Annotated in this window: 42 protein-coding genes (1 of these 42 running past the window's edge); 17 read left to right on the plus strand and 25 right to left on the minus strand. The window is 34.8% G+C overall.

Annotated elements, in window-relative coordinates; genetic code table 11:
- Positions 1 to 845 carry the final stretch of an aminopeptidase gene (locus WH267_RS12035; protein ID WP_340008486.1) on the plus strand. The gene continues 1,999 nt to the left of window position 1, outside the view, so 845 of the gene's 2,844 nt are visible here — the last part of the coding sequence; its start codon lies beyond the left edge, outside the window; it ends in the stop codon at positions 843 to 845.
- Between the two features lie 55 nt (positions 846 to 900).
- Here WH267_RS12035 and WH267_RS12040 read toward each other — a convergent pair whose 3' ends face one another.
- On the minus strand, positions 901 to 1,710 hold the full coding sequence (locus WH267_RS12040; RefSeq protein ID WP_340008488.1) for a T9SS type A sorting domain-containing protein: 810 nt from the start codon (positions 1,708 to 1,710) through the stop codon (positions 901 to 903).
- A gap of 188 nt (positions 1,711 to 1,898) precedes the next feature.
- Complete coding sequence (locus WH267_RS12045; RefSeq protein ID WP_340008490.1) at positions 1,899 to 2,672, minus strand: T9SS type A sorting domain-containing protein; 774 nt, start codon at positions 2,670 to 2,672, stop codon at positions 1,899 to 1,901.
- Positions 2,673 to 2,822: 150 nt separating this feature from the next.
- On the opposite strand from WH267_RS12045, the gene WH267_RS12050 reads away from it, so the two are divergent.
- Positions 2,823 to 6,047 (plus strand): hypothetical protein, encoded by a 3,225-nt coding sequence (locus WH267_RS12050; RefSeq protein ID WP_340008492.1) that lies wholly within the window; start codon positions 2,823 to 2,825, stop codon positions 6,045 to 6,047.
- Positions 6,048 to 6,232: 185 nt separating this feature from the next.
- Positions 6,233 to 7,228: a tRNA dihydrouridine synthase DusB gene (dusB, locus tag WH267_RS12055; RefSeq protein ID WP_340008494.1), complete on the plus strand. Its 996-nt coding sequence runs from the start codon at positions 6,233 to 6,235 to the stop codon at positions 7,226 to 7,228.
- 58 nt (positions 7,229 to 7,286) lie between these two features.
- On the opposite strand, the gene deoC is transcribed toward dusB, so the two are convergent.
- The 5 genes from deoC to WH267_RS12080 form a co-directional block, all read right to left on the minus strand.
- Positions 7,287 to 8,030, minus strand: coding sequence for a deoxyribose-phosphate aldolase (gene deoC, locus WH267_RS12060; RefSeq protein ID WP_340008496.1), 744 nt, complete (start codon positions 8,028 to 8,030; stop codon positions 7,287 to 7,289).
- A gap of 4 nt (positions 8,031 to 8,034) precedes the next feature.
- Positions 8,035 to 8,505 carry an Lrp/AsnC ligand binding domain-containing protein gene (locus WH267_RS12065; RefSeq protein WP_047379047.1) on the minus strand — a complete coding sequence of 157 codons (471 nt, stop codon included), beginning with the start codon at positions 8,503 to 8,505 and terminating at the stop codon, positions 8,035 to 8,037.
- Between the two features lie 27 nt (positions 8,506 to 8,532).
- A complete protein-coding gene (locus WH267_RS12070; RefSeq protein ID WP_340008499.1) occupies positions 8,533 to 9,468 on the minus strand; it encodes an endonuclease/exonuclease/phosphatase family protein in 936 nt (311 codons plus the stop codon).
- 377 nt (positions 9,469 to 9,845) lie between these two features.
- Positions 9,846 to 10,517 (minus strand): tRNA (guanosine(37)-N1)-methyltransferase TrmD, encoded by a 672-nt coding sequence (gene trmD, locus WH267_RS12075; protein ID WP_115973620.1) that lies wholly within the window; start codon positions 10,515 to 10,517, stop codon positions 9,846 to 9,848.
- On the minus strand, positions 10,514 to 11,776 hold the full coding sequence (locus WH267_RS12080) for an NAD(P)/FAD-dependent oxidoreductase (protein WP_115973619.1): 1,263 nt from the start codon (positions 11,774 to 11,776) through the stop codon (positions 10,514 to 10,516). The genes trmD and WH267_RS12080 overlap by 4 nt, the downstream gene beginning before the upstream one ends.
- Positions 11,777 to 11,841: 65 nt before the next feature.
- On the opposite strand from WH267_RS12080, the gene WH267_RS12085 reads away from it, so the two are divergent.
- Positions 11,842 to 12,705: a glycoside hydrolase family 25 protein gene (locus WH267_RS12085; RefSeq protein WP_340008502.1), complete on the plus strand. Its 864-nt coding sequence runs from the start codon at positions 11,842 to 11,844 to the stop codon at positions 12,703 to 12,705.
- Positions 12,706 to 12,869: 164 nt separating this feature from the next.
- Here WH267_RS12085 and WH267_RS12090 read toward each other — a convergent pair whose 3' ends face one another.
- The gene (locus tag WH267_RS12090) at positions 12,870 to 14,531 is read right to left on the minus strand and encodes an alpha/beta fold hydrolase (protein ID WP_340008504.1); all 1,662 of its coding nucleotides are present in this window, start codon (positions 14,529 to 14,531) and stop codon (positions 12,870 to 12,872) included.
- Between the two features lie 126 nt (positions 14,532 to 14,657).
- On the minus strand, positions 14,658 to 15,170 hold the full coding sequence (locus tag WH267_RS12095; RefSeq protein ID WP_115973616.1) for a 5' nucleotidase, NT5C type: 513 nt from the start codon (positions 15,168 to 15,170) through the stop codon (positions 14,658 to 14,660).
- 208 nt (positions 15,171 to 15,378) lie between these two features.
- Between WH267_RS12095 and WH267_RS12100 the strand changes: the two genes are divergently transcribed.
- Positions 15,379 to 17,280, plus strand: coding sequence for an ABC-F family ATP-binding cassette domain-containing protein (locus tag WH267_RS12100; RefSeq protein ID WP_340008506.1), 1,902 nt, complete (start codon positions 15,379 to 15,381; stop codon positions 17,278 to 17,280).
- Positions 17,281 to 17,418: 138 nt separating this feature from the next.
- On the opposite strand, the gene WH267_RS12105 is transcribed toward WH267_RS12100, so the two are convergent.
- On the minus strand, positions 17,419 to 18,474 hold the full coding sequence (locus WH267_RS12105) for a Gfo/Idh/MocA family oxidoreductase (protein ID WP_340008508.1): 1,056 nt from the start codon (positions 18,472 to 18,474) through the stop codon (positions 17,419 to 17,421).
- 183 nt (positions 18,475 to 18,657) lie between these two features.
- On the opposite strand from WH267_RS12105, the gene WH267_RS12110 reads away from it, so the two are divergent.
- From WH267_RS12110 to WH267_RS12120, 3 genes are all read left to right on the plus strand, one after another.
- Positions 18,658 to 20,943, plus strand: a complete 2,286-nt coding sequence (locus WH267_RS12110) for a TonB-dependent siderophore receptor (RefSeq protein WP_340008510.1) — start codon at positions 18,658 to 18,660, stop codon at positions 20,941 to 20,943.
- Between the two features lie 92 nt (positions 20,944 to 21,035).
- A complete protein-coding gene (locus tag WH267_RS12115) occupies positions 21,036 to 21,551 on the plus strand; it encodes a hypothetical protein (RefSeq protein ID WP_340008511.1) in 516 nt (171 codons plus the stop codon).
- 236 nt (positions 21,552 to 21,787) lie between these two features.
- Positions 21,788 to 22,381 carry a hypothetical protein gene (locus WH267_RS12120; protein ID WP_115973611.1) on the plus strand — a complete coding sequence of 198 codons (594 nt, stop codon included), beginning with the start codon at positions 21,788 to 21,790 and terminating at the stop codon, positions 22,379 to 22,381.
- A gap of 103 nt (positions 22,382 to 22,484) precedes the next feature.
- Here the strand turns inward: WH267_RS12120 and WH267_RS12125 are convergent, their stop codons facing one another.
- Positions 22,485 to 23,120 (minus strand): peroxiredoxin, encoded by a 636-nt coding sequence (locus WH267_RS12125; protein WP_115973610.1) that lies wholly within the window; start codon positions 23,118 to 23,120, stop codon positions 22,485 to 22,487.
- 96 nt (positions 23,121 to 23,216) lie between these two features.
- On the opposite strand from WH267_RS12125, the gene WH267_RS12130 reads away from it, so the two are divergent.
- Complete coding sequence (locus tag WH267_RS12130) at positions 23,217 to 24,101, plus strand: mechanosensitive ion channel family protein (RefSeq protein WP_340008514.1); 885 nt, start codon at positions 23,217 to 23,219, stop codon at positions 24,099 to 24,101.
- A 395-nt stretch (positions 24,102 to 24,496) separates the two neighbouring features.
- On the opposite strand, the gene WH267_RS12135 is transcribed toward WH267_RS12130, so the two are convergent.
- The 7 genes from WH267_RS12135 to WH267_RS12165 all read right to left on the minus strand — a co-directional run bounded on the left by WH267_RS12135 (position 24,497) and on the right by WH267_RS12165 (position 31,728).
- A complete protein-coding gene (locus WH267_RS12135) occupies positions 24,497 to 24,985 on the minus strand; it encodes a hypothetical protein (RefSeq protein ID WP_115973608.1) in 489 nt (162 codons plus the stop codon).
- A gap of 76 nt (positions 24,986 to 25,061) precedes the next feature.
- Complete coding sequence (gene sucC, locus WH267_RS12140) at positions 25,062 to 26,252, minus strand: ADP-forming succinate--CoA ligase subunit beta (protein ID WP_047386334.1); 1,191 nt, start codon at positions 26,250 to 26,252, stop codon at positions 25,062 to 25,064.
- Between the two features lie 151 nt (positions 26,253 to 26,403).
- Entirely contained in the window at positions 26,404 to 27,270 is an 867-nt protein-coding gene (locus tag WH267_RS12145) for a hypothetical protein (protein ID WP_340008518.1), read from the minus strand.
- A gap of 224 nt (positions 27,271 to 27,494) precedes the next feature.
- Positions 27,495 to 28,772, minus strand: coding sequence for a chloride channel protein (locus WH267_RS12150; protein ID WP_115973607.1), 1,278 nt, complete (start codon positions 28,770 to 28,772; stop codon positions 27,495 to 27,497).
- A 2-nt stretch (positions 28,773 to 28,774) separates the two neighbouring features.
- Positions 28,775 to 29,161 carry a DUF423 domain-containing protein gene (locus WH267_RS12155; RefSeq protein WP_340008521.1) on the minus strand — a complete coding sequence of 129 codons (387 nt, stop codon included), beginning with the start codon at positions 29,159 to 29,161 and terminating at the stop codon, positions 28,775 to 28,777.
- Between the two features lies 1 nt (position 29,162).
- Positions 29,163 to 30,233, minus strand: a complete 1,071-nt coding sequence (locus WH267_RS12160) for a hypothetical protein (protein WP_340008523.1) — start codon at positions 30,231 to 30,233, stop codon at positions 29,163 to 29,165.
- Positions 30,234 to 30,399: 166 nt separating this feature from the next.
- Positions 30,400 to 31,728 (minus strand): hydroxymethylglutaryl-CoA reductase, degradative, encoded by a 1,329-nt coding sequence (locus WH267_RS12165; protein ID WP_340008525.1) that lies wholly within the window; start codon positions 31,726 to 31,728, stop codon positions 30,400 to 30,402.
- A 156-nt stretch (positions 31,729 to 31,884) separates the two neighbouring features.
- Here WH267_RS12165 and WH267_RS12170 point away from each other — a divergent pair, with 156 nt between their 5' ends.
- Complete coding sequence (locus WH267_RS12170; protein WP_115973603.1) at positions 31,885 to 33,144, plus strand: putative DNA modification/repair radical SAM protein; 1,260 nt, start codon at positions 31,885 to 31,887, stop codon at positions 33,142 to 33,144.
- Here WH267_RS12170 and WH267_RS12175 read toward each other — a convergent pair.
- Complete coding sequence (locus WH267_RS12175; RefSeq protein ID WP_340008528.1) at positions 33,141 to 34,559, minus strand: S41 family peptidase; 1,419 nt, start codon at positions 34,557 to 34,559, stop codon at positions 33,141 to 33,143. The two genes, WH267_RS12170 and WH267_RS12175, sit on opposite strands and share 4 nt — an antisense overlap.
- A 54-nt stretch (positions 34,560 to 34,613) precedes the next feature.
- Positions 34,614 to 35,450 (minus strand): helix-turn-helix transcriptional regulator, encoded by an 837-nt coding sequence (locus tag WH267_RS12180; protein ID WP_340008530.1) that lies wholly within the window; start codon positions 35,448 to 35,450, stop codon positions 34,614 to 34,616.
- A gap of 161 nt (positions 35,451 to 35,611) precedes the next feature.
- Between WH267_RS12180 and WH267_RS12185 the strand changes: the two genes are divergently transcribed.
- A complete protein-coding gene (locus tag WH267_RS12185; RefSeq protein ID WP_340008532.1) occupies positions 35,612 to 36,370 on the plus strand; it encodes a TIGR03915 family putative DNA repair protein in 759 nt (252 codons plus the stop codon).
- Positions 36,371 to 37,552: 1,182 nt separating this feature from the next.
- Here WH267_RS12185 and WH267_RS12190 read toward each other — a convergent pair.
- A complete protein-coding gene (locus tag WH267_RS12190) occupies positions 37,553 to 38,353 on the minus strand; it encodes a DNA alkylation repair protein (RefSeq protein WP_340008534.1) in 801 nt (266 codons plus the stop codon).
- Complete coding sequence (locus WH267_RS12195; protein ID WP_340008536.1) at positions 38,350 to 38,988, minus strand: peroxiredoxin-like family protein; 639 nt, start codon at positions 38,986 to 38,988, stop codon at positions 38,350 to 38,352. Before WH267_RS12195 ends, WH267_RS12190 begins: the two co-directional genes overlap by 4 nt.
- Positions 38,989 to 39,084: 96 nt before the next feature.
- On the opposite strand from WH267_RS12195, the gene WH267_RS12200 reads away from it, so the two are divergent.
- The 4 genes from WH267_RS12200 (at position 39,085) to gap (ending at position 42,762) form a co-directional block, all read left to right on the plus strand.
- Positions 39,085 to 39,459, plus strand: a complete 375-nt coding sequence (locus tag WH267_RS12200) for a winged helix-turn-helix transcriptional regulator (RefSeq protein WP_115973598.1) — start codon at positions 39,085 to 39,087, stop codon at positions 39,457 to 39,459.
- A gap of 313 nt (positions 39,460 to 39,772) precedes the next feature.
- Complete coding sequence (locus WH267_RS12205) at positions 39,773 to 40,651, plus strand: DUF4846 domain-containing protein (protein WP_340008538.1); 879 nt, start codon at positions 39,773 to 39,775, stop codon at positions 40,649 to 40,651.
- Between the two features lie 83 nt (positions 40,652 to 40,734).
- Complete coding sequence (pfkA, locus tag WH267_RS12210; protein ID WP_115974004.1) at positions 40,735 to 41,721, plus strand: 6-phosphofructokinase; 987 nt, start codon at positions 40,735 to 40,737, stop codon at positions 41,719 to 41,721.
- 33 nt (positions 41,722 to 41,754) lie between these two features.
- The gene (gene gap / locus WH267_RS12215) at positions 41,755 to 42,762 is read left to right on the plus strand and encodes a type I glyceraldehyde-3-phosphate dehydrogenase (RefSeq protein ID WP_115974003.1); all 1,008 of its coding nucleotides are present in this window, start codon (positions 41,755 to 41,757) and stop codon (positions 42,760 to 42,762) included.
- A gap of 69 nt (positions 42,763 to 42,831) precedes the next feature.
- Here gap and WH267_RS12220 read toward each other — a convergent pair whose 3' ends face one another.
- On the minus strand, positions 42,832 to 43,716 hold the full coding sequence (locus tag WH267_RS12220) for a hypothetical protein (RefSeq protein ID WP_340008540.1): 885 nt from the start codon (positions 43,714 to 43,716) through the stop codon (positions 42,832 to 42,834).
- A 183-nt stretch (positions 43,717 to 43,899) separates the two neighbouring features.
- Between WH267_RS12220 and WH267_RS12225 the strand changes: the two genes are divergently transcribed.
- Positions 43,900 to 45,084: an oxygenase MpaB family protein gene (locus tag WH267_RS12225; RefSeq protein WP_340008542.1), complete on the plus strand. Its 1,185-nt coding sequence runs from the start codon at positions 43,900 to 43,902 to the stop codon at positions 45,082 to 45,084.
- A 98-nt stretch (positions 45,085 to 45,182) separates the two neighbouring features.
- On the opposite strand, the gene WH267_RS12230 is transcribed toward WH267_RS12225, so the two are convergent.
- A complete protein-coding gene (locus tag WH267_RS12230) occupies positions 45,183 to 46,376 on the minus strand; it encodes a hypothetical protein (protein WP_340008544.1) in 1,194 nt (397 codons plus the stop codon).
- A gap of 312 nt (positions 46,377 to 46,688) precedes the next feature.
- Here WH267_RS12230 and recA point away from each other — a divergent pair, with 312 nt between their 5' ends.
- Positions 46,689 to 47,690, plus strand: a complete 1,002-nt coding sequence (gene recA, locus WH267_RS12235; protein ID WP_115973915.1) for a recombinase RecA — start codon at positions 46,689 to 46,691, stop codon at positions 47,688 to 47,690.
- A 54-nt stretch (positions 47,691 to 47,744) separates the two neighbouring features.
- Here recA and WH267_RS12240 read toward each other — a convergent pair whose 3' ends face one another.
- On the minus strand, positions 47,745 to 49,190 hold the full coding sequence (locus tag WH267_RS12240; protein ID WP_340008546.1) for a hypothetical protein: 1,446 nt from the start codon (positions 49,188 to 49,190) through the stop codon (positions 47,745 to 47,747).
- Positions 49,191 to 49,321: the final 131 nt, after the last annotated feature.

The raw sequence follows: 49,321 nt of genomic DNA on the forward strand, positions 1-49,321 counted from the left end.
TTCTGCCAGCTGAAAGTGTATTCAGAAGTATTACATTTGGAGTTTCCGGATCTTATTTTCACTATGACTATGGGTTAGCATACAGAAAAGGTTCTGCATTTTCAACATTCAGCTTCAGGAAAAATCCAAGGAGTACAGTAAGCAGGAGTATTGGAGTTTCTTATAATTATTTTGAAAGAGATCTGAGCCCTGTCATGATCGCCAATGATGACTACAAAAAATACAACCTTTGGGGATTGGGATACGGTTATAGTGACAGCCAGATGATCCACGAAAAAAGCTTAAGCCTGAGTGCTCAGGGAATGGAAGACTTCAACAAAATCACTGCCGAAGGATTCTACAGATGGGAATTTGCTCCAAAACAAAAGCTGAGCGTCCGATTATTTGCAGGATATTTTCTAAGAAATGATACCCGAAATGACTTATTCAATTATGGGATCTCAAGAGTATCCAACTACACATTCTCTTATAATCTGTTAGGAGAAAGTGCCAGCAGTGGTCTTCTTTCACAGCAGTTTATTCTGGCTGACGGAGGGTTCAAATCGTTTCTTCCCGGAACGGTTAATCAATGGATCACTTCTGTAAATGTAGACTCCAGCATATGGAAGATTTTTCATGTCTATGCCGATGCAGGAGTATATAAAAACAAGGATCATTCTGAAAAATTTATCTGGGACAGCGGAATTAAGGTAAGAATCATCCCGGATTTCCTTGAAGTTTATTTTCCGGTGCAGTCTTCATTGGGATTTGAGCCCGGATTCAAAGATTATGCGAAACGGATCAGATATACGCTGGTCCTTAACCTTGGATCTATCATCAATGCAGCAAGAAGAGGCTGGTATTAAAAATAAAGGAACAGCTTAAAACATAAGCTGCTCCTTATCAAAAAATATTGAAAAACTAATCTTTTACGATCTTTTGTGAAACCGGTGCATTATTTATTGTTCCTGTTACAAAATAGGTTCCCTTAGGAAGTTCTGTAATATCTATATTCTGGGCAAATTTTGTAGGTGATTTTTTAACAACCTGCCTGAATGTATCATATATCCTGACATCTTTGATCTGCATTCCGAAAACTACCTTACCATCTTTAACAAACGGATTCTGAACAAACCCTCCTTTTCCAGCTCCTTCTGCAGAAAAATCTGCCATATTATCACTGTTATTCTCTAAAGTCCTTCTGATAGCCGTTGATGCTGTAGGAGAAGGAGCGGGGCCATCACCTTTAAACTGGTCTGCATTAGCACCATACCCTACAAAATCCAGTACATTAGAGGCTGACGGGCTTGTCACCTGTACAATATTTCCAGCCAATACTAATTTTCCGGATGTACCTGAAATTCTTATTCCCACAGATTTATTGGGAGTTCCGTCAAAATTCGTAACCGTTGTTGCAATAAAATCGGGTGTTTGTAATGCTTCCACTCCTCCATCCACTGCTGCTTCCTGGATCAGATAAGTCTCCTCCGGTCCCAAGGTAAGATCAGGCAGCGTATGGTATTCTGTAAAAGCTCCGATTGCCGGTGCATATTGTATACTTGCCCCTGTCAAAGAAACCAGTGTGGTTCCTATATTTTTCAGAACAATATAATTATTTTTGAAAACAGCTCCTGAATTTCCATTTCCGCCATAGATCTCATTGATCACAATCTGGGCATTTGCAAAAGCAGTTACCAAAGTTAAACAAGCAATAGTAAATATTTTTTTCATTTAAATAATTTTAAACATGATGTCGTTGTAAAAATATCAAAAACAAAACCATTTAATTGGGAAATTACAAAAATTCCATCATAAACATGCTATATTCCAACAATTAAAATTAAGTTATCAACATAAAAAAATCCGGCCATTTCTTCGAAATGGCCGGATCATATTTTGATCTAAAAACTAAATTTAAATTAGTCTTTTAAGATTTTTTGAGATACTGCTTCTTTGTTTACTGTACCTGTTACGATATAGTTTCCTTTTGCTAATTCAGCAACATTTACAGTTCCGTTTTGTTTTACAGAAGCTTCTTTTACAATCTGTCCAAACATGTTGTATACTTTTACATCTTTAACATCTGCTCCGAAAGTAATTTCGCTGTTTTTCACGAAAGTGTTTTTCACGAAGTTAGCAGAAGATTTTCCTTTGATTTCTGTAACAGCTAAGGTTCCAGTAGTTACCTTAATATCATCAATGAAGAATCTATTGTTAGATGCTACTGCACCCTCAAACTTAAGCGTTACAGCACCAGTAGCTCCTGTAATATTAACAGTATAAGTGCTAAATTGTCCTTTTACTAAAGTTACAGATGCACTATTTAAAGTTGCACCCGTTGCAGAAACATTCAAAGTAGTACCTTCATTGTTTCCATTCCAAGCTCCTGCTTTGAAAGTTAATGTTGCATCACCAGATAAAGTAAAAGAAGGTGTAGTAATAGAACCTTTTGCAGAACCTGTTCCTGCTTTAAGACATCCATTTCCTTTATAGATTTTAGCAAATGTCCAATCCCCTCCTGTTGTATAAGAACCTGTTCCATCAGTAAATGTACCAGCTGCTATTTGTCCGCTCCATAATCCATCTGTTCCACCTGTCCCAACTACATCATCAAAAGTAGCATTGAAAGCTGTTTGAGCAAAAATTCCACTTGCTACCAAAACAGTAGCAAAAAACGAATAAAGTTTTTTCATGATTTAAAATTTTATTTATTAATAATTTTCGTAACAAAATTACATCATTTTTCTAATTTCACACAATAAATAGGTTAACTTTTTGTTAATAATAGTTGGTTTATTGCTATTAACATTTTTTAGTTATTTTTACGAATTATTTTTCAGGAGTTGCGGAACATTTTTATCCTAGTCGTTGTATTTTTCTTTGGCATATTTTCAGGAAATGCTCAGGTATTCTCATGGAAAAATCCAAACGTTCCTGAAGACAGCATCAAAAAGGACAGTATTCTGGCAGCGAAGTTTGAACAGGACATTTTTGCAAAAGATACTTTAGACTTTATACGCACCCACAACAGAATTGTTGTTGACGAAGCTGTACTGGCTAAAAATGATAAAAAAAGATTTTTGGGAGAACTTAATTCCAAAGGTTCCATTATCCGTGGGATTACATTTGGTAATAATCAGGGACAATCTGTGCAGAGTTCCATGGATCTCCAGATTTCTGGCCGCCTTTCCAAAGATGTGACTATTTTAGCAAGTATTTCCGATCATAATTTACCTATTCAGGCAGACGGATATACTCAGACTTTAGAAGAGTTTGACAAAATCTACATGCAACTTAATATTAAGGATAAATCTATTCTTAGAGCAGGGCATCTCGACCTGATGGAATCTAAAAATTATTTTGCGAAATACCAGAGAAGAAGCATGGGGATTCAGTTTCAGACTGAATTCGGAAAGGAGAATAAAACATTTCTGGACATTTCTGCAGGGGTGGCGCGAAGTGAATTTCACAGAATCCGTTTTCAGGGAGTTGAAGGGAACCAGGGTCCTTATCGTTTGACAGGAAAAAACGGAGAGCAGTTTATTACGCTGATTTCGGGTTCCGAGCAGGTATTTATTGACGGAATCCTAATGAAGCGTGGTGAAAACCAGGATTATGTCATCAACTATAATACCGGTGAGGTTACTTTTACCAGCTTCCGTCCTATTTTCCAGCAAAACTTCGTCACTATTTCCTACAACTACGCGAACAGGAATTATTCAAGATATTTATTTACAGGAAAACTGGAACATCAGAGAGAGAAATTCAAGGTTGGGCTGAACTGGTTTATGGAGAATGATAATAAAAATGCTCCTCTTGCGCTAAGTCTATCAAAAGAAGATGAACAGATCCTTGCTAATGCAGGAAATGATCCCAATTTGATGTATGCTTCATCTGGAGTGGTTACGGAATATGATGTTAACAAGATCTTATACCGTTTAACTGCCGGAAATTTCTATGAACTTTCTACAGATCCAAATGAAACTCTTTATCAGGTTTCGTTCACCTATTTCGGAGCTAATCAGGGAGATTATAAAACGGCACAGACTACCAATAACGGACGTGTTTTTGAATATGTAGGTCCCAATGCCGGAGATTACAGAGCCGTAAGAAAACTTCCTTCTCCACAGAAATCTCAGGTGTTCTCCCTTAATTCTGAATATTTGCTGGAAGAAGGAAAAATCGGAGCTGATATTTCTTTAAGTAATTATGACATCAATTTATTTTCATCAAAGGATTCTGGCCAGAATATGGGCTATGCATGGCGTATTTTTGGGAATAAAACATTTACAAAAAACTCATGGAAAGGAACTCCAAGCTTTGAATACCAATATATAGACAAACAGTTCCATATTCTGGACCGTATCAATGACGTGGAATTCTCCAGAGACTTCAACTTAGCTCAGGAATTCAACAAAAAAACACAGAACCGATTTATTTTCAGCTTTTTAAATAAATGGAATAATAAATCCACTTTGAATTACCGTGTCAATTATTTAAATGAACAGGATTCTTATAAAGGGCTTAAAAATGACCTGGATTTCGGTTGGATCACCGGAAGTTTCTTTACAAAAGGAAACTTATCATTCCTGAACACCAATGCTACCCTTCAGGACACAAAGTTTATCCGTGGTGGAGTTTCAACAGAATTTACCGGAAAGAAAGGAAGCTGGACTTTAGGAGGAAGCATGGAGCATAATGAGAAGAAATACAATGACACCCAGCTTATGGATGTCACAAGCTTCAGCTGGAAGGAAATCTTTGTTCAAAAGAAAATCGGGGACAGCACCCGTACAAAGCTGCTTGCCAAGGTATATATGAGGGATAATGATTCTGTACGGGACAACAGACTTCAGAACATGAACAATATCCTGGGAATCATGGCGGAAAGCCAAATCATCAAAACAGAAAAAACGACTTTAAATGCATTGATTCATTACCGGAAATTCTTCTATCAGGGTAGTGATATTGAGGTAACCAGAAACAATGATTTTGTGGTTGGAAATATTCTCTATAATCAACAGCTTTTCAGAAACGGTATGCGTTTACAGGCATTCTATGAACTTGGAAACGGACAGGAAGCGCAGAGAGAGTTTCAATATATTAAAGTTACAGACGGACAGGGTGTTTATAAATGGACGGATTACAATGGTGACGGCATTCAACAGCTTGATGAATTTGAAATTGCTGAATATTCTGATTTAGCTAAATACATCAGGGTTTATACCAATTCCGTACGATATATCCCATCCAATAAAAATAAAATACAGCTGGCTTTATTTGTAAATCCGGCCATTGTCTTTAATTCGGAAAATGCCTTCCTAAAACGTTGGAACTTCAACATTTCATTAAACTCTCAAAATTCATTCTATAAAAAAGATAAAGTTTTGGTGTTGAATCCGTTTGAAAAAAACAGTGATCAGATCCTTAAAAATCAAAATATTTTAGCCTCCATACAATTTAATCCGACTGATAAATCCGGTTGGAACGGGAATTATCGATTTATTACGAATGACAATCTCATCAATGCAAATTTCAGTAATGAAGAACGTGAACAGACTTCTCACTTCCTGAATATTGGATACTGGTTCAATAAAGAATTCAGAGTAGACTGGGAAAACTCCGTTCATGATATCAAAAACTCATCACAGTTATTTACAACTAGAGATTACCGTTTAAATAATTTTGAAACCAAGCCAAAAGCCACTTATAAATTTACAGATGCTCTTCAGGCAGAACTTTCTTCTGCTTACCGCCAGAAACAAAGAATAGACGGGGAAGAATTATTAAAAGCTTTTGATATTACAGGAACCGTTCAATGGGAATTCAGAAAAACCTCCGTTCGTGGAAACTTCTCCTTTATCAACAATAATTTCAATGGAAACAATTTCAGTATTGTGGGTAACCAAATGCTTGACGGTCTGAAACCAGGAAAAAATCAGGTATGGAGTGTATTCATCCAACAGGCCATTAATTCATTCATCCAATTGAACCTAAATTACGAAGGAAGAAATTCAGGAGAAAGAACGATTCATATTGGAAGCATGCAGGTAAAAGCAAGCTTCTAGAGATTTAAGGTTTAAAATCAGTCATTCTTATTATAACAATTTTTCTCCCCCCACTCTCCTACTTTCATACTCTAAAACCCTAAAACTTTTCCTCCTTAATACTCTCCCACTCATTTCAAACTCATCACTTACATTAATAGATAATATCATATTTTCTAATAATCAGAATTTTGTAAATTTGCACCATGATAAAAATAGGCAACATAGAACTGCCGGAATTTCCACTTTTGCTGGCTCCGATGGAAGATGTAAGTGATCCTCCATACAGACGTTTATGTAAAATGCATGGTGCAGATTTAATGTATTCGGAATTTATTTCTTCTGAAGGATTGATTCGTGATGCTATGAAGAGCCGTAAAAAGCTGGATATTTTCGATTATGAAAGACCAGTCGGGATACAGATCTTCGGTGGTGATGAAGAAGCAATGGCCATGTCTGCGAGAATTGTTGAGACAGTAAATCCAGACCTTGTAGACATTAATTTTGGTTGTCCTGTAAAAAAAGTAGTCTGCAAAGGTGCCGGTGCCGGAGTTTTAAAGGACATTGACCTGATGGTTCGTCTTACAAAAGCAGTAGTGAGTTCCACTCACCTCCCTGTAACGGTGAAAACCCGTCTGGGATGGGATAGCACCTGTATCAATATAGATGAAGTGGCAGAACGTCTACAGGAAACCGGAATCAAAGCACTTACCATACATGCCAGAACCCGTGCACAGATGTACAAAGGGGAGGCAGATTGGGAACATATTTCAAGAATCAAACAAAATCCTAATATTGAAATTCCAATTTTCGGGAACGGTGATATCGATTCTCCGGAAAAAGCATTGGAATACAAACAGAAGTATGCTTGTGACGGAATCATGATCGGGCGTGCGGCCATTGGCTATCCATGGATATTTAATGAAATCAAGCATTTCTTTAAAACAGGAGAGCACTTACCAGCTCCCACTATTTCAGACCGGTTATTAGCGGTGCGTCAACATGCAGAATGGAGTGCGGAATGGAAAGGAGAAAGATTAGGATTGGTAGAAATGAGACAGCATTACGGTAATTATTTCCGTGGAGTTCCTCACTTTAAAGATTTCAGAAAAAAATTCCTGGAAGTTTTCACATTAGAAGAAATGGATGCCCTAATTAAGGAAACTCAACAATTCTATGAAGAATACCAAGCCCAGGTATAAAAAATAAAAACCATCAAATTGAATTGATGGTTTTTTTTATTGTTCTTGAATATCGATTTTAATATCCGTCTGATGAAGATTCATTTTTAATTAATCCCAATGCAGAAGAAGTTCCGATTCTCTTTACTCCCATATTGATCATTTTTTCAGCATCTTCAGGAGTTCTTACTCCTCCGGCAGCTTTTACAGGAAGTTTTCCTGCATTATCAAGCATTATCTTTATACCTTCAAATGTTGCTCCGTTAGGTTTTCCATCTGCAGTCTCATAAAAGCCGGTTGATGATTTAACGAAAATTTCAGATAAATCATTCGCTGAAAAATTCTCTTCTGCCCAATTTGAAATACTTTTGGTAATGTCAGCAATCTGCTCATCAGTTAGAGCAGCAATTTCAATAATCCATTTGACAATTTTATGATGGTCCAAAGATAACTTCGTACATTTCACAAATTCTTCTTTTACCAATGCAGTATTTCCCTGAAGGTAGGCATTGTAATTAATTACAAAATCCAGTTCATCTGCTCCGTCTTCAATAGCTTTTGAAGCTTCAGCAAGTTTCTCTTCTATTGAGTATGTTCCTTCGTGGAATCCTATTACAGTTCCTACTGCAACATTTGAATTTCTCTCCTGAATATATTTTTTGATCTCAGCTACATAATCCGGACGGATCATGACGGCAAAAATTCCATTATCTATGGCTACCTGGGCAAGTTCTTTATCAATCTGAAGAGTTCCTTCATGTGAAATACCTGATTGTTCCGGTGTCTTCAAGTAAGTTGAATCCAAATATTGGGCTATGTTCATATCGTTATACTTTCAATTGTCTGTAAATACCTTGTTCCAAAGATATGAAAGTTTCTGTTCTTGTTACTCCTTTCAGTTTTTGGAGTTTGTTAAGGATTTGCATCAAATGGTCGTTATCCTTACAAAGAACTTTCAGGAATATTGTATAATTACCGGTTGTATAGTGGGCTTCCACTACTTCATTGATATCATGCAAAGATTTTACCACTTCAGGATAATGGCTTGGCTGATCCAAGAATACCCCAATGTATGAAATCACCTTATACCCGATTTTTTTAGGATTCAGGAATGAAATTGAGTTTTCAATAACTCCTGCATGTTCCAGTTTTTTAATCCTTTGGTGTACTGCTGTTGTGGAAATTCCCACATTTTTTGAAATGTGTGCTAAAGAGGTTTTAGCATTATCCATCAACATGTAAATGATTTCTTTGTCGATAGAATCTAAATGATAGCTTGTGTTGCTCGAATTTTTCATTTTCTACTTTTTTATTATTTATGTTTTTTATGATAAGCTTTTAAACTTTACAAAAACCGGGAAGTGATCGCTGTATCCGCCTAAATACCGGGTACCGGCATAAGTTCGGAAAGGTCGACCTTCAAAATTTCTGGTCCTGCTGCTAATTTTTTCAGAATTGAACACACAGGCTTCCTGAAAAGCCAGCGTCTTATTATCAAGGAGGGATCTTGACATAATAATCTGATCATAGAGCAATCCAGACTTATAATGAAAAGTAGAATAATTTCTTGTAGAAAACAACTCCTGAAAAGGGTTCATTAGAACCTTCTCATGATCGTTGTCATAGAGAATTTGCACTAAATTTTCATCATCCGGGTTTTCGTTAAAATCACCACACAATATGACATGTTCATTATCATCACCTACAATTTTCATAATCCGCTGCCGGATCTCATTCAATATAAAAGTTCTCTTGGGTTTATTGATATCTTTTTCGCGCTTAGAGGGAAGATGGGCGATAAAGACATTAATAATTTCCCCTTTATATTTAATTTTCGAAAACAGTACGTCTCTGGTTGTGTCGTAATTTCCAGTGTTTTTATAGGTTATTTCAAAAAAGAAAGTAATGGTCTCAGAATCTATGACCTCTACTTTATTTTTATCGTATAACATGGCTACATCTACCTTTCTTTCATCCATAGAATTGTAATGCACAATTCCATATTCAGAATTAAAGGGTTCCATTTCTACAAGATCTTCTAAAACTTTCCTTCCGGAAACCTCAGATAATCCTATGATAAATGGTAATACTTCATTTTCCTCCTTCATCAATTGAAATACGTGAGAGATTTTAAAAAGTTTATTATTATATCTTCTCTCATCCCAATTTCTTAAACCTGACTTAGTAGGATCTAATTTATGGACAGGTTTCGGATCGGGTAAAAATAAATTTTCAACATTATAAAAAGAGAACAGTTCCATCAACACAAATTTCTATACTTTAATTAATATGTTCTTTTCTTCTAAATGTAAATTTATTATTTTTTTTCAAATTTCATTGATCAATTTACAATATAATAAATCAATTTCTAATAAGAAATATTTCAAAAGTAATAAAAAAAATCAATAAAACCATTTGTAGTGAATTAAATTTTCAATTAATTCGCAATTTTATTCAATATATAAAAATTAAAATAATAAATAAAACAACAAATAATCGAAACAAAATTCCAACTATAAAGCCAAAGTTCCTAATATTTTTCTTTTCACTTATAACAATAACAAATATTATTCCATTTAATTTGTAGACAAATAGAATAATTAAAAAAAACAGGGCTTAAATGATCTGTAACACTATATTAAAGGAGATCAGGACGTTTTTCTTTAGTAATTCTTACTGCTTCGTCATGACGCCATTCTTCAATTTTACGAAAGTTTCCGCTGAGTAAAATCTTGGGAACATCAAGTCCTTTATAGCTTTCTGGTCTTGTATAAATAGGTGGCGACAGAAGATCATCCTGAAAACTATCTGTTAAAGCACTCTGTTCATCATTTAAAACTCCCGGGAGCAGTCTTATAATAGAATCTGCCAATACACATGCAGCAAGTTCACCGCCTGTAAGCACATAATCACCAATAGATATTTCTTTGGTAATATGAAGGTCTCTTACTCTTTGATCTATTCCCTTATAATGTCCACAAAGAAAAATCAGGTTTTCTTTAATAGAAAGAGAATTGGCTATTTTCTGATTAAGAGTTACCCCATCTGGTGTCAGATAGATTACCTCATCATATTCTCTTTGAGACTTTAGTTCTGAGATACATTTATCCAATGGTTCTACCATCATCACCATTCCTGCGCCACCGCCGTAAGGTTCATCATCAATTTGCTTATGTTTATTGATTGCCCAGTCTCTCAGGTGATGAAAATGTACTTCTGCCAGTCCTTTGTCCATTGCTCTTTTTAAAATAGAGGTTTGAAATGGACTTTCCATCAATTCTGGAAGTACGCTTATGATATCAATTCTCATTGTAATGTTCCGTTTTTCTTAGTAGGTATAATAATTAATCTTAAGGAAGAATCCTTGTTGATATAGCTCCACATCCAGTTGAAGAATATGGCCAGCTTATTTCGAACGCTCAAAATTAGCATTAAATGGAGAAACATCCAGAAATACCATGCTAAAAATCCCTGAAATTTTATGAAAGGTAGATCTACAACTGCTCTGTGCTTCCCTATGGTTGCCAGAGAACCTTTGTCATCGTATTCATACTCTTTCCATTCACTTTCATTTTTCTTTAAGAGATTTTTACCTAGATTTTTGGCCTGATTAATGGCAACATTGGCTACCTGTGGATGTCCTTGTGGATACTTTGGAGTTTCCATATAAGCAATATCTCCGATGGCATACACGTTATCATACCCTTTTATTTTGTTGTATCGGTCTACGATATATCTGTTTCTGACTAATTTTTCTTCAGGGAAACCATCGATTACATTTCCTGTAACTCCTGCAGCCCAGATGACATTATTGGATGGTATTTCTTTACCGCTTTTCAAATGTACTTTATCTCCATCATAATCTGTAACAACTTCTCCGCTCATGAATGTGACTCCAAGATCTTTAAGGTACTTTTCAGATTTTTCCTGAGCTTCACTGCTCATTACTGCCAGAGGTTTTTCTGTAGAGCTTACGAGAATAATCTTTAACTGATCGAAATTCATATAAGGATAATCTCTTGGTAGAATATCTTTTTTCATTTCGGCAAAGGCTCCTGCAAGCTCTACACCGGTAGGGCCACTTCCTACAATAACGATATTCCAGTTTCCGTCATCGCTTCGGCTTTTTTCAATAATCAGTTTTTCAAACGTCATCAGAACATGATTTCTGATACTGATTGCTTCCTGGGTATTTTTCATTCCGAAGGCTTTCCCTTCCAGGTCTTTATTACCGAAAAAATTAGTTTTACAACCTGTTGCAATGATGAGTTTATCATAAGTAAACTCTGCCTCATCTGTAATAACTTTATTGTTTGTGGCATCAATTTCTCTAACGTCCGTCATCCGGAACTGTGTGTTTCTGGATTGCTGAAAAATTTTTCTGAAGGGAAAAGAAATATTGGAAGGTTCTATTCTTCCAGAGGCTACCTGATAAAAAAGCGGCTGAAACATGTGGTGGTTCATCCGATCCAGAACAATGACCTTTTTGTTCTTATTATTCAATGTTTTTGCAAGCTGCAGCCCCGCAAATCCTCCTCCTATAATGATGATTTTTTCGCGTGTTTCCATAATACACAAATTTACTGATTTTATTTAGCATTTAGATGTGAAAAAAGTTAGTTTTGCAAAACTTTATGACACAAAAAAAGTACACCAAAAAAACTGCCAAACAGATTCATAAGAACAGACGGAACAGCTATTTTTTCCGTCGAAGAGTGATATTAGCCATCTTAATTGTAGCTTTAATCGGGACTGGGTTTTATCTTAAGCAATCTGTAAGCTATTATTATGCATTATACTTTAATAAATTCATACATAAAAAACTTCACAACAGCGAAAAGGAAAGTTCAAGAATCCAGAGAGTGTTAGCCAATAATCTTGATAAAACCTATGGCTTTGATATTTCTCACTATCAAAACAGGGAAGACATCAAATGGGACAGTCTCAGTATCGGTAATAAAACCATTCCTTTGGAATTTGTAGTCATGCGTGCTACTATGGGAAATAAAAGTGCGGATAAACATTTTGATGAGTTTTGGGAAATGGCTAAAAAACACAAACTGATCCGTGGCGCTTATCATTTTTACAGGGCTGATGAAGATCCGGTGATGCAGGCTAATAATTTTTTAGCAAATGTAAAACTAGAGAGCGGTGACCTCCCTCCGATTCTGGATATTGAAAAGATCCCAAAACGAAAAACGAATAAAAAACTGATAGAAGATTTAAAAGTATGGTGTAAAATTGTGGAAGAAACCTACGGTGAAAAGCCTATTATTTATACATATTACCATTACTATAAGGATTTTCTGAAGGGAGAGTTTAAAGATTATCCTCTGTGGCTGGCCAATTACAATGACGTCCCAACACCATCTCCTGATGACCAGTGGGATTTCTGGCAATTTACAGAAAACGGAATCGTTCATGGGATTAATACTAAGGTAGATTTGGATATCTACAACGGCAATTCATGGTCTCTTAAAAGACTCACATTAGATTAATAAGGCTGGATAGATGGATGCCGGGAGATGGAAGTTTCCTGAACACCAAATATCAACTTTAAGTTTATTTTCTAATGATCCAAAAAAGCTTCATTTCATTTCCATATTGAAATAAAATGAAGCTTTTTAAACTTACTACCTCCATCTTCCCGCTTCCCTCCTATTTATTTCTTCCCAAGGAAACTCAGAATATCTGCATTAAGCTGATCTGGTTTTTCAAAAGGCACCATGTGGGTAGTGTCCTTGTATATTTTCATTTCAGCATTAGGAATCTGTTTCGAAATAAATTCGGTATGATCCGGTTTAATTACATCTCTGTCACCAGCAATAACTAAAACGGGACTTTTTATTTTACCTAGATCATTTTTACTGATATCAGGCTGTGTAAGCATTATTTTTAAAAGTCTGCGTTCCCCAAATGTTTCTTCGGACCCCATATCATTTAGTTGTTTCATCTGATTGGTAAACCGTTCGATAAGCTTATCTTCTACTCCTTCAGGAAAAGCATTCGCTCCAATAGTAACCAGTTTATTAAGACGTTCAGGATATTTCAGCGCAAATTCAAGTCCTGTATTTCCACCATCACTCCAACCAACTATATTTATTTTATCCAATTTTAGTTCATCTGCCAATGCTTTTACATCATCAGCAAAAACTTTATATGTAAAATCTTTTTTGGAAGTGTCTTTGCTTTTCCCTTGTCCTCTTGTATCTACTGCGATCACTTTATACTGCTTGGCCAGAACCGGGATTTGCTGATAAAAATCTTTAATACTCCCTGAATTTCCGTGAAGCAATACCAAAGGTTCACCTTCTCCATATACTTCATAATAAAGATTTGTATCTTTCAATTCCAGGTATTTTCCGGCAGAATCATTTTTACCATATATGGATTTATCTGCTTCCTCAATATTTTTTGAATTATCAGCAAGCCATCCCTGAGAAATAATGTCATCAGTATAGCCGCCATCATCATCCTTGGTATCTTTATCGTTCCCGTTTTTATCCATTTTCACATCGATATTAATGGCTGGTGCAGCAATTGTCATTTTTGTCCAGTCTCCATAGAACTCTCTGATGAAGCCCGTTTTGAACAATGCAGCACTGATTTTAATGAATCCGTTAAATTCTTTTAAAAAATTAATCCCTACAAAGAACTTTCCTTTCACCCAGATATTATGATCATTAACATCGAGCGTGTAAGTTCCATCTTTAATCATATCCTCAGTAAGCTCCACTGTGATTTCTTCATCCAGGAGGTTCTCATCCGGATAACCATCTTTCTCACTATATATACTGTATCGCATCAAAACCGGTTCCGTAGAAGAATATTTAGCGATATTCAGATTAATGTTCTTGATTTTGGAATTTTTCTTTGCATTAAATTCTAAAGCAGTTTCCCCCAAGAAACCAGCTTTGTCTCCTACTGGATTAACAAAATATAAAATACTTTTGGTCTTCGTTTTTACACCCCAATTCTTATCTACCAGCTTTTTAGGTTTAATTGCAATTTCTTTGATGGTTTTAGTTTTCTCGTTCAAAAATACCTTCTGAAGATCATGGGCTTTAAAATTCTGTACTGTTTCTTCATACAGCTCATACCCTGGTACTTCTATTTTTACTTTTTGTTGCGGATCCAAACCGGTAAGATCTATTGAAAAATTCCCTTTTCCGTCAGAAATTGTTCCGGTGGTCTTCTTGTCCACCCCAATTTTCACATAAGGCACAGGTTGATTTTCATTTTTAGAAATAATGGTCCCGGAAATGACCTGTGCGTTGAAAACTGAAACTGTAAAAATTAAAGATAAAATGCTAAGTTTTTTCATGTTAAAAGTTTGGTGCAAACTTATCTATTTAGAACGGTCAACATTCATAAGGCATTATTAAAATTAATTCCTTTTTAGTTAAAGTTATTTTAAATTTCTAACAACCCTTTACATATTAACTGTCCTCTATAAAATTTCCATGATTTCCTCCCATGAATTCACTCTTCTATAGGTTTCATTTTCCACCAGTTCATTATGAGGCTGGGTGAAAATCAGTCGTTCCCCTGAGAAATGGTCCAAATTCTTAGGATAATCATCAATCATTACATCTCCTGCCACAACTTTTTTACTTCCGCAAAGGACAATCTGTTCCCAGGTAATGAATGGAAAATGTTCAGCCAGCCAGTCATATTTTTCTCTTAAGCTGTTCGGAAACTCCATTCCTGCGGAGACAATATACAATTCATATTTACTGTTCAGATATTCTATTGCTTCTTTACTTCCTTTCATTAGAGGTAATGTTCTGAAAAACCCTACTTCATTCACATGCTTCTTACCATTGGGAAAAACTTCCAGTTCAGGTTTTCCTGTTATTTCATTAAGCTCAACTTCCTTTCCGGTATCTCTTTTTTCAAACTGAATCAGCTGATGGTATACATCTGCCATTACCCCATCCATATCGACAATCACTTTTTTCATTTGTTCTTAATCGGTTTTTTAAATTATTATTGTTTAAGTCTGAATACTTTATACCAAATTTACCAAATCGTTTTCTCAGATAGCAGGTACAGTTTATTAAAAAATTATAAATATTCATTTTTATAAAAGAACTTCCGGAAAGTTTTGTGCTGACATTTTCGTATTTTTGCGACTCATTTCAAAATTAAAATCAAACTATTAATTCCCAATGAATTACGTTTCTGCAGAAAATCTTACCAAATCTTACGGCATCAAAGTTTTGTTTGAAAACATATCCTTTCACATCAATGAAGGAGACAAAATTGCCATTGTTGCCAAAAACGGAAGTGGAAAATCTACCCTTCTGAAAATTTTAATGGGTAAAGAAATTGCAGACAGCGGCACTGCAATCATTAATAAAGATATCCAGGTTGTTTTATTCGACCAGGAAATTGATTTTGATTCCAATCTGAGCATTGAGGAATTCATGATGACTCTGGATTCTGAACCTATTCTTGCTTTGAAGAATTATCACAAATCTCTTCATTCCACAGATCATGATTTTATTGAAAAAGCACTGGCTGATATGGAAGCCCATAAAGCCTGGGATCTTGAAAATGAAATGAAACAGATTCTTTCTCAGCTTAAAATTACGGATCTTGATGCCAAAATGGGAACGCTTTCCGGAGGCCAGGTCAAGCGTGTTGCTTTAGCCAAATTATTGACAGAAACCAGAGCTGAGCATAAGCATACTCTACTGATCATGGATGAACCTACCAACCATCTTGATGTGGATATGGTGGAATGGCTTGAAAACTATCTGAACAAAGCAAAAATAACGTTACTGCTCGTTACCCACGACCGATATTTTCTGGACAGTGTCTGCGATATTATCTGGGAAATGGAAGACAGAAATCTTTACGTTCACAATGGTTCATACGCAACCTATCTTGAGAACAAAATGATCCGTGAAGATAATATGAATGCAACCATCGATAAAGCCAATAACCTTTACAGAAAGGAACTGGAATGGATGCGAAGACAACCGAAAGCAAGAACCACAAAATCTAAAAGCAGAATAGACTCCTTCTATGAAACAGAAAAGGTAGCTAAAACAGACACCAGAAAACAGGGTCTGGAACTTGATTTTGAAATGAAGCGTCTGGGAAATAAAATTCTGGAACTGAAAAACATTGATAAAAGCTTTGGAAATAAGGTTCTGTTAAAAGATTTCAGCTACCAGTTCCAGCGTGGTGAGAAAGTAGGAATCATTGGAAAAAACGGTGCCGGAAAATCTACTTTACTGAATATTATCCAGGGATTGGAAAAGATAGATAAAGGTGAGATTGAAACAGGAGAAACTATTTCTTTCGGATATTTTGCCCAGAAAGGTCTTACTTATAAAGAGGATGAACGTGTGATTGATTTCATTAAGGAAATTGCAGAATTCTATCCTTTAGCCAATGGCAGAAGCCTTTCTGCATCACAATTCCTGAGATTATTCTTATTTGACGACCAGACACAGTACTCTCCTATCTCAAAATTATCAGGAGGAGAAAAAAGAAGACTGCACCTGATGTATATTTTATATCAGAATCCTAACTTTTTGATTTTTGACGAACCTACAAATGACTTGGACCTTCCTACATTAACGGTTCTTGAAAACTTTCTACAGCAATTCCGGGGATCTCTGATCATCGTTTCCCACGACAGATATTTCATGGACAGAATTGTAGATCACGTTCTTGCTTTTGAAGGGAATGGAAAAATCAGAGATTTTGTAGGAAACTTCTCAGAATACCGTGAGGCCAGAAGCCGTGAAGAAGCTTTAGAAAAAAATACAACGGCAAAAGCTGAACCTATACCTATAAAAGAAACAGTTGTTGCTACAGAAAATACTTCATCTTCCAATGCTCAGAAAAGAAAATTAACTTTTAAAGAACAAAGGGAACTGGAAACTATTGAAAAAGAAATGCCAGGGCTGGAAGAGCAGCGTGCAAAAATATTAGATCAGCTCAATAATGAATCTGATTATGAAAAAATAGCCAAACTTTCTTCTGAACTGGAAACGATCTCTGAAAAACTGGAGAACCATGAGATGAGATGGCTTGAACTTCAGGAAATCATATAAAAAATTAGGAGTTATGAATGAGTTCAGAAAGTTTGAGAGTAAGAGGGTTTTAGGGTGAAAGAGCAGAAAAATTCTACTTCAGATTACCCGTAACCTTGAACTTTAAACTTTGAACTCATTGATAACTCATTTTTTAATTTATAGTACGATGATCTTTCCTCCTTCTGTACTTGTAATGGATGCATCGATGATCGTCATATTCTGAATCACTTCTTTTCCCGGTGAAGGTAAAGGATATCCAAATACAATATGTTCATAGATTTGCTGGTAATAATCCATATAATTTCCGGCTTCACTTGAAGTAAATATTCTTTCTGTTTCTGAATTTTCATTCAGATAGTTTAAAATTCCGTCTGCTTCTTTCAAAGGCTGCATCCATTCTTTTCCATAAACAGGAATGGAACCTGCCACCAATTCCGCTTCCTGATTATCGGTTCTTTCCTGAAGGAGACTTCCTCTATCACCATGAATTTTATAAGCGTAATGATCTTCTTTAGTGAAAACGGAAGATTTTAGTCGTACCCTCAGATCATTTTTATAGAACAACAAGATCTCGAAATAATCATTGGCATATTCTGTACCTTTCATTGAAAATACATCAGCAAAAAGTTTTTCAGGATATCCGAAATACTGTATCGCCTGGTCCACAAGATGCGCTCCAAGGTCATGCAGTGAACCCGAACCTATCTGATCCGGATTTTCTTTATGCTGTTTACCGCTTGGCGTAGTACGGAATCTGTCAAAACGGATCTCTGCCTCTTTGATATTTCCTAATTTCCCTTCCTTTAAAACTTTTTGTACCTGCTGGAAATCACGGTCAAATCTTCTGTTTTGATACACACTTAAAAATAATCCTTTCTCTTCTGCCAGTGTTACCAGCTCTTCCGCTTCTTCTACATTTACAGTAAATGGTTTTTCAACGATAATGTTTTTGCCTGCTTCCAATGCTTTTTTAGCATATTCATAATGAGTCTGAACCGGAGTGTTGATAATGACTAATTCTATATCTGCATTCTGCAGCATTTCTTCTACCGAACGATAAATAGTAGCCTCAGGATATTTTTCTTTAGAATCTTCTTTACTTCTTTCTACTACTGCAGAAATAAAGAACCCCGGATGTTCTTTTAAAAAAGGAGCATGAAATACCTTTCCACTCATTCCAAAGGCACAAAGCCCTGCTTTTACCAGTTGCATATTTTAATTTTTCAACAAATATATTCATAAAAAACGCCGGATTATCCATCTACAATAAGGATAGAAACAATCCATATATTTCACCCTTAAAAGACATGACAAAAATCATACATTAATTTTTATTCATTCTAAACAAATACTTACATTTGCGCCTTATTTAAAACTGTTCTACATAAAAATAAAATGAAAAGACAACTACTTTCTTTAGGTCTTCTATTTATCGCTATTTCAGCAAGTTCACAGCTTAAAAACGCTGAAGCAGATACCATCAGAACCCAAACCATTGAAGACATTAATCTTCACAAAACTGGAAATCCAAACCAGGCGAGACCATTATCTACGAAGTCTAATCTGACGGTAATGGAAACTCCTCAACCGATTGCTATCGTTACCCATGAAATCATTGAGCAACAACAAGCGAAACAATTGAGTGACGTTCTTCAGAATGTAAACGGGATGTATATTACTTCATCCAGAGGAAATTCTCAGGACAGCTTTGGTGGACGTGGTTTTATTTTAGGAAATGATAATATTTTCAAGAATGGATCAAGAATAAATAGCGGAGTTTTCCCTGAGGTAAGTGGTCTTGAAAGAGTAGAAGTTTTAAAAGGAGCCAACGCAATGCTTTATGGAAATACGGCTGCCGGAGGTATTATTAACATGATTACCAAAAAGCCTAAATTCAATTTTGGCGGAAGTCTAGGATTAAATGGTGGAAGCTGGAATACTTATAAGCCTACAGTTGATGTTTATGGCCCATTATCTAAAAATATTGCTTTCAGAGTAAACGGAACTTACGAATATGCTGAAAGTTTCAGAGATGTTGTACAGTCTGAAAAATATTACTTCAACCCTTCATTTTTATTTAATTTAAGTGAAAAATCTCAATTAATTGTTGAGGCAGATTATCTTAAAAATAATTTCACCCCGGATTTCGGACTTGGATCTATTACCGAAAAAAACCAAAGCTACAGATTGAATGACGCTCTTCCCAGAAATGTCTTCTTCGGAACAGACTGGCAATATCAGGATGTACAGCAAGCTTCTACGAATGTAACCTTTAACCACCAATTTAACGAAAGATGGTCTTTGAATGCTACGGCTTCTTACCAAAACTATACTAAAGATTATTTTTCTTCTGAAAGAGTACAATGGATATATGACACTAAAGATAAAACTGTAGATCCTAACAGATTATCGTGGAAAAGGCCTTTTGGTAAAACTTACAACGAGCAAAATTACACTTCTGCACAAGTAAACATTAATGGTGAGTTCAATACCGGAACAATCAACCATAAAGTATTAATTGGTGCAGATGCAGATTATAGCCAGGCAGATGCTTATGCTTATACTATCACGGGTCCAACAAATCTTTTATACCTGGATGATCCTTCAACATGGGGAAATGTAGGTATGCCAAATTCTACTCTTAGTACAAAAAATAGAATCAATACAAGAAGAATCGGCTTCTATGCACAGGATTTTATCAGCTTAACAAAGCAACTAAAAGTAATTGCCGGGCTAAGATGGTCTTATATAGAAAATATGCCTACACTGACTACTCGTTTTACATTAAATGATAAAATTGAAGTAGCCAATTCTTCAACATCAGACAATGCATTTTCTCCAAAAGTAGGTTTGGTTTATGCACCAAATGAAAACCTTTCGGTATTTGCAACGTATACAAATTCGTTTGCATCAAATGCAGGATATACTTCGGATCAATTTGGTACAGTAAATACCACTAAAATTGATAAAGATGTTCAAAATCAGTTAACAACTTTATCAAGACAAAGCATAAAACCATCAACCGTTGATCAATACGAAATTGGTGTTAAAAAGAATTTCTGGAACAATGCTTTAGCGGTTAACTTAACGGCTTACCAGATTATGTACAATAATTATTATCAAACGTATTGGTTCGCTTCTTCTACAAACGGAGCTCCGGTAAATTCAACAGATACCAATCTTAAAGAATTTGCAGGAAATATGAGAAGCCGTGGTGTAGAATTAGATATTACAGGAAATCCTACAGAAAACTTATCTATCATCGGAGGTTTTTCATATAACAACTCTGTTTACCTTGACACTCCTGAAAAGGGATATGTTGAAAAACAAAGACTGGTAAGAACACCAGCTACAACAGCGAATGCTTCTGTTTTCTATAAATTTACAAACTATGTAAAAGGATTAAAAGTTGGAGCTGGAATTTATTATATCGGAGACAGAATCGCGGGATGGAATGATTCAAAATCAACAAATACAAGTAGAGACAATGTGAGTAGAATGTTTGATTTAAAAGACTATACTACTGTTTCTGTATCAGTTGGCTACGAGTGGAATAAGTTCTCTATCCAGGGAAGAGTGGGTAATCTATTTGATACAGTCAATTATAATGTTCATGAGAATTATTCAGTAAACCCGATTACGCCAAGAAATTATTATTTTACGTTGACATACAAACTGTAGAATTAAACATATAATTACTTCTTTATTAAAAGTGGAAATTGCATTTTTGCAGCTTCCACTTTTGAAATTTAAAAACAAAACAAAAAAACGATATGGATAAGATTAAAGACACAAGAAGTTTCATGAGAATTACACACCGTTATCTGGGATATTTTCTGGCAGGTATTATGGCTGTGTATGCCGTAAGTGGAATTGTTTTGGTCTACAGAGACACCGATTTTCTAAAGAGTGAAAAAAAGTACGAAAAGACTTTATCCGCAAACCTTTCTGAAAAAGAACTGAAAAAGGAATTGAAAATGAAAGGTCTTGAAGTGGAAAAAACTGAAGGTACCGTTCTTCATTTTAAAAAAGGAACCTATGATTCTTCTACAGGGGTTGCTAAGTATTCAAAAATGGAACTGCCTTTTGTACTGGATAAAATGGTTTCTCTTCACAAATCACAGTCTAAAGATGCTATTGCTCCTCTAAGTGTATTTTTCGGAGTTGCACTTTTCTTCTTTGTAATCTCGAGTTTCTGGATGTTTAATCCTAAGACAAAAGCTTTCAAGCGTGGAATCAAGTTTACAATTGCAGGACTTATTATATCTATTCTCCTTTTGTGTATTTAAAATGATAAAAGAGAATTAAGATTTTTTAAAAATTCAATAATATTCCCTTTTGGCTTTCTGACTTCATTATTAATAATTATGAAATATTCAATAATAATGTTAAAAATTTCCATCCTATCTCATTGATATTATTAACATTAATTTAGAAAAATTGTCTAAAATTAAGACTCTGGCACATTTATTGTTTTTTCTATAATTCGTGAATAATAAACATTTAATTATTAAAATAATAAATTATGAAAAAACTTATTTTAACAGGAGTATTAGCCGTAGCAGGTTTAACAGCAACTGCAAACGCTCAGATTCAGAAAGGTAATTGGATGGTAGGAAGTAGTTTAGTAACAAGTAATTTCGGATTAAACACAGGTGGTGGATACCAAATTAACCTACAACCAAAAGGAGCTTATTTCATCGAAGATAATGTAGCTGTTGGTGGATATGTAAATTTAGGTATCGGTAAATCTTCTAAAGATTCAAGTACAAGATTTGATTATGGTGTAGGAGCTTTAGGACGTTACTATCTTTCTCCGGGAGAACAAGGTGTTAACAACTTATTACATCACGGAAGATGGTTCTTCGAAGGTAACGTAGGTGTTGGTGGATATTCTATCAGCCAAGGAGGTAACTCTACTACAGGTCTTGACTTTGGTGCTGGACCAGGTTATTCTTACTTTATCACTCCAAATATCGGACTAGAAGGTTTGGTAAAATATGCTGGTGTTACAGGTTTTGGAAATACAGGATTAACATCTAACATTACTTTTAATCTTGGATTTAGTGTTTATTTACCAACTTCTAAAGCTAAGCAAGTTATTAACGACGTTAAGTAATCAATTACTTATACACTTTATAAAAAATTTGAAAGCGCCCCGAAATTTATTTTCGGGGCGCTCTTCGTACAAATTAAAACTAAACTATAAAAAATCAAATAAATCATGTATTGGGTTGGGGCGTATATCTTAGGTACGGCTTTATTTCCGTAACGCCTTTAGGGAATTTTTTGATGGCCTCTTCTGTAGAAACCGTTGGCGGAACGATAACATCCTCTCCGTTTTCCCAGTTGACAGGAGTAGCCACCTGATAATTGTCAACCAATTGTAAAGAATCCAATACCCTCAGGATTTCATTAAAATTCCGTCCTGTAGAGGCAGGATAGGTAATAATAAGCCTTACCTTTTTCGCTGGATCAATAATCAATAACGAACGCACTGTTGCTGTAGCAGAAGCATTAGGATGAATAAAATCATACAGTTCTGAAACTTTTCTATCCTTATCCGCTATGATCGGAAACTGAACTTCAGTATGCTGAGTTTCATTAATGTCTTTTACCCAGTTCTGATGATCCTCTACCCCATCCACACTTAAAGCAATTACCTTTGTGTCTCTTTGGGCAAATTCAGATTGTAATTTAGAAGTATATCCCAATTCTGTAGTGCACACCGGTGTATAATCTGCCGGGTGCGAAAACAGAATCCCCCAGGAATCCCCCAGGTAACTATAAAAATTAATATCCCCCGCAGAGGTTTCTGCCTGAAAGTTGGGTGCTGTATCTCCTAATTTGATTGACATAATATTTCGCATTTGTTAGTCTACAAATTTAATAGACTTTTTGACACTAACAAAATTTTTAATGAAAATTTATATCTTTAAGGTAAAATTTTATTCATGGAGAAAACCGGACTCACCTACATTGACATGGTGTATAAGGTATTGGAAAGTTGGTATGTAACGTTTGCAGAGCTTACCCCTAAACTGATTGTCGGCATTTTAGTATTTACATTCTTCCTCATTACAAGTAAATACATGAGCCAGATTGCCGTAAAACTATTTCACAAATTCTTCCCTAAAAGTGAGAAAGAGAGCTCACTGGTGACCTTAATCAGTATCTTCAGGTTCCTGATTATGCTGATGGGAACTTTTATTTCCCTTGAAATAATGGGATTCAGTGGGTTTCTGTGGAAATTTATAGGAAGTTTGGGAGTAGCCGGAGTTATTGCCGGAGTCGCATTAAAAGACCTTGTTTCAAGTATCTTTTCAGGAATGCTTATTGGTATTGACAAAGCCTTTAAAGTGGGTGATTATATTACCATCGGAGCTCATTCCGGTACGGTACAGGAAATCGGATTTTTAACCACAAAAATTCTTACTGATGATGGTAAGAAAGCATATATCCCGAATCAGGTTATTTTCAATGCTCCATTTTATAATATTACAGCTTCGCCTCAGCGTAGAATCATCTTAAATTTTGAAATTCCTGCAGATGAAGATATCAGTAAAGCCCAGAAAAGTATTCTGGAGGTGGTAAAAAACCTTGATAATGTGGATAAGTTAGATACTGCAGAGGTCATTTTTACCGATCTGAAACAGGGGTCATTTAATCTACAGGTTAAATTCTGGATTAAAATTGGAGCTAATCTGGCACAGGTAAAAAGTAAAGCTTATTTAAACATTAAGGAGCGATTTGATGTGGATAAAATCCAGTTGGTAACTCCAACGAGTATTAGTATTACAAATGGAGAAAGTAACTTACCTGAAAGTCAGGATAAATAGTATTAGATAACTATATATGATTTGTCTCACTGTCATCTGACGAAGGAAGAATCTTTTACATTGAAAAGAGAATAAAAATAAGTAGATAATATATTTCCTGCGGATTTCTCAGATGTTTGTGGATAAACTATAATCATAAAAAGCTGTTTCAATTTTTGGAGCGGCTTTTATTTGTTGGTAAACGCAATGGCGCAAAGATTTTAGGATATGTGAGTGTTTTTAAGGCGCGAGGATTTTATCTTCGATAAAATTGTATGCTGGATGATAATCGTCACGGATGCATGAATAATTTTAATTATGTATAAAGCCTATGGGGTTTAAAAATTCTGAACCACATAGATTTTACATAGAATGTATCTCAAAAAAGACTTTGTGTTCTTATAATATCCGGTAAGCTATTTCTTATTATGCTTTTTAGAAACTACAGTACTGTCTTTTTGGGGCATCTGGGCAACAGTATCTTTATTTATCTTAAGAGGCTCTCCCAACGTTATATTTTCATTAGGCAGCGTATCTTCATTGAGCTCTACAGCTACGTCACCCATTTTCATCTCTTTTTCTTTTGAACATCCGGCTAGGAACAGAACAAAAGAAAGTATAGCAAGTGTAATTTTACTGTTTTGAAAAACATTCGGAATAAATCTGAAAAATTGATTTTTAACTTTTTGTGATGGACCATCTTCAATATTTAGCTGATGATTATAAAATCTACCACAAACCTTTTCATTTTCTTTTTCAGTGAGGATTTGCTCAATTTCATGAGGACTCTTTTGAGTAAAATCAATCACACATTTACTGCAGACAGCACAGAACTTTCCTTTTTCCTGTGAAGACATAGATTCCCAGTTTTCAGAACATGGTTCAGGAATGTATAAGTTTTTCATAAATATAGTTTCTTATACGCATTAAAAAACCGTTCCAAAAATGAAACGGTTTCTTATTTTATCTGAAAATTTTAGATTATGCTAAAACTTCTTTTACTTTGTTTGCAGCTTCTTCTAAAGTAATTGCAGAGTGAACCGGAAGACCAGACTCGTCAATTAATTTTTTAGCTTCTACAGCGTTAGTTCCCTGTAATCTTACGATCAATGGAACTGGAAGGCTACCCATAGCTTTGTAAGCATCTACAACACCCTGAGCAACTCTGTCACATCTTACGATACCTCCGAAGATGTTGATTAGGATTGCTTTTACGTTTGGATCTCTTAAGATGATTCCGAAAGCAGTCTGTACTCTCTGAGCATCAGCAGTACCTCCTACGTCAAGGAAGTTAGCAGGGTTACCACCTGATAATTTGATGATATCCATAGTTGCCATTGCAAGACCAGCACCGTTTACCATACAAGCAACGTTACCATCCAATTTTACGAAGTTAAGACCAGCTTCACCAGCTTCAACATCCATTGGATCTTCTTCTCTTGTATCTCTAAGTTCAGCTAAGTCTTTGTGACGGAACAATGAGTTGTCATCTAAAGTTACTTTAGCATCTACAGCGATAATTTTGTTATCAGAAGTTTTCAACACTGGGTTGATTTCGAAAAGAGAAGCATCAATACCTGTGTAAGCATTGTAAAGAGATGAAATAAATTTCACAAATTCTTTAAAAGCATTCCCTTCAAGACCTAGGTTGAAAGCAATTTTTCTAGCCTGGAATCCTTGAAGACCGATAGCTGGATCAATAAGTTCGTTGTGGATTAAGTGAGGAGTTACTTCTGCAACGTGCTCAATATCCATACCACCTTCAGTAGAATATACGATTGTATTTTTCCCTTCAGCTCTATCTAAAAGAATAGAAACATAAAATTCTTTAGTTTCAGATTCTCCAGGATAATAAACATCTTCTGCAACCAAAACAGAGTGTACTTTTTTACCTTCAGCAGAAGTTTGTGGAGTTACCAACTGCATTCCGATGATATTCTGAGCGTTTTCTTTAAGTTTATCCATGTTTGGAGAAAACTTAACACCCCCACCTTTACCACGACCACCTGCGTGAATCTGTGCTTTTACAACCCAAGCCTGAGCTCCGGTTTCAGCAGTCAATTTTTCAGCAGCTGCTACAGCTTCTTCTACGTTGTTTGCAACGAAACCACGTTGGATAGCTACTCCATACTTTGATAAAATCTCTTTTGATTGATACTCGTGAAGATTCATATTATTTTTATTATTTTATTTTAATATTTAAAGGTTGACAAATTTACTAAAAAGAGTTTAGATTTAAAGAATTACCAAAGAGAAGTTGAAGGCAAATTTAAAATTATTGATAAAAATCAATTAGTTTAAGTTCATCTCAATAGTGATCCTATTATTTCACCTCTTCAGCAATCATTACTTTTTCATTCACAATATTGTTCCATAACTTGTAATCTGAAATCCTGGAGCGGTATCTGAAATAAAAATCATAGGACCCGCCTACAATTCCTTTTTCCGGCATATATACCAATCTGTCTATTCCACGGTGCTCATTATATCCATCAATGATCCACCAGCCGTCAAAAGTCCAAAACTGATAGGCTTTTTTTCCTTGGATTGTATATTCTTTGGAAAGATAATTCCTAAAACTGAACGGATCATCAAGATTCTTAAGATAGTCTATATCTGTTACATCCATAATGAATTTCCGGTTGGGAAACTGCTCTTTAAAACTCTTCTCCACCTCCTTTATTGTAGTTTTCGGTTCAGCAATATTCAGTGATCCATATGAAGAAATAAAAGGTGTTTTTAGAGAAGTAATCCTGAAAAGTTCAGTCAGGCACATTTTTGAAACATAATAACTGTCATTCACTTTTTTCACTACCCTGAAATCCATAGTTTTTTTGTCCGGAGTATTGGAAGCCATCCAGTCAGAAGCTATTTCTTTTACTTTTGATTTTGAGATAATATCCTCCTTTTTTAACTTCCCGACATCCAGTATAGTCCAGTTTTGCCCTCTTTCATCTGTTCCCGGAAGGATTCTTTCATCCAGATCAGGAAGCACTGTAAGTAAAAGAATATCATGTTTGGTAAGGTGAACATTATACACATTGATATTTTTCCTGATCCCGTACAATTCAGAGGTGTCCAGTGTAAAAGTTTCTATCCTAAAATGGTTTTTTAAACTATCCAGTAAAAAATATTTTTGGGAGAAAACAAAACAGGGAATGCACATCAGTATAAATAAGATCTTTTTCATTTTATATTCTTTATTTATATTCTTTAATAACATGTATTTTTTGTAGAAATAATATCGGTTTTTATTATTATTTCGCTGCTTCAGTATTTATAAATACTATAAAAAAGTAGAATAACTCCCCATCTATATTTAAAAATTTTGAGTGGCAAAACTATCATAAAAAAACAAAAAAGCCAATACTCTCCTGACCAAGTATTGACTTTTAAATGTATATATATTTATAACTATTCTTCTACCAGCTTTTCCGACTGAGAACCGATAAAAGGAATTCTCGGAGCAAGGAAATATCCTGTAAGACTAGCGAACAAAATAGGAACAAAATAGGTAAACCCAGTTAATGTTCCCAGAATAATGGTTGTACTCATTGGTGTTCTTGTTACACAAGCATTAATAGCTGCCATACAGCTTACAATAGCTAAAGTTGTGTCTACACTTGGAAATAAATTGTGGATAATGAGTCCCAAAGTCGTTCCTACAAAGAACAGCGGAATGATAAAACCTCCTCTCCAGCCTGAAGTAACCGTAATGGCAATGGCTAATATTTTAAAAACCAAAACCAAAATCAGGAAGTTCAATCCGAAATTCCCTCCGATTAACTGATTGATTTCGTTGTGTCCAAAGTATCTTGTGATCGGAAAATTGTAAGCAATAATCCCTAACAGAAGCCCTCCTGCTAATGTTTTGATGTAGATTGGAAATTTTCTGTATTCAAAAACCTTTTTGAAGAATTTCACTACAAAGATGAAAATCCAGCCAAAAAAGGTTCCTACAGCCCCAAATAAAGTTGCGTATAGAAAATCATATACTCCGGTGTAATGATAGGCTTTCAGATCCCAGGTTGCTCCAATTCCCAAATGAATAATTAAAGCAAACATCAGATAACTGAAACAGCTTGCAACCAATGCCGGAATAATGGCTTTATAATATTCAACCGCATGTTTATGATGTAAAATTTCCAATGAGAAAAGACTTCCTCCAAGTGGCGCTCCAAAAAGAGCGGTAAAACCTGAAGCCATCCCTGCAATACTCAATGAACGCAGTTCTTCGCCTTTTAATCTGAAAATTTTCCCAAGCCAGGTTCCTGTAGATCCGGTAACCTGTACTAAAGGAGCTTCCGGTCCTAAACTTCCGCCAGATGCCACACAAAAGAGGGAGGAAAGAATCATGGATGGATTATTTTTAGGTTCCAGTTTTCCTTTGTTGAATCTGATATTATTCACAATCAGATGGATTTCTCCAGGGTCACCTATAAAATGAATGACCAAACCTGCCAGCAGTCCACAGATTGCCATTGTTGGAATTACCTGCCAGCCCTGGAAATGGGCTAAAAACTCAGTAAAATGTTCCAGCACAATCCAATATCCACCGGCAATAATACCTCCTACCAGCCCTGTAAAGGCCCACATGAAAAAAGTACGGCTGAATACGAACGGATTGAACCTCATCGGTTGATCCAAAAGGTTAAACGTTCTTATAATCCGTCTTCTTCTATTGATTTTCATTTTTAAATTTTGTTTTTAGCAAAATAAAAAATCAGCATTCCCCAGCTTAAAATCATCATCAAACCTCCCAGCGGAGTGATAGGTCCTAAGAATTTAAGGTTCATTCCCAGGTAATCCTGCATGCTCAGGAAATAGATACTCACTGAGAATAACAATGTTCCTGCAATCATTAAAATGGATGTCCATTTTTCTGCAGAAGTTTCAAATTTTAAAATATATCCGATGATCAACAGAAAAAATGCTGCGTACATCTGATATCGTACTCCGGTTTCAAAACTTTCCAGTCTTTCAACAGCTAATATTTTCTTTAAAGCATGTGCTCCGAATGCACCCAGGATTACAGATATCATTCCGTAAACTGCTCCAAAAACTAAAGTAATTGTTTTCATTTTATAACTCTTCTAATTCTAGGGTTAAATATTTTTTTGTTTTATTGTCCTGCCAGGTTCCGATGATTTTATTTCCTTTTAAATCGGCTTCCACTAAGGCTCTTGGTATCCATTGTTTCAATTCTTCACTATGGTAACCGTCTTCTGTGATTGAAAAATGATCATGAACAAATTCTCCTCTCCAGTTGATTTGTTTCTTATTCTTATCATACCAATAAGTTGCTGAGAAGGAATCGTCTTCATTGATTTCGTTGAACAAAACCGTAATCGGATATTTTCCATCAATTTTTCCTTTGTACAATTTATTTCCAGGACTTGTTCTATCAATTTTTTCAGAACCGGAAATCAGATTTTTGGCATAAGGGCTCCAATATTTTTCAAGTTCTTTATAGGTGAATTCAAGTTTATGACTTCCCAAATCATCCAGAACCCGCATCGCATGATTGGAGCATCTGCCTGCCACAAAGGTCAACTTATCTTTTCCAAAGAAATACCTGATGCCATTCAATGTGTAATCCGTGAAACACCCTTCATATAAGCCAATCTGTTCCTGAACATCTTCTGACGCATTTTTTTGAGATTTTAGCTTGATGAGAAAGTTATTGACTCTTTTTTCGATTTTCTTCTGAATCAAACCATTGACAGTCTTAATAGTGCCTGCTTGAAATAAATCTTCAGCATTGATATAATTTCCGGTCCTCATATCAAAATTTTTCCAGTCTGAAAATTCTTCGGGATAAGCTCCTGAAGCTTCACCATCAATACTGATACTTAGAATATTTTTAGGAGTTTCCAACTTTTTCCAATCATAGAAATATACATAGTTTGCGTATGAAGTAGCTCCTGCATTCACCTTTTCAGAAGGATTTCCTTCTGATGCGGGAATATATTCCAGTTCGCTTACCTGAAGAAAAAGATTGATCTTATTCTCTATTCCGGAATTATCGGAATAGGAAATAACAGGAAAAACAAAGTCTTTCGTTTTTGGCTGCAAGTCACTTATTTTTAAATTTTTCTGTTGTGAAAAACTTAAACCGGAAACCAGCATGAAAAATAAGACCTTTTTTTTCACTATTTTGAATTTAAATACATTAAAATAAACTTGGCTACCAAGGTAGAAATCCCCAGTATAATAAACATATTGGCAAATTTCTTGGAAGTTCTGAAGCCAGGTGATGTTGTTTTCTTTAAATAAAATCCAAAGGCCAGAAACAGGATGGGCAGAATTATCTGTAACATTAGTTTTCTCTCATTCGGTTAAACTCATTGATAACCTCATGATGGCTAACTGTCTTGTCTTTAAAGTATGTTACAAAATGTTCTTTTTCTTCTTCTGTAGCACCTAATTGGTTCAGAATGTTCAGTAAGTGCATTTTCATGTGACCTTTCTGAATTCCTGTTGTTACTAATGAACGCAATGCCCCAAAGTTTTGGGCCAATCCTGAAACAGCCAGAATACTCATCAATTCCTGAGCGGATGGCTTTCCAAGTAAAGCTAAAGAGAATTTTACCAAAGGGTGAAGATTTGTTAAACCTCCTACTACTCCTACAGAAATCGGAAGGTCTATCCAGAATCTGAAAACTCCGTTATCAGTTGTACAATGAGTTAATGATCTGTATTGTCCGTCTCTTGCTGCATATGCATGGGCACAAGCTTCTGTTGCTCTGAAGTCGTTTCCGGTAGCAATTACTACAGCATCTACTCCGTTCATCACTCCTTTATTGTGAGTGGTTGCACGGTAAGGTTCAATTTCCGCGATAGTAACGGCTTGCTTAAATTTAGCAGCAAATTCTTCAGGAGAAATTCCGCTGTCATCTTTCAGGTCTTCCATTTTACAGGAAACTTCAGCTCTTACGATACAATCAGGGGTAAAGTTGGAAAGGATATTCATTACGATCTGCAATGAATTCTTTTCTTCCTGAGTGAAGTCATCGCTTGTTGCAACTTCCTGTCTCAGGGTTTTTCCAAACTGTTCAAGACATGAATTGATAAAGTTAGCTCCCATTGAGTCTACTGTATCAAAACTAGCCTTCAGCTGGTAGTAATTAGGCATTTCTGCTGTTTTATCCACAAGGTTGATATTCAAAATACCACCGCCACGTCTTCTCATATTGGCCGTAATATCTTCTGTAGATTCAAGTAATTTTTTCTTTAAACTGAAATTAAAGAAATGTAATAATTTGTGAGGTTCTACATCGAAAATAAAATGGGTATGTCCCAATTTTTCTGTATTGATGATAGTTGTTTTAAAACCTCCTTTATCAATCCAGAATTTTGCAGCTTTGGAAGCAGCAGCTACTACTGAACTTTCCTCAACGGCCATTGGAAGTGCCAATAATTTTCCGTCAATTAAAAAATTGGGCGCAATTCCGTAGGGCATATAGAAATTGGAAATTGTATTTTCAGAAAACTCTTCGTGAAGTTTCTGAAGATCTGCATCTTCATTCCAATATTGCTTTAATATATTTTGATATTCCTGATTACCTTCAAGATATTCGTTTACAAGCCAGTCGATTTTCCCCTGCTTTGGAAGCTTGGAAAAACCTTCGATCGGTTTATGATTCATGATATAAACTTTAATGAGGCGTAAATATAATGATTTTGAGACTCTTTTTTGTTGATAACTTCTATGAAAAAAGGTTGACATTTATCAATTTTGGAGCTAAATTTGAACAAAATTAAAACATAATTAAGATACAAATAATATCAAACTCTTTACTGTATGAATTTTGACCGTCTTAAAGAAAAGCTTGAAATCCTCGCAGATGCTGCAAAATATGATGTTTCGTGCTCATCAAGCGGAGGAACCAGAAAGAATAAAAAAGGGGCTTTGGGGGATAGTTCCGCAAGCGGCATTTGTCATACCTATACCGAAGATGGTAGATGTGTTTCTTTACTCAAGATTTTACTGACCAATCATTGTATTTATGATTGTGCTTATTGTGTATCCAGAAGTTCAAATGATATAAAAAGGGCGGCATTTACGGTAGAGGAAGTTGTAGACCTGACCATTAATTTTTACCGCAGGAATTTTATTGAAGGATTATTTCTAAGTTCCGGAATTTTCAAAAATGCAGATACAACGATGGAACGGCTTGTAAGAGTTGCCAAAAAATTACGTCTGGAAGAGAATTTCAACGGTTATATTCATTTGAAATCCATTCCGGGAGCGAGCGATGAATTAATGCAGGAAGCAGCATTATATGCGGACAGGCTTTCGGTAAATCTGGAAATCCCAACCGAAAGTGGTTTAAAATTATTAGCTCCTGAAAAGAACAGAGAGGATATGATCAACCCTATGAGATATATTCAAAAAGGGATAATCCAGTATCAGGACGAAAAAAAGATTTTAAAGAAGGTTCCTAAATTTGCCCCTGCAGGACAATCTACACAAATGATTGTAGGAGCCACTAATGAAAATGATCTGCAAATTATCAAAGTTGCAGATCACTTTTATAAAAATTTCAACTTAAAAAGAGTTTATTATTCAGGATATGTTCCGGTTTTAGAGGACAACAGACTTCCTTCACTCACTACTGCAGTTCCGATGCTTCGTGAAAACAGATTATACCAATCTGACTGGCTGATGCGATTTTATGGCTTTAAAGCTGAAGAAATCTTAGATCCCAATATTCCTTTTCTTGATTTAGAAATGGACCCCAAGCTGAGCTGGGCACTCCGAAATTTACATCAGTTTCCAGTAAATATCCAGACTGCCGATTATCAGATGATTTTAAGAATTCCGGGAATTGGTGTCAAATCTGCTCAGAAAATCATCAGTGCAAGACGTTTTCAGATGTTAACACTGGATCATTTGAAACAATTGGGAACAGCTGTTAACAGGGCTAAATATTTTATTGATTTTAATGCAGGCAATGCCTATCTGAAATATTTAACGGATAAAAACTTCAGACAACTATTGATTGGTGGAAGTTCTTCTAAATTTCATAATCAATTTTCACAGCAGCTGAGTTTATTTTAATTTTCCAAATAATCTACCGCAAAATGAACCCAGTCTTTAACACTTTCGTCAAGATAAATATCTGGCTGAACTCCGATGTTATCAATAGGATAGTCCGGTAATCTGAAAGATCGGTAAGTAGGCATCAGTAATTTATAATCATTGCATCCATAGTCGAAAAACATTGCATTAGCATAGTCCAGAACTCCTGAAGACGGAGTTCCCATAATTTTAACTTTTTTGCTTTGTTTTGCACTTAAAAGAAAATTTTCAGCAGCACTTCCGGTATGATTATCTGCTAAAATTACAATTTGAGCAGGACTTTTAACAGCTAAGGAGATTGAATCAACAGTGACCTTACTCCGGTTATGATTCACATATTCTCCCGGGCTATTTTTTAACTGGGCAATTCTTGTCTTTAAATTGATTATTTCTTCTTTATTTTTAATAGAATCTTTCATTATTCCTTTTAAATAATTTTCCGAAGTCTGAATTAATGTAGGTGACGCTAAATATTCAACGCCAAGTTTTCTTATAGAATTGGTCATAATGTAAGGCAAAATATTTCTATAAGCATTATCTGTTCCTCCTCCATTACCTCTTACATCAATAATCCAGAACTCTGCTTCCTCCAAAGTTTTCTTATTGTCTTTCAGTAGTTTTTCTATTTTATCTACAAATGAATAACTGAAATATTGAAGCCTGATCATCACTGTTTTTGGGCTTATTTTTTTGATATAAGTTCCATTGATTTCGCTTATTTTACCTTCAATTTCTGTAGCACTCAATGCTGGATGAGGGAGTTGTTTTACAAAATTGATTTTGATCTCATTAAAGGATAAAAGTGTGTTGTCATACATCTTATATTTTCCTTTTTGTATAGAATGATCCTGGCTGTAATATTCATAACTTCCATCTGAGAATATTCTGAATTTAATTTCATTAGGCTTCCAGTATGCTGGGTCAGCTTTTATAATAAATCCTACATATTCTTTGTCATTTATTTTCTTGACACCAATTTCATAATCGTCATTTTTCCAAATTCCTTCAAATTCATCTTTTTGCTTTTGAATTTCTTTTCTGAATTTCTTAAGATTTATATCTAATGGCTTAGTATTAATCCCCGGCTTTGGAACAGCCTGGCTGACCTGGTTGGGCAGAACCCAAATATGTCTGTCTTTGAAAAAACCTGTATAGCTTTTCAACACATCCAGGCAAGCTTCATCATTCTTCACATTATCAGAAGAAGTAAGCGTATTTTTCTTCAAGGTTTCATACAGAAGCTTATCTTTTGTTTTGGTATCAAATCCGGGATATTCGCTTTCAATTTTCAAAATTATTTTCTGTAACACCTCTTTACAATTACATGAGGTCTGTGCATTCCAAAGATTACAGGAAAACACAACAGCAATCCACACAAAAAGTTTAATTTTCATTAACAATATTTTCAGGCAAAAAACAACAATTAAAGAGTATAAAAATTGTAAAAATCATTCATTTTCTAATTTTTGATAAATCCATGTTAAATCTTTTTGGGTCACAGATATTTTTTCTGCTATTTTATTGGGTGCAAATCCTGTAAGATTTTTAAAATCTTTAATAAAATGAGACTGATCATAATATTGATTTTGATATGCAATTCCTGTGAGAGAATTTCTCGGTTTCAAAATATCATTCAATACGTTCCTGAATCGTATTGTTTTTAGGTAAGATTTAGGATTCTGTCCCAAATTATTTTTAAATAAACGGAATAATGTAGTTTCACTAATTTTAAGGTTCTTAGAAAGCTCATCAATACTTAGAAATTCATTATTATTAATAAGGATCAATGCCTCTTTTATTTTGTAGGGAATATTGTCTTTTAAATTTTCACAAAGCAAAATTTCAAGCGCATCAGCTCTTTTTGCAAAATCAGCCATGTCAAAAATTTCATCAAGAAAATTTCTTTCAAAAGGGAACATCTCATTAAAAACAGTCTCGGAAAGCATGAGATTTTCATAAGACTCATCAGTAAAAACCCTTAGAGCCGAAGGTTGAAAAACAATGCATATCTGATCCAGGGCACAATGAATATTTACATTAAAAGGAGCTTTATGAAATCCATATAACCGGCTTATAAAAGTATTACCGTTGGTAATTTCACAAAGGTTAGTTTCACCTTCATTCGTATAGGAAACCTGATTGTATTTATAAATTGCAAGACAGAGATTAGTATTGGGAAAAGTAGTATAATTTAAACGTTCCTGATCCGTTTTTTTAAAGAACAGGAAATACTGAATATATTTTTTCAGAATCTCATTTTTAGGTTTTATGATCATTGAGTTCATCCTAGTATTTTATTTTTAGAGTATCTTCGGTACTGAATTTAAAGACGGATTCCGAAAAATAAATTTAATAAACTTTCTTGGGTTAGAAAGCTTTTAAAGATGATTAAATCGTCTGACAGTTTTCAAAAAATTATTTATACAATTTAGATTTATTATATCAGATGCACACAATACTTTATGATGGCAGTTTCGAAGGCCTTTTCACAGCGATATTTGAAGTTTTCGAATACCGTTATCAGAATGTAGAAATAGCAAGCAAAGAAAGATTCTATCAGGAAAATATTTTTGCTGAGATCCATGAAGTCATTACCCAAGCAGATAAATCTGATCGGGTCCTGAAAAAATTGGAACAAAATATTGGTAAGCAGGGTATTTATAAACTTTTAAAAGTTTTCTTATCTGAAGATCCGGAATTGGAGAAAGTAATATTATCCGCAGTAAGACAATCTATAAAAAATCCAGAAGAAAATATTCTGGAAAACTACGCAGATGCTGATATCATGAAGATTTCCAAAATCTGTAAGTCAGTTGACAGAGAAAGTCATCGAATGACCGCTTTTGTCCGTTTCGAGAAAATGCAGGACGATATTTTTTTCTCAAAAATAGATCCTGATTTCAATGTTCTTCCTTTGATCAGAAAACATTTTAGTGACCGTTATCAGGATCAGAAGTGGATGATCTATGACTTGAGAAGAAACTATGGAATTCTTTATGATCTGGAAACCTCAGATTTCTTTTATCCGGATGAAAAACTGGATATCAGGAATTATCAGGAGAGCTTTCATGAGGAGGAAAAGAACTATCAAACGCTTTGGCAGCGATATTTTACAAAAACCAATATTATTGAAAGGAAAAACCTGAAACTTCATGTACAACATGTTCCTAAAAGATATTGGAAGTATCTGACTGAGAAATGGTGATTTTAAATAGGGGTGATTCAAATTCAAATTTCCATATTGTGGATAACTTTTTTAATCACGGATTGCACAGATTTACACAGATGATTCTTTTTTTAAATGATATTTTGAACTGAAGAAATTTGAGAGGATTTTTAATTCATATTCCGACATTGTGGATAACTTTTCAACACGATTTATTAGACTTATTTCGGAAAAACTTTTTCAAAAAGCACATTTCATAAACTACTATAAATATGACAGATATAGCATCTATTAATTGACAATCCCATATTGTGGATAACTTTTTTAAACACGGATTGCACAGATTTACACAGATGATTCTTTTTTTAAATGATATTTTGAGCTGAAGAAATTTGAGAGGATTTTTAATTCATATTCCAACATTGTGGATAACTTTCCAACACGATTTATTAGACTTATTTCTGAAAAACCTTTTCAACAAGCACATTTCATAAACTACTATAAATATGATAGATATAGCATCTATTAATCGACAATCCCATATTGTGGATAACTTTTTTAACCAAGGATTGCACAGATTTACACAGATGATTCTTTTTTTTAATGATATTTTGAGCTGAAGAAATTTGAGAGGATTTTTAATTCATATTCCGATATTGTGGATAACTTTCCAACACGATTTATTAGACTTATTTCGGAAAAACCTTTTCAACAAACATATTTCATAAACTACTATAAATATGACAGATATAACATCTATTAATCGACAATCCCATATTGTGGATAACTTTTTTAAACACGGATTGCACAGATTTACACAGATGATTCTTTTTTTAAATGATATTTTGAGCTGAAGAAATTTGAGAGGATTTTTAATTCATATTCCGACATTGTGGATAACTTTCCAACACGATTTATTAGACTTATTTCGGAAAAACCTTTTCAACAAACATATTTCATAAACTACTATAAATATGACAGATATAGCATCTATTAATTGACAATCCCATATTGTGGATAACTTTTTTTTACCACAGATTACGCAGATTTTCCCAGATGTTTGTGTTTTGAATGGATGATAAATAATGTGCTAAAGAAAATAAAATCAACGCTATTTGCTAAATCAGTGAGAAAACTCTTTCATTTAAAACATACATAAAAACCTGTAATTCAATAGTATAAAATAAAAACACTGCTGTTTTTTTGAATTGTGAATAACTTTTACTTTCTGATCGTTCGAAGAGCTTTCTTGATAATATATTGAGTTTCCTTTGTATTACTTTCCCGAAGCCATTCATCACAGATTTCCACTACAAATTCCGGTTGGGATTTGCTGGCATCATTAAGCCAGTTTCCAACACTATCCTGTACATACTTTGATGAATCTGATCGTAATGGCTCTAAAATTTCCAGTCCTAATCCCGGATTTTTCTTTAATTCATCGATATGCTCACACCACACTCCTCTTGGTCTTGTGGATTCACTGGCAAAACGTCTGATATTTTCATTATCATGATTCGTCCATCCTGATAAAATTGACAAACTTTCTCCAAGGTTTTTCGAGATGTCCGGACGTACTGTCATCCAACAGATCTCTCTTACCCCAAAATGAGTGTCTGAGGCAAAGGGTTTGATCTTTTCCAGCTTTTCTTCAATATTAAAAGCGTTATTTCGCCCAATGGTATAAGCTGCCCAGCATCGAACCAGATCTGCCTGATGTGTGGATAACTTTGAAAGAAAATTTTCATCCCGGTTTTTGAGTGCAAGATCAAGGATTCCCAATCCAATAGCTTCATTGGTTGTATTGACTGTCTGTTTTTTCAACTGCCCCACCTTTTCCAGAATCGGATTTAAATATTCTATTCTATTATTCTGTTCTAATAAACTTTTAAGTAAAAGTCTTTGGTCTACGGCCAGCCATTCTGTAAGATTAGCTGTTTCGATTTCACCTCTGTTTAACTGGAATAAAATATCAGCTGGAATATCTTTTATAGAGCGGGCTCCTTTTCTTTTTTCTGTCATAATGAATTTATTAATTCTTCCACATCTACTCGATTCATGTAATTTACGTCTAAATATTTATAAGTCACCTTTCTATTTTCATCCACTACAAAAACAGCTGGAACCGGTAAAACATTATCATTATTTTTATTAAAATCAGAAAGATTAATTCCAAGACTTTTATAGTAAGGAATTACAAAGTCCTGTAACTGAAAAGTGATTCCTAATTTTTCAGCAAAATTATTGTCAATATCGGTCAATACTTCAAACTCAAGTTTATTTTTTTCCATCATGCTTAAAGACTGATCCGGACTTTGTGGAGAAACAGCAATTAAAGTGGCTCCTTTATCTTTTATTCTGGAAAGATGATCCTGCAAAAATTTTAATTCCAGATTACAGTAAGGACACCAGCTTCCTCGGTAAAAAGCTAAAATCATTTTCCCAGCTTTTAGGATGTCTTCAGAGTTGATTATTTCCCCAAAAGCATTGGGCAATGAAAGTTCCGGCATTTGATCTCCTATCTGAACGCTGTTTTCATTAATTTTTTTTGTCTTTAAATCCTCTATAGAGTTTCCAAATGCCTCCAGTATTTCCTGTGGAAGCTGAGAAGATAATTCCTGATTCAAATGTTCGATCTGTTTGGCCAGTGTATTCATTTTTCTAAATTTTATTATTTTTACAAAGGTCTAAAAGCCGCTATAAATAAGCAATAACGCATATTTTTCACCCATAGGGATAAAAAAGTCAATTTTATGGAAATAAAGGGAAGAGCTGAAGAAAATAAAATTTGTCCATTGGAAGTCGCCGTTAATACCATTAGTGGAAAATGGAAAATTCCCATCGTTTGGCAGATTAATGAGGGAAAGAAACGCCCCAGTGAATTTTTGCGTGGAATTGCGAAAGTAGACCGAAGAGTTCTTAATCAGCAGCTCACAGAAATGGTTGAAGATGGTATTCTTACGAAACAGTCTTTTAATGAGCTTCCTCCCAGAGTTGAATATACTCTGACTGAACTTGGGGAGAAGTTGGTTACCATTCTGTGGCAGTTGAATGATTGGGGAAAACTGTTGATTCCTGAAGGTGATAATGTGTTGGAAAACGCAAAGACGCAAGATTACTATGAATAGGCTGTATTATTAAGGCGCAAGGATTTATCTATGATAAAGTTGAATACTGCTGAATAATCGTCACGGATGCACGAATAGTTTAATGTCCATTTATCATCTATATTTCTATGTGGTTAAAAAAGATTGAACTGCATAGAAACATAGATCTTAGAGCTATTTTATTTTAATATGAACCTTCGTGTATTCATGGCTAAAAAACACTTGTAAATCCTTTTGTTTCTTAGCCCTTTCCAACAAAACCAAAGATGGGCCAACTCACAGTTTCAAAATCTCACAAAAATTCTCATATTTGTAACCGAATCAAAAAAACACCGTGAAAAAAATTACATTAAGTTTCATCATTATTCTATTGGCCATAAGTTGTGGTAAAGAAAAGCCAGGTGGCAGACTTTCAGAGGATACTGATAAGCATGAACACCTCATCGCAGAAAATACAACAAAAATCCATCAAGATAAAAATACCATCAAGGAAAGATTTTCTCCCCCCAAAGATTATCAGTGGCAGGAAGAAAAGCCTGATTCTTTCGGATATTTTATTGAAAATTTTAAACTGAAACCTTATGGAAGTCAGATTTTAAGATATGATGGTTCTCCTATTTCCACACAGCATCTTCATGAAGCTGTTTTTGATATTGATACCGGAAATAAAGATCTTCAACAATGTGCAGATGCAGTGATCCGCCTGAGAGCTGAATTTTTATACAAAATAAAAAAGACAGATGATATTAAGTTTCATTTTACCAGTGGCCATCTTCTCACTTGGAATGATTATAAAAACGGAACAAGAGCTTTCGTTAATGGTAATGCCGTAAGCTTCAGAAAAACGGCAGGATTTGATGATTCTTATCAGGGTTTCAGAGATTATCTGGACCTCATCTTCAATTATGCGGGAACTATTTCACTCAATAAGGAAACCCAACCGGTGTTAAAAAGCTCTGATTTAAAAACCGGAGACATTCTGATCACTCCGGGAAGTCCGGGACATGTGGTTTTTATTGCCGGAGTTTGCCAGAATAAGGAGGGCAAAAAATTATTTCTATTGAGTGAGGGATTCACACCAGCTCAATCTATACATCTGTTATCCAATCCTTTTCAGAAAAACATTTCGCCATGGTATGATCTTGATGTGAATGCTTCAGAGACTAAAACCGCGCGGTATATTTTTAAACCGACAAACTTCAGAAGCTTTTAATTCTATATATTCAAAACTATTGAAAAGTTACTACGATTATCTGAACTTGTTTTTGTAAATTTGTGTTCGAAATTTTTTACTAGATGAAAGAGAGTGCTGTAAAAAAGATTGCAGTTCTTACTTCAGGAGGAGACTCTCCAGGTATGAATGCAGCATTAAGAGCGGTAGTAAGAACCGCCAATTACTATAATATTGAATGCTACGGAGTAAGGGAAGGCTACAATGGCCTTATCAGCAATGATTTCCTGAAAATGGGAGCCCGTTCCGTAAAAAATATAATCAACCAAGGTGGAACAATTCTAAAGTCTGCCAGATCTACTGAATTCAGAACCAAAGAAGGCCGTCAGAAGGCTTATGATAACTGCGTAAAGCTAGGTATCGAAGGATTGGTATGTATTGGTGGAGACGGAACTTTTACTGGAGCCAAGATCTTCAATGAGGAATTTGGAATCAGAGTAATCGGTATTCCGGGAACCATCGATAATGATATTTTCGGAACAGATAATACAATCGGATATGACACTGCGCTGAATACTGCTATGGAAGCGATTGACAAAATCCGTGATACGGCAACATCTCACAACAGAGTTTTCTTTGTAGAGGTAATGGGTCGTGATGCTGGCTTTATTGCTTTAAACAGTGGATTGGCAACAGGTGCTTTGGATATTTTAATTCCTGAGAAAAAAGACAGCACGGATGATCTTTTTGAGAAATTCAGAAAAGCTGAAAAAACAGGAAAGTCATCCAGCATCGTAGTGGTAGCTGAAGGTGAAAAACTGGCCAATGTTTATGAACTGGCAGAAAAAACAAAACAAATATTTCCTGATTATGACATTCGTGTAGCGGTTTTGGGACATATGCAAAGAGGAGGATCTCCTAGTTGTGCAGACAGAGTACTTGCCAGCAGATTGGGATATGGTGCTGTAGTAGGATTAATGGAAGGGCAAAGCAATGTAATGGCAGGAATGCGTTCCAATGATGTGGTGTATACACCTATTGAAGAAGCCATTAAAAAACATAACGAAATCAATAAAGATTTAATGTTGATTTCAGAAATTTTAGCAATCTAATTATTTTTATAAATCTAATAAAAACAAACTATTATGTCAACAATTAAAGTAGGTATCAACGGTTTTGGTAGAATTGGACGTCTTGTTTTCAGAGCAATGACTGAAAGAGACAACATTGAAGTTGTAGGAATCAATGACCTAATCAATGCAGAATACATGGCTTACATGTTAAAATATGACTCTGTACACGGTATTTTCCCAGGTGAAGTTTCTGTGGAAGGAAATGATCTTGTGGTAAACGGAAAAAAAATCAGAGTAACTGCTGAGAAAGATCCAAGTAACCTAAAGTGGGACGAAATTGGTGCAGATTACGTAGTAGAATCTACTGGTTTATTCCTTGATAAAGACAGTGCTGCAAAACACATTACTGCTGGTGCTAAGAAAGTAATCCTTTCTGCTCCTTCTAAAGATGATACTCCAATGTTCGTAATGGGAGTAAACCACAAGGAACTTACTGATGATATCAAAATTTTATCAAACGCTTCTTGTACTACAAACTGTTTAGCTCCTTTAGCTAAAGTAATCCACGATAATTTCGGAATCGTAGAAGGTTTAATGACTACTGTACACGCTACAACAGCTACTCAAAAAACTGTTGACGGTCCTTCAATGAAAGACTGGAGAGGTGGTAGAGCTGCTCTTAACAACATTATCCCTTCTTCTACAGGTGCTGCTAAAGCGGTAGGAAAAGTAATCCCTTCATTAAACGGAAAATTAACAGGTATGTCTTTCAGAGTACCAACTGTTGACGTTTCTGTAGTAGATTTAACAGTGAGAATTGAAAAAGCTGCTTCTTATGAAGAAATCTGTGCAGTAATTAAAGCTGCTTCTGAAGGTGAATTAAAAGGTATCCTAGGATATACTGAAGAGGCTGTAGTATCTCAGGACTTCGTAGGAGATAAGAGAACTTCTATCTTCGACAAAGATGCTGGTATTATGCTTTCTCCTAACTTCGTGAAACTTGTTTCTTGGTATGACAACGAAATGGGTTACTCTAACAAGTTAGTTGATATGCTTGTACACGCTGCTTCTTTATCATAAGTAATGAGCGATAAGTAATATAAAGCCTTCCCGATGGGAAGGCTTTTTTGTTCAGTCCTCACTATAAATTTATAAATTAAACAAAGAATAACCGATTGCAATTCCTATCCAGGGTTTTTTATTATAATTCCATTTTTCTGCCTCATCTCCTATTGCATAATCCCACCCTAAAAACCCTGCAAAATTTACTTTATTATAAGAATAGGCAATTCCCAATCCTATACTGGCTAACCCTTTTATTATTTTTCTATCATTAGGGAGAGGATCTACAGAAGCAGAGGTATTATTACTATTAAGCTCAACAACAGAAGAACCGACAAATGTACCTAATGTTAATTTATGATTATTTGTTACACTTCCAACCTTATCTCTATAAAAAAAGCTGGACATACCAAAAGAAATTCCCCCAAATAGATTGGCATTTAAGCTTGCTGAAGAAAATTCTTCTGAAACATTTGGTTGCTTAAACCTGTATTTTATTGGTACTGTAAATGCTGAAACTGTTCCTTCAATGAAATAAAGACTTAACTGATCCCGATTCTTAAGCTGATAGTAATAAATATTATCCTTTTCATCTTTTTTACAGCTATTTTTATTAGCTATAATTTTGTTATCATCAAACTTAACATATCCCCAAAAGCCACATTTAGCAATCTCACTTCTTTTAACAGTTAAAGTTTTATAAAAGGCTGTGTCAACTTTAATTTCTCTTGTTACAGTTTGCAATACACTATTAATTGAAATTTGTTCACTAATTTTAATCATGCTTTCAGGAACATAAATCTGTTTAATGGAATCTAACTCACCTTTACTCCATTTGTCAAACTTTACTGAAACATCCTTTTTTAATAAAATCTCACCTTTCGATGCCGGGATATGATACACCCTCTTAAAACTCTCTTGTGCTGAAGCTACGACTCCTAAAAGTACTAGTAATATTAAATATTTTTTCATGGCTATTTTTTAACACAAATTTCAAAATTCAATGAATACAAGTAAATTACCCTTTTGTGGTATTTTTTAATAACTTAAAACAGATCAATTCCTCATTAAAAAAGATATTAACGGTATTACTGACAAATCTCACCACAAAACTTCGGTGTAAAACTTGTACTTTTATAGATAAAGGAATGAACAATGATACAGCCACGGTTTAAAGATGCGCCTCATTTTAAAAACTTTTGGGAAAAAGGTAACGGAAAACAGCTTATTGAATTTTCCGATGCCGAGATAAGCTTTAAAGATTTTGAGAAATATGCTCCTTTCTTTTATCATGTGGATGAAGCCGGAGATGATGTTGTAAAGGATGTTTATTTCACTAAAAAATTCCATGAAGCATCGAGAGAGATTGAAGGTTATATCCGGAATGGCGTTTCTGAAAATGATAATATCCCTGAAAGTGTAAAAAAACTATTCTCTGAAACCCAGAAAACTCCTGACTGGCTGGATTATAATTTATTAAAAAGTGGTGCTGAACTCTGTATGCGAAGTAATCTCGATTCATTAATTTCCTTAAGAGATTACTGTCTGATCGGAGGATATGATTATGCTTATCTCAACAAACCTCTCATTGTTACAGAAGCATTGAAAAAAGGAGCTGTGAAGCGTCTTTCAGAAACTTTGGATTTCTGGGTAAATGCTACCCGATATAATGCATTGGAAATTCATGCTAAAGGCTACGAGTTTGCTATCAAAACCCGCCTGATCCATTCCTACGCAAGACTTTCCATTAAAAAACATTATAAGGAATGGGATACAGAAAACTGGGGTGAACCTATTAATTCCTGGGATATGATGGCAACCTACATTGGTTTCAGTTTAGTTTTTCTGCATAGCCTTCAGAAATTAGGAAATACTTTTTCTCCTGAAGAGGAACAAGGAATTTTCCACCTGTGGAAATATGTGGGCTATCTTCTCGGAATTCCGGAGCAACTTCTTCCTGATGATAAAAAGCAGGCTACAGAATATTTTTATTTATGGACTTCCATTCAGCCGTCAGCAGATAAAGATTCTGTTCTTTTAGCTCATTCTTTATTAGATGAATCTTTGGAAAATCCTATTTTAAAATTTGAATTCCAAAGAAAAAATTTGCGATACCTTCACATCTGCTGTACCTGGTTTCTGCTGGATGATGAAGTTTGTAAAAGACTACAAATTCCTGAAGTTTCTAATAAACTGTTATTTCCAAAATCAAAAATACTTTTCAATAGAATTTATGATCGTCTTGTAAGTAGGGATTCAAGGATAAAGAGAGGAAATAAAGATCAGATGAAAGTTTTGAAAGACTATCTGAACATCACCAAAAATTCAAACTTTCATTAAAATTAGTTTTTAAGGAACAGGAAACCATGCTCATCTGTAAATTGATATCTCTCAATTCAATTGAAACAAGATGTAATATTTACAATTGCTCATTTCTGTTAGCTATCCGAAGAAACTTTTCTGCTCATGAAATTCCAGATCAGATACATTCCCCATAAAATAAGCCAGACACCAATGACAGCACTGAAAAAAAATTCCCTGATGGAAGGATGAAGATAATTCGGTTTGTAGAACAGACGGTCAAGGGTTGCAAATTTATCCTTTAGGTCCTTTCTTTCATAGGTATTTCGTATTCCATTCAAAGGTTCCTGCCGATGGTCCCGGTAATAAAAGACATCTTTCGTCAGGTTTTTCGGAACGATCTGCGTTTCTATATGATATTTTTTTAAAAGGACATCCAGTTTCTGAAACGAGGCAAGTAAGGAATCCTGACTGTATTTGTAAAGCAAATTGTATCTTTTAATCGCATTTTGATACTGCTGCTTCTGCTCAGGAATATCATGTAATGGAAAAAACAAATATTTATTTTCAAGAAAAACACACATTTTATCGTCGTAATCAGGATGTACGACCACTCCTTTAAATATAATTTGAGTACTATCCCCTATCTTCTTTTTAGAAATAATCCTTTTTTCCAACTCCTTGGTATCAAGTCCAAGAATGTCAAGCACCAATCTTGCTTTGCTGTTTATTTTTTCGTGATTGGCATTCAACATTGTTAGTGTGTCAATACTGTAATAACTAGATTCTGTTGTGTAATAATCCATATTGCCTGGATCATAATACAACGTATCTCTCTGTTCAATCACTGGGTAAGGTTTGGGATATAAAATATTTTCGGGATTAAAGAGCTTCTCTGAACTGTAAGAAGTATAGTTGTATAAAAAAGGTTGTAAGACATTCAGCAGCGTTTTATCTTTATTAAGATCCTTTTCAGGCAATTCGGTTCGTAATTTGGCATTTAGCCCCAAACTATAACTGATGAAAAAGGTCAGGGATGAAAAGGACACCAATAGAAGGATAATGCCAATCCCCAATTTTTGTGAAAGCGTATTTCTTTTTTTGGAATGATTTCTAAGAAGAAAAATAATAAAGAAAAACAAAAAAAGACCGGATATGAAAACGTGAGAAATGGAAACATCATCGTAAAATTTAAACCTGTAAAATTCCGTATTATCATAAATTTCCTGAAGACCTTCAAACTTTACATATCCATATATAAAGTAAGCCAGATGGATAACAGCTAATACAGCAAAAGATTTAATCAGAAATAATTTTAATTTTCTGTCCATAGCATAATCTTTAAAAGAATGTTTTAAGATAAGCTTTTTTTATAGTAGATAAATTGTAAAGACTATAACTCCTAGAAATCATCCGGTTCAATATAACTTCCATCCTCACACTTCCTGTTTCCAACCGTAACTTTCTTATCTTAAATTTATGTTTTCAAGCCTCTTCAAGCTTGCATTCACATCTATCTCGTTATGAAGAACATCAGCTCTAAAATTTTATCATTTTTTAACTCTAAAAACCGGTTTCACAGAGAAATAATATTAGTTTTTGATTGAGAAATTATGTATTTTTGAGAAATTATTTTAATAGAGATGAGTAACATTGATGATAAGAAAAAAGCACTCGCGTTAGTGCTTGACAAGCTAGATAAAACATACGGAAAGGGAACAGTAATGACTTTAGGGGATAGTGCTATAGACAGTACTATAGAAGTAATTCCTTCCGGATCTTTAGGATTAGATATCGCATTAGGTATAGGAGGATATCCAAAAGGAAGAATCATTGAAATATATGGACCTGAATCTTCAGGTAAAACAACATTAACCCTTCACGCAATTGCTGAAGCTCAAAAAGCTGGTGGTATTGCTGCATTCATTGATGCTGAGCATGCTTTCGACAGAACATATGCTGCAAAATTAGGAATCGATTTGGAAAACCTTATCATTTCTCAGCCGGATAACGGGGAACAGGCTTTAGAAATTGCTGATAACCTGATCCGTTCAGGAGCTATTGACATTGTTGTTATTGACTCTGTTGCGGCTCTTACTCCAAAAGCTGAGATTGAAGGGGAAATGGGGGATTCTAAAATGGGACTTCACGCAAGATTGATGTCTCAGGCATTAAGAAAACTTACAGCTACCATTTCAAGAACGAAATGTACTGTAATTTTCATCAATCAGTTAAGAGAAAAAATTGGAGTAATGTTCGGTAACCCTGAAACTACTACCGGAGGTAACGCTCTTAAATTCTATGCTTCTGTAAGAATTGATATCAGAAAAGCAAGCGCACCAATCAAAAATGGAGATGAAGCAATCGGAAGCCGTGTGAAAGTGAAGATTGTGAAAAACAAAGTCGCTCCACCTTTCAAACAGGCAGAATTCGATATTATGTATGGTGAAGGAGTTTCTAAAGTAGGAGAAATTCTTGATACTGCAGTTGATATGGGAATTGTGAAGAAAAGTGGTTCTTGGTTCAGTTATGAAGAATCTAAACTAGGCCAAGGGCGTGATGCTGTAAAAGATGTCTTAAAAGACAATCCTGAACTTGCCGAGGAATTGGAGAACAAGATCAAAGAAGAGTTGAAAAACAAATAGTAAATAAAAAACGGTCTGAAAAAATTCAGACCGTTTTTATTTTATAGATATTTCTTATCCAGTAATTTTTCCCTGTAACTGCATTGCTCCTGCAACCTGCATTCCTACTGTAAGCGTTTCAAATCTCATATTTTCTTTGTTCACAAAAGCATCAACTGTGAAGAAGTTTTCCATTTCCGGATTGGTAATCAGCCTTAATTTCAGCATATATCCTTTTACACTTCCATCCTCCAATACTTCAGTTTCTTTAATGTCGAGTACCTTACCAATAAAATCAATACATCCATAATCTGGAAGGTCCTGACTTGGCTTGTATGCAGTAAACTCTTCATCAGTCTTTGTACCGTCCGGTAAATCAAAACTTTCATGAAGATCTAAAACGAAAACAATCCCACTGATCGTAACATTTAATTTATTTTGTGTAAAATATTTATTTTTGTTTTCTGCATAATCTGTAGGAAAGAACCAAAGTCCAAAAGTATCTCTCGCAACTCCACCTACAATAGCTTCATTATGATCCACATTTTCCCATTCACGAATTTCTTTTGTTTCAAAATCAAGAGAGAAATTAGTTTTTACTTCCGGATAAATACCATTAAAATCATCTGAAATAATCGTTCTGAACTTTATATCTCCAAATTCTGTATGCTTAGCCTTTTCCTCTGCATCAATCTCATCTACTCTGCATAAAGCCATGGTTTCCATTAAATATTGAGCAAATTTCTCCTGAGTCTGGAAATTCTGAAACCCAAAAATTCCACCCCACATATTCGCTAGAGAATGAACATTCGATTTCTTCAGAATAATTCCTGCTTCATTTATACTTTCAGGACTTTTAATTTCATGCTTGTTTGTGAAGTAATCTTTACCATCCACCAACTGAGTATTCATAATCTCATTATTTTCTTCATGAGAGAATCCTGCAAAACCTTTAAACGTGACATTTTCATTCTCAAAAACATAAGGTAATGCAATTTTACCTTCTTCAGAATCATTAAAGTGATATGATAATGTAATTGCTTTAAGATCTTCGGGATTCATAGCCAAAGCATGATTTCCATCATCATTAAACTGAGAATGGTATAGAACAGCATATGACTTTATCTTCCCTTCTTTCAGTTCACTTTCAAACTTCTCTTTCATGTTACTAAGCACCACCTGTGGTGAAAGCCCATAAGTAGGATCTGTAACCATATAAGCAAATCCCTCTACTTCGCCATTTTCTTTTTCAAATGCTGAAATTGGGGCAAAATCTCCTCTCAGTTGAAGTGCAATAGAATACACGATATAATCACTATAAATCTTGACTTTTTCATATAATTCATTTACCTTTTTCTCTTCTACAGCGTGTGACTGCACTGGCATTTCCGGAATGGTCTCTACTATTTCCTCTACTTTCTCTTCTGCTATTTTCTCCTCTGGCATTTCTTGCTGCTGAACCGGAGTACTGACATTTTCCTGTCTGTTATTTTTCTTCTTAAAAAAATCAAAGATTCCCATATTGTTGTTAAAATTGGCGGTAAATATAATAAAAGCTCACAATAGGCCCATCATAAAAAAAATGCCATTGTGTCAGTTTATCCTTGTTTTTTTTTGAGAAATTTTAAAATAAATTCGGCGGAGCCAAAGGC

The organism is Chryseobacterium sp. MYb328 (assembly GCF_037572595.1).
Lineage (GTDB): Bacteria > Bacteroidota > Bacteroidia > Flavobacteriales > Weeksellaceae > Chryseobacterium > Chryseobacterium pennae.

Excerpts from the sequence above, each read along its gene's own strand:
- recA (WP_115973915.1), top strand. The coding sequence starts at position 46,689 with ATGAGTAACATTGATGATAAGAAAAAAGCACTCGCGTTAGTGCTTGAC.
- WH267_RS12165 (WP_340008525.1), bottom strand. The coding sequence starts at position 31,728 with ATGAATCATAAACCGATCGAAGGTTTTTCCAAGCTTCCAAAGCAGGGG.
- dusB (WP_340008494.1), top strand. The coding sequence starts at position 6,233 with ATGATAAAAATAGGCAACATAGAACTGCCGGAATTTCCACTTTTGCTG.
- WH267_RS12095 (WP_115973616.1), bottom strand. The coding sequence starts at position 15,170 with ATGAAAAAAGTGATTGTCGATATGGATGGGGTAATGGCAGATGTATAC.
- WH267_RS12115 (WP_340008511.1), top strand. The coding sequence starts at position 21,036 with ATGGATAAGATTAAAGACACAAGAAGTTTCATGAGAATTACACACCGT.
- sucC (WP_047386334.1), bottom strand. The coding sequence starts at position 26,252 with ATGAATCTTCACGAGTATCAATCAAAAGAGATTTTATCAAAGTATGGA.
- WH267_RS12150 (WP_115973607.1), bottom strand. The coding sequence starts at position 28,772 with ATGAAAATCAATAGAAGAAGACGGATTATAAGAACGTTTAACCTTTTG.
- WH267_RS12190 (WP_340008534.1), bottom strand. The coding sequence starts at position 38,353 with ATGACAGAAAAAAGAAAAGGAGCCCGCTCTATAAAAGATATTCCAGCT.
- WH267_RS12185 (WP_340008532.1), top strand. The coding sequence starts at position 35,612 with ATGCACACAATACTTTATGATGGCAGTTTCGAAGGCCTTTTCACAGCG.
- WH267_RS12065 (WP_047379047.1), bottom strand. The coding sequence starts at position 8,505 with ATGAAAAATTCGAGCAACACAAGCTATCATTTAGATTCTATCGACAAA.
- WH267_RS12180 (WP_340008530.1), bottom strand. The coding sequence starts at position 35,450 with ATGAACTCAATGATCATAAAACCTAAAAATGAGATTCTGAAAAAATAT.
- WH267_RS12220 (WP_340008540.1), bottom strand. The coding sequence starts at position 43,716 with ATGAAAAAATATTTAATATTACTAGTACTTTTAGGAGTCGTAGCTTCA.
- gap (WP_115974003.1), top strand. The coding sequence starts at position 41,755 with ATGTCAACAATTAAAGTAGGTATCAACGGTTTTGGTAGAATTGGACGT.
- WH267_RS12225 (WP_340008542.1), top strand. The coding sequence starts at position 43,900 with ATGATACAGCCACGGTTTAAAGATGCGCCTCATTTTAAAAACTTTTGG.
- WH267_RS12200 (WP_115973598.1), top strand. The coding sequence starts at position 39,085 with ATGGAAATAAAGGGAAGAGCTGAAGAAAATAAAATTTGTCCATTGGAA.
- WH267_RS12175 (WP_340008528.1), bottom strand. The coding sequence starts at position 34,559 with ATGAAAATTAAACTTTTTGTGTGGATTGCTGTTGTGTTTTCCTGTAAT.
- WH267_RS12170 (WP_115973603.1), top strand. The coding sequence starts at position 31,885 with ATGAATTTTGACCGTCTTAAAGAAAAGCTTGAAATCCTCGCAGATGCT.
- deoC (WP_340008496.1), bottom strand. The coding sequence starts at position 8,030 with ATGAACATAGCCCAATATTTGGATTCAACTTACTTGAAGACACCGGAA.
- WH267_RS12090 (WP_340008504.1), bottom strand. The coding sequence starts at position 14,531 with ATGAAAAAACTTAGCATTTTATCTTTAATTTTTACAGTTTCAGTTTTC.
- WH267_RS12135 (WP_115973608.1), bottom strand. The coding sequence starts at position 24,985 with ATGAAAAACTTATACATTCCTGAACCATGTTCTGAAAACTGGGAATCT.
- WH267_RS12130 (WP_340008514.1), top strand. The coding sequence starts at position 23,217 with ATGGAGAAAACCGGACTCACCTACATTGACATGGTGTATAAGGTATTG.
- WH267_RS12040 (WP_340008488.1), bottom strand. The coding sequence starts at position 1,710 with ATGAAAAAAATATTTACTATTGCTTGTTTAACTTTGGTAACTGCTTTT.
- WH267_RS12070 (WP_340008499.1), bottom strand. The coding sequence starts at position 9,468 with ATGGAACTGTTCTCTTTTTATAATGTTGAAAATTTATTTTTACCCGAT.
- WH267_RS12100 (WP_340008506.1), top strand. The coding sequence starts at position 15,379 with ATGAATTACGTTTCTGCAGAAAATCTTACCAAATCTTACGGCATCAAA.
- pfkA (WP_115974004.1), top strand. The coding sequence starts at position 40,735 with ATGAAAGAGAGTGCTGTAAAAAAGATTGCAGTTCTTACTTCAGGAGGA.
- WH267_RS12120 (WP_115973611.1), top strand. The coding sequence starts at position 21,788 with ATGAAAAAACTTATTTTAACAGGAGTATTAGCCGTAGCAGGTTTAACA.
- WH267_RS12085 (WP_340008502.1), top strand. The coding sequence starts at position 11,842 with ATGACACAAAAAAAGTACACCAAAAAAACTGCCAAACAGATTCATAAG.
- WH267_RS12105 (WP_340008508.1), bottom strand. The coding sequence starts at position 18,474 with ATGCAACTGGTAAAAGCAGGGCTTTGTGCCTTTGGAATGAGTGGAAAG.
- WH267_RS12045 (WP_340008490.1), bottom strand. The coding sequence starts at position 2,672 with ATGAAAAAACTTTATTCGTTTTTTGCTACTGTTTTGGTAGCAAGTGGA.
- WH267_RS12125 (WP_115973610.1), bottom strand. The coding sequence starts at position 23,120 with ATGTCAATCAAATTAGGAGATACAGCACCCAACTTTCAGGCAGAAACC.
- trmD (WP_115973620.1), bottom strand. The coding sequence starts at position 10,517 with ATGAGAATTGATATCATAAGCGTACTTCCAGAATTGATGGAAAGTCCA.
- WH267_RS12080 (WP_115973619.1), bottom strand. The coding sequence starts at position 11,776 with ATGGAAACACGCGAAAAAATCATCATTATAGGAGGAGGATTTGCGGGG.
- WH267_RS12230 (WP_340008544.1), bottom strand. The coding sequence starts at position 46,376 with ATGGACAGAAAATTAAAATTATTTCTGATTAAATCTTTTGCTGTATTA.
- WH267_RS12195 (WP_340008536.1), bottom strand. The coding sequence starts at position 38,988 with ATGAATACACTGGCCAAACAGATCGAACATTTGAATCAGGAATTATCT.
- WH267_RS12110 (WP_340008510.1), top strand. The coding sequence starts at position 18,658 with ATGAAAAGACAACTACTTTCTTTAGGTCTTCTATTTATCGCTATTTCA.
- WH267_RS12145 (WP_340008518.1), bottom strand. The coding sequence starts at position 27,270 with ATGAAAAAGATCTTATTTATACTGATGTGCATTCCCTGTTTTGTTTTC.
- WH267_RS12155 (WP_340008521.1), bottom strand. The coding sequence starts at position 29,161 with ATGAAAACAATTACTTTAGTTTTTGGAGCAGTTTACGGAATGATATCT.
- WH267_RS12240 (WP_340008546.1), bottom strand. The coding sequence starts at position 49,190 with ATGGGAATCTTTGATTTTTTTAAGAAGAAAAATAACAGACAGGAAAAT.